Raw genomic sequence first — 56,560 nt, 5'->3', positions numbered from 1 at the left:
GTCGGGCGAAACGCCGCGCAGGCAACCTTCGCCGCCTGAAACCCGTGCCCAGCCCATGACTTCCGCGACGCCCAGCAGCACCGCCTACATCGTCATCCACGAAACCGAATACCCGCCCTGCGGTGTTCCGGTGTCCCTGTCCCAGCACCTGCTGCACCTGATTCCGCGCGCGCTGCCGTGGCAGAGCCGTGAATCCGGCCGCATCGTGGTCGAGCCCGATCTCGCGCGGCTGATCGAGGGTGAGGACGCCTTCGGCAACCCGGTAACCTGGCTGTCCCTCGACACGCCCCACGACGGCCTCGTGGTGCGCGCCGAAAGCCGCGTGACGGTGATCCGGCGGGAGCCGCTGCTCAAACCCGCCGACTCGCGCCCCTGGGAGCAGGTGCGCGACAGCCTGCGCTACCGGCCCAAGCCGCTGGCCGCCGACGCCCTTGACGCCCAGCGTTATCTCTACGCCTCGCCGCGGGCGCCGCGCGATGCGCTGCTGGCCGCCTTCGCCGCCCAGGTCTTCAAGCCCGGCGTGCCCATCCTGGTCGGCGCCCACGCGCTGATGGAGCTGATCTTCAAAACCTTCACCTACGACCCGGAAGCCACCGAAGTGGGCACCCCGGTGCTCGAAGTGCTCAAGAAAAAGCGCGGCGTCTGCCAGGATTTTGCCCACCTGATGATCGCGGCCCTGCGCTCGATCGGCCTGCCGGCCCGCTACATGTCGGGCTACCTGCTCACCGATCCGCCGCCCGGCAAGCCGCGCCTCGTCGGCGCCGATGCCTCCCACGCCTGGGTGGCCGTGTGGTGCCCCGACAGCGGCTGGGCCGAATACGACCCCACCAACGGCATCCAGCCCGACCTGCGCCACGTCACCCTGGGCTGGGGGCGCGATTTCCAGGACGTGTCGCCCCTGCGCGGGGTGATTCTCGGCGGTCTGGCCCAAACCCCGGACGTGCGGGTCACGGTGATGCCGGAGGCCGAGTGGAAGGTGGTTCGGGAGCGCAAGGCCGCGCAGCCCGAAGTAGCTGAAGATAAGGCGAAGGTGGAAAAGCTGCCTGGGGCCTGAGGCAAAAGGCCCCGCGGTGGTGTAGTCCGGCGCCCCTGGTCAGGCCGCCCGGGCGCCCTCGCGGCGTTCCACCAGCCGCAGCAGACCGAACAGGAACATGCCCACCAGCATCACCGCCGACGCCAGGTAAAGCCCGAACGCATAGCTGCCGTTCTGCCCGGCCAGCCAGCCGATGATCGCCGGCGCCCCGATCTGGGCCACGCCGTAGGCAACGGTGAGCTTGCTCATCATCTTGGCCGGTCGCGTCGGATAGAAGCGCCCCGCCATCGACATCACCATGCTGACGATGCCGGCGAAGGTGCCGCCAAACAGCACCGCCCCGGCCATTGCCGTGCCCAGCCCGTCGCCGAGCAGCGGTAGCAGGATGCCGAGGGCCTGCAGCCCGCTGGCAAGGATCAGCGCATTGAGCTGCCCGGTGCGCCGGGCGATCAGATCCCACACGATGCAGGCCGGCGCCGCGGCCAGCCCGACCGCCAGGAACACCCACGCGCCCTTGCCGCCCAGTTGCGGCATGCCGTTCACGATGGCGACGATAAAGGTGGCGCTCACCACAAAGCCCGCGCCGGCACAGAAGTAGGCGCCCATCATCAGCGCCAGGAACAGCCGGCCGGGCGGACGATCCTCCATGTGCGCGCCGCTGCCCGCCAGCGGCGTGGTGTCGGGCCTGGGCAGCCAGCGCCAGGCCGGAATCGCCAGCAAGGCGCCCAGCACGCCGAACAGATACCACTGGGCCCGCCAGTCGAACCAGTGGCTCATGAGCGCCACCGCCAGCGAACAGATGACGATGCCCAGACCGATGCCGGAGAAATGGATGCCCAGCTCGCTGCGGTGCCGGTGGCGCATCAACCAGTTCATGATCAGCCCCGACCCGAGCAGCATGCCGCCCGCCGTGCTCAGGCCCGCGACGAAGCGCAGCAGCGCCCACATCGCCTCGCCGCTGGCCAGGCCCATCAGCGCGGTGGCGGCCACCGCCACCACCATCGAGGCGCGGTAGAGCCTGTCCTTGAGCTTCAGGTCGCTGATCTTCGAGGCGAGCAGCGCACCGGACAGATAACCCGCGTAATTGGCTGCCGCCAGCCAGCCCCCGGCCGCGGCGCCGAGACCGGCCTGCTCGCGCATCAGTGGCAACAGCGGCGTGTAGGCAAAGCGCGCCACACCGAGAAAAAGGATCAGGCCAAGAATGCCGGCGCACAGAACCTGCAGGCGCTGTCGGTCTTCGTCGTTCATGGGGGGGGAGTCTCCGGATTATTGTTTTTGTGATCTGCAAGAAGCTTCAGTTGCTCATTCCGGGGCCGCGAAGCGGAACCCGGAATGAGCGCTCATCCTACCTTCTGCCGGTTGTCTGAGTCTCATTCCCAATCCGCTGTGTGATCGAGGGGCTGCAGTTCGACCGTAGCTTGAGTAAAGGCACGCTGCGTGCAGAAAAGCCCGTCTGAGCCGGGTCGCCTTCTTTGCCTGGTGTCCTGGCGAAGCAAGAAAGCAGGGTGCCTGCGGGGGGCGCGACCCCGGTCAAGGATAGGTCATTCAATGGAAGGCCCCGCGCCCGGGCCAGGAATCGCGCCACGGCATCCCGAAACCGCGGGCCGGCGCGCCGCTTCATGCCGGGCGCCGGCCGCACCGGTCAGTTCGACCGGGGCTCCCAGCCTCCTCCCAGCGCCTTGAACAGTTCCACCGAGGCGCCCAGCCGGGCTTGCCGGTTCTGGACCCAGGCGAGGGTGGCTTCGTTGGCGGTGCGCTCGGCGGTGAGCACTTCGAGGTAGGGCGAGTAGCCGCCGTCGTAACGCACCTGGGCGAGCTGGCGGGCGCGCTGGGCGGCGTTCATCGCGCGGCCGTAGGCGTCTTCGGCGTCGCCGCTCTGGCGCAGCTTGACGAGGGCGTCGTTCACTTCGCGGAAGGCGCTTTGGGCCGCCTTGCGGTAGCTCTCGAGGCTTTGCTTCTGCTGCGCCGTAACCTGGTCCACCTGGGCGCGCAGGCGGCCGCCTTCGAAGATGGGCTGGGTGATGCCGGCGCCCAGCGACCAGACCGCGGCCGGAGCGTTGAAGAGCTGCGACAGATCCTTGCTTTCGCGCCCGTAGGTGCCGGTGAGCGTGATGCTGGGGAACAGCGCGGCCTTGGCCACGCCGATGCGGGCATTGGCGGCGATCAGCTCGGCTTCGGCCTGGCGCACGTCGGGGCGGGCTTCGAGCAGGGTCGAGGGCAGCCCCGCCGGCGGTACCGGCGGCACCGGCAGGTTGCGCAGATCGCCCGGCGCAACCTGCAGGCCGGGCTGGCCGACCAGCAGGCCGAGCAGGTTTTCCGAGAGGGCGCGGGCCTTTTCGAGTTCGAGCTGCGCGGCGCTGTAGCCGGCCAGCGCGCCTTCGGCCTGCTGGACGTCGAGCTGCGAAACAATGCCGCCTTCGAAGCGGGTGCGGGTGAGCCGGGTGCTGCTGGCCTGGCTGGTCACGGTGTCGCGGGTGACCAGCAGTTCGGCGTCGATGGCGCGCAGGTTGAGGTAGGCCTGAACCACCGCCGAGGCGAGGCTGAGGGATACCGTTTCGCTGGCGTAGCGGGTGCCCAGGGCCTGGGCGCGGGCCGCTTCGGAAGCGCGCCGCAGCTTGCCCCACACATCGAGTTCAAAGGCGGTGGACAGGCCGATCCTGTTGGTGGTGCGCACCAGCCCCTTGGGCGGCGTGGTGTTGGGCAGGATGGTGCGGGCGCGGCCGGTGGAGGCGTTGGCATTGATCTGCGGCAGCAGCGCGGCGTCCACCTGGCGCAGCACGGCGTCGGCTTCCTCGATACGGGCCGCGGCGATCATTGCGTCGGGGCTGGTGGCGAGGGCCTGGCGGACGAGTTCGTCGAGCCGGGCGTCGCCGAACAGCGTCCACCAGTTGCTGGCGATGGCCGGGCTGGCGGCCAGCGGGGCGGCGGCGTACTGCGCCGGCAGCTGGATCTGCGCCTCGGGGCGTACGTAGTCGGGGCCGAGGGTGCAGCCGGCCAGCGCACCGGCGACGGCCACGACTGCGAGGGTCAGGCGGGGGCGGATCATGGCTTCACCTCCTGGTGGGCGGCGTGGCTCTTGGGCAGATCGCCGGCCGGGTGGCGCAGCTTGCCGCGGCTGAGCCACTTGTAGAACAGGGGCACGAAAATGGTGGCGATGAAGGTGGCGGCGAGCATGCCGCCAACCACGCCGGTGCCCATCGAGCGGCGGGCGGCCGAGCCGGCGCCGGACGAGATGGCCAGCGGCAGCACGCCGAGCACGAAGGCCAGCGAGGTCATCACGATGGGGCGAAAGCGCAGGCGGGCCGCTTCGAGTGCCGCTTCGACGACGCCCATGCCTTCGGCCTGTTTCTGGGCCGCGAATTCGACGATCAGGATGGCGTTCTTGGCCGCCAGCCCCACCAGCACCAGCAAGCCGATCTGGAAGTAGATGTCGTTGGGCATGCCGCGGATGAGCACCGCGACGAGGGCGCCCAGCATGGCGAAGGGCACCGCCATGATCACGGCCAGCGGCAGCGACCACTTCTCGTATTGGGCGGCGAGGATCAGGAACACCATGATGATGCCGAACACGAAGGCGATGACCGAGGCGCTGCCGGTGCGCTTTTCCTGGAAGGACTGGCCGACCCATTCGGTGCGGAAACCTTCGGGCAGCGTGGCCCTGGAGACTTCTTCCACCGCCTTGATGGCGTCGCCCGAGCTGTAGCCCGGCGCAGCGCTGCCCAGCACCTTGGCGGCCACGAAGCCGTTGAAACGCTCGACCATTTCGGCGCCGGTGATGGTCTTGACCGTGGCGACGGCCGACAGGGGCACCATGGCGCCGCTGGCGGCACGCACGTAGGGCTTGAGCAGGTCTTCGGGCTTCATGCGGGCGGTGGCGTCGGCCTGCACCAGCACCTTGTAGGTCTTGCCGCTGCGGTTGAAGTCATTCACGTACAGCGAGCCGGTGTTGGCTTGCAGGGTGGCGTAGATGGCGTCGAGCGCGATGCCCATCGAGAGGGCCTTGGGCTCGTCCACTTCGACGTAGAGCTGCGGCGCGGTGACCCGGAAGAAGGTGTTCAGGCCGGTCAGTTCGGGGCGCTTCTTGAGGGCTTCGACGAACTGGGCGGTGATTGCCGCGAGGTTCTTGGCGTCGCCGTCGGAGCGGTTCTGGACGTACACCTCAAAGCCGCCGGCGGTGCCGAGGCCCTGGATGGGCGGCGGGTTGAACACCAGCCCCATGCCGTCGGAGAGGCTCATGCCGGCGCCCATGAACTGGCCGGCCCTTTCTCCGGTGGTGATGGTGCGCTCTTCCCAGGGCTTGAAGACGATGAAGGTCGTCGCCACGCTGGGCCGGTTGTTGCCGGTGATGAAGTCCACGCCGTTGATGAAGAAGATGTTCTCGATGTCTTCATTCATGATGCGCTGGCGCATCTGCTCGGCCGCCACGCCGGTACGCTGGGCCGAGGCGCCGTCGGAGAGGGTGACGAAGCCGAACAGGTAGCCCTGGTCTTCGGACGGCACGAAGCTGCCCGGCACGATGCGCAACAGGCCAAAGGCGCCGCCGACGGTGAGCAGGAGCACCAGGGTGCCGATGATGCCGTGGCGCAGGGTCAGGCCGACGGTTTTGGTGTAGGAGCGGGTGAAGGCTTCGAAGGCCCGGTTGAAGGGGCGGAAAATCGGCTTCTCTTCGTGGGTGGGCTTGAGCAGCAGGGCGCACAGGGCCGGCGTGAGCGTCAGGGCGACGATGCCGGAGATCACCACGGCCACGGCCACGGTAACGGCGAACTGCTGGTAGAGCTTGCCGGCGATGCCGCCGAGGAAGGCCACCGGAATGAACACCGCGCACAGCACCAGCACGATGGCGATGACGGCGCCCGAGACTTCGCGCATGGCTTCGATGGCGGCCTCTTTCGGCGACATCTTGTGCTCGTTCATCAGGCGCTCGACGTTTTCGAGCACGACGATGGCGTCATCCACGACGATGCCGATGGCCAGCACCATGGCGAACAGGGTCAGGGTGTTGATCGAGAAACCGAACAGCCACATGCCGGCAAAGGTGCCGACCAGCGACACCGGCACCGCCACGATGGGAATCAGCGTGGCGCGCCAGTTCTGCAGGAAGACATACACCACGGCGATCACCAGCAGGGCCGCTTCGCCAAGGGTCCACAGCACTTCCTTGGCGGATTCCTGGATGAAGCGGGTGGTGTCGTAGGGGACGAAATACTCCATGCCCTTCGGGAAGCTCTTCGACATTTCGTCGAGGCGTGCCTTCACCAGCTTGGCGGTGTTCAGCGCATTGGCACCGGACTGCAGATAGACGCCCATGCCGGACACCGGTGCGCCGTTGACCTTGCCGCTGCGGTCGTAGTTGTCGGCGCCCAGTTCGATGCGCGCCACGTCCTTCAGACGCACCAGGCCGTTGGGGCCTTCGGCGCGCAGCATGATGTTGCCGAAGTCTTCGGTGCTCAGCAGGCGGCCCTTGGCGGTGACGGTGTAGGTGAGCTGCTGGCCGTTGGTCACCGGTTCGGCGCCGATCTTGCCGGCGGCGTTCTGGGTGTTCTGGACCTTGATGGCGGCGGCAACGTCGGAGGTGGTGATGCCCAGCTTGGCCATCACGTCCGGTTTCAGCCACACGCGCATGGCGTAGATCGGGTCGAACAGCTGGGCGTCGCCCACGCCGGGGATGCGGCGGATCTCCTCGACAACGTTCAGGGACACGTAGTTCGACAGGTAGAGGGCGTCGAAGGTGTTGTCCGGAGAACGCAGTGCGGCGAACATCAGGATGTTGTTGGAGCGCTTCTGCACCAGCACGCCGGTGCGCCGCACGTCATCGGGCAGGCGCGGTTCGGCCACCTTGACCCGGTTGTTCACGGCGATCAGGGCGGTGTCCGGGTTGGTGCCCACCTCGAAGGTGGCGGTGATGCTGACCGTGCCGTTGGAGGTGCTCTGGGAGTTGTAGTAGAGCAGGCCCTCGACGCCCGAGAGCTGCTCCTCGATGGGGGCCGCGACGGTCTTGGAGAGGGTTTCGGCGTTGGCGCCGGGGAAAGTGGCGGAGATGATCACCGTGGGCGGCGTGATCTCCGGGTATTGGGCGACCGGCAGCGTGAGCGAGGCCATGAGGCCGGCGATCATGATGATGATCGAGATGACCGATGCGAAGATCGGTCGGCTGATGAAAAAGCGTGACATGCGTGGTGCTCCCTTAACCCTTGGCCGGCGCCGCGGCGGGTGCGCCCGGCTTGGCGCCTGCGCCCGGACCCTGGCCCGGACCCTGGCCCGGCGCGTGGGGCGCCACGGTGGCACCCGGGCGAAGCTTGATCAGGTTGTCGATGATCACCTTGTCGCCGGCCTTGAGGCCGCCCGTGATGATCCAGTCCTTGCCGCTCCACTGACCGGTCTTGACCGGACGCGGCTCGACCTTGTTGCCGGCGCCGGCGAGCATCACCACAGGGCCCATGTCGGTCTGCATCACGGCGCCCTGGGGCACCTTGAACACGCCGTCGCGCTCGCCGGTGATCAGGCGGGCCCGCACGAACTGGCCCGGCATCAGGCGGCCTTCGGCATTGGCAAACTCGCCGCGCAGTTGCTGCGTGCCCAGCTTGGGGTCGATCTGGCTGGCGGCAAAGTTGAGCTTGCCGCGCACCGGGTAGATGCTGCCGTCGGGCAGGATCAGCTCGATGCCGCGGATCGCCTGGGCGCGAAAGCGGCCCTCGGGCATCGCGGCGGCCAGTTCGGCGTCATTCACCGAAAAGCGCACCCAGATCGGGTTCACCTGCACCAGGGTGGTCAGCAGGGTGCCGCTGCCGGTGGCGACGAGGGTGCCTTCCGAGACCACCGAGCGGCCGGTGACGCCGCTCACCGGGGCGGTGACGGTGGCGTAAGAGAGGTTCAGCTCGGCCTGGCGCAGGCTGGCCTGGGCGGCCTGCACGGAGGCCTGGGCCACCGCGTTGTCGGAGCTGGCGGTGTCGTATTCACGCTGGCTGATGGCCTGCTGCGCGAGCAGGCCCTTGAGGCGGGCCGCCTCGCGCTGGGTCTGGTCCACGCGGGCCTTGGTTTCGGCGAGCTGGGCCCTGGCCTGGGCCACGGCCACTTCGAGCGGCGCCCGGTCGATCTGGAACAGCGGCTGGCCGGCCTTTACGGTGGCGCCTTCTTCGTACACGCGCTTCATCAGGATGCCGCCGACGCGAGCACGCACTTCCACTTCCCGCGCGCCTTCGGTCTGGGCAACGGCCTCGATGCTGGTCTCGGCCTTGGTCGGCTGCATTTCGAGGACGGTGACGGGCAGCGCCGGCATGCCGCCGGCAGGAGGCGCGCCGGCCGCCTGGTCCTTGCCGGAACAGGCGGTGAGCAGCACGAGGGATGCGGCCAGCGCCGTCAGGGCGGCGCGGGACGGGGAGGGCAGAAGGCTGGGATGCGTGTTCAAGATGAACTCCGGGGCTGGATTTCTGGTTTGTATTGGGGCATAGTTTATACAATCATGAATGTATGTAAATACCCCGGTCGCTCATTTCTGATCCAGAGAATGCCAAATGGTTCGTAAGACGAAGGAAGAGGCCGAAGTGACGCGCCGTCACATCATTGAGGCTGCGCGCCGGATTTTTCTGGAGTGTGGTGTGGGTCGAACCAGCCTGGAAAAGATCGCCGCCGCCGCCGGCGTAACGCGCGGCGCCGTCTATTGGCATTTCAAGAACAAGATGGAGCTGTTCTTTGCCATGCGCGAGGAGGCGACCCTGCCGCTGCTGGACCGGGTTGTCTTTGACGAGGGTGACGATGACCCGCTGGGCGGCATCGAGCGGGCGCTGCTGGCGATCATCCACACTCTGATCGACGAGCCGCAAACGCGCGAGACTTTCGAGATCCTGATCTTCAAGTGCGAATACGTGGACGAACTGAGCCCGATGATGGCGTGCACGCCCGGCCAGTTTGATTTTCTCCAGCAGCTGACCGATGCCTACGCCCGTGCCGCGAACAAGGGGCAGCTGCGTGCCGTGGCCACCCCGGAGGCGATGGCCTACGACACCTTCCTGTTTGTCGGCGGGCTGGTGCGGCAGTGGCTGTCGGGTGCGCCCGACCAGCGCTTCCGCAGCGGCGCCAGCGCCTTTATCCGCAGCCACATTGCCCTGCGCCGGGCCTGAGCGTTCAGAGCTTGCGTGACGGGGTTTTCTCCCGCGGGGCGGGCCGGGTTTCGGTGACCGGTTCGGCGGCCGGGGCCTTGCGCATGACGATGCCGGTGCTCTGGAAGGCGCCGGGCATCCATTCGGTGGGGGCTGCCAGCGGGTTGGTACCTACCGGAAAGGCGAATTCGGCCTGCGGGGTCAGCTCAAGGGCATAGGGGCCGTCGGGTTTGCCCACGCGCCCGCGCAGGAAGGCGGGCGGGTTGAAGTCGAGCGCCCCCGGGTTGAGGGCGCCGGAGGGCAGGGCGAAATTGCCGTGGTGCTCGCCGCTCAGGGCCAGCGTGAACAGGCCCAGCCCGACGGTGAGGTTGTTGCGCGTGACGACGGTGGTGTCGGGAGGCAGCTTGCTGGTCCAGGCGCGGGTGAACCAGGCCGGCCGCCAGCCGTTGTTGATCAGCGTGTTGTGGGCCAGCAGCAGCCGGTTTTCCGGCCAGTGGCTGCCTTCCGCGCCGTAGCCGACGACGATCGGGTTGGCGCTGTCGGCGCTTTGGGAAATGACGTTGCCGACGACGAGCGCCGCGCCGCCTTCCGGAAATTCCAGTTCGTATGAAGCCGAGCCGCCCTGCCCGTCCAGCAGCAGGTTGTAGCGGATCTCGTTGCGCCGGGCCCGGCTTTTGAGCAGGTGCCCCTGATAGCCCTGGTGAAAACGGCTGCCCTCGACCACCAGCGACTTGATGCGGCCCACGTAGAGCAGGTGATGCAGCGCGGTGGTGTCCTGAGGGGCCTGGCTGAACACGCTGTTCAGCACGTGCAGTTCGGCGTCCTCGAAGTTGGCGGTCAGGATGCCGTTCTGGTTGTTCTCGAAAATGCAGTCGCGCACCTCGAGCTGGCCTTGTTCGAAGCGGATGCCGGCGCCGTTGCCGTCGGAGGCGGTGGCGTCGCGGAATTCGATGTTCTCGATCTTGAAGTTGCCGTTCTGAATGACCCAGATCGCCTTGCCTTCGGCGCTGTGGCCGTTGGCGGCAAGTACCGGTCGGCCGCCGAAGCCGCGGATCTCAAGGGATTTTTGCGGCCAGCTCGCCACGTCGCCCGTGTAGGTGCCGGGGCGGATCAGCACGGTGTCGCCATCGCGGGCGAGCTTCGCTGCGTCGGCGATGCGGGTGACGGATTCGTTCGGGCCGACCAGAATGACGGCCGCCCGGGCTGGCAGGGCCGCTGCGGTGGCGATGGCGGCGGCGAGGCCGAGCAGCAGCAGGCGCAGGGCACTGCGCGCCGGGAGGTGTCCGGACGATGCGTTCACGGTGGGGTTCCGGCAGGAGGACGACAGGCTCGATGGTAGCCTATTGCCCGCTGGCCGGTTCGTGCCGGAATGCGGAATTTTCGGGCCGGCGCAGGGTCAGGCCCAGCCACAGCAGCAGGGTCAGGAAGAGCGTGATGCGCGGCATGTCCAGCAGGCTGTCCACCAGCCCCACCGTGGTCACGCCAACCAGTGCGGCGAGCAGCGTGGCGGCGTGGGCCTGCAGGCGGGTGGGCTGGCGCAGCAGCCGCACGAAGGCCGTCGCCAGGGTCAGCAGCAGCACCCCGAGGCCGAGGGCGCCCTGCTCGACATAGGTGTGCACAAACAGGTTCTTGGCATGCCAGGGCAGGTGGTCGCGGTCGGAGGTGAAGAACCAGAAATCCATGCCCCGTTCGAACTCGCCGTTTTTCAGCAGGGGTTCGAGCCGGGCGTCGAGCAGTTCGAAGCCGTCCAGGTCGATGGGCGTGCGGCTTTTGTTGGTGATGGAAAACGCGGCCAGCCGGGGCGGCCGGCCCGGCTGGCCGAGTGGATCCGCAAAAACCCCTTCGAGGCTCTGCCAGCTGGCACCGCCCTTGAGGTTGGCGCTACCGAAGGTGCAGCCTTCGAGGTAGAGCAGGTGCTTGCGGCACAGGCTGAATTGCAGCACCGCTTCTGTCTCGCTGCGGGCCCGGAAGCGGTAGCGGACCGGGTTGGCCGTATCGAGGGGAATGCGCTGGGAAAGCGTCAGCACTTCGTCGCCGTGGCGGACGCCCCGGGCCGATCCCAGGCGCAGGAAGCGGCCCCGGCTGTCCTGAAGCAGCGACAGGGAGCCGGGCACGCCAGGATCGTCGACTGCCCAGAAATAGGCGTCCGGGTAGCGGCCCAGCCCGATTCCGGCAAGGGTGTCGCCGCTGGTGTGCATCAGGCCGAGGCTGTTGGTGTAGTGCTTGAGGCGCACGTCGATATCGTCGCCGGTGGCCGCGACGCGGCCGCTCATGTAGTAGCTGCCGAGGGTGGTGGTCAGCATGGCGCCCAGGGCCAGCACGGCCAGTGCGCCGTAGAGGTCGTGGGCTTTGGGCGACCAGAGCGGCTTTTTGGCCAGCGCCTGGACGGCGAGCACGACCAGTACCAGCAGTGCCGCCAGGGCGGTGCCGGTGAAGTGGGTCGGCTCGCTCCAGAAGGCGCTGATGCTGATGACGTTGAGCGTGGTCCAGGTGAGCAGGGCGACGACGGCAAGGCTGGGCACCGTGTCGTGCCGGCGCGCCCGTACCGCCAGCAGGCCGGCCGTGATCGCCCACGACAGGGCGTAGATCAGGTAAACCCCCTTCGGCAGCCAGAGCGCCGCCGGAACGCTGATGGCGAGCAGGAAGGCGCCGGCCACGACAGCGGCCACCAGCTGGCGGATGCGCATGCCGGCCAGTGCGCCGCCGCCCAGGTAGGCAAGCAGGAGGGCGCCGACAAAGGCGAGGAGGGCGCGGTAGCCGCCTTCCGGGAAAGTCAGCCCGCAGCCCAGCAGCGCGACGGCGATGAGCGCCACCAGCACGCCCGGGCGCCGCGGCGTTGTTGACGCCGATGCCGGGCGCATCAGGGCCAGCACGCCGAGGAGGCTCAGGGAAACGACCAGCGCGGCATAGACAATGCGCGAGAAGGTGGTGAACAGCGCGTAGCTGCCGATGCCGAGCACGAGCAGCGCAAGCGCCCTGCCGGGGGCGCTGCGGGCCTGGGACAGGGCCAGCACGGCGAACGGGAAGCACAGCATCAGCCAGGCATCCAGCGCGGCGCCGCCGACGTGCATCTCCCAGAACAGGGCGGTGGTCCGGTAGTCGTTGGCGAAATCGGTGAGGCCGGGAAAGGCGAGGCGTTCCCACAGGGCGGCCAGCGCGCAGGTGCCCAGGCCCAACATCATGCCGCGGGTCAGGCGCTCGAGTGCGGCGTCGCCGTCGCGCCGGATGGCCAGGTGCAGGAAGGGAATCAGCGCGAAAGCCAGCACGAAGCCCTTGCCGACCCTGAGCGCGTTGAGGCTCGAGCTATAGCTGACCAGCGCCGCGGCATCCAGGGGCGGCAGCGGATACAGCCCGCGCAGGCCGGAAATCACCACGCTGGCGGCCAGCAGCCCGAACAGGACGAGCGCCGGCAGGGTCAGCTTGACCGGCGCGCGGCCGCTCAGGGTGGCCGGCGGCGGCGCAAAGGCTTCACGCAGGCCGAGGGCCGCCAGCGTTGCGAGTATCAGGGCGTCGCTTTCGGTGACATGAAAGTGCCCGCTCCACGGGGCGAGATCCACCACCGGCCACAAGGCCGGCACGAGGATCAGCCAGCTTGCCGGCCGCAGCACCACAAGCAGGCCATAGCCGGCCAGCAGGGCCCCGGCCATGACGCGATCGAGCGGATACAGCATGAACCAGCCGGCCAGCGCGGCCACGGCGACAAGGGCCAGCAGGCCGCCGTAGAGGCGGGAACCGAAGGGGGCGGGCGACGGGCGATGGCGGGCGGAGGCGACGGTATGCAAGGTCGGAAGCGCAGATCGAGGGGGGAGCCGCCGATGCTAACTGATTCGGCCGGGGGGCGGCCGGCCTTTGTTGCCGGCCTTGGGCAGCCTTGCCGCTGCTTGACCCGCAGGGCGCCGCACCGCAGCATTGGCGCTTCGATCACGTCTCGACCCGCCATGGCGCCCACCCCCACCGAACCCGCCCCGTCCCTGCGTGCCCGGCCGCTGCTGGCCTGCCTGCTTGCTACGCGCCCGGCCTTTCTGGGCGTGACCTTGTTTGCCTGCCTCATCGGGCTGGCGGCGGCCCACGGCAGTGGCCTCGTCATCGACCCGGGCAAGGCGGTGCTGACGGTTTTGTTTGCCCTTGTCGCCCACGCCGGCATCAATGTGCTCAACGATTACCACGACGCCCGCAGCGGCGCCGATGCTGCCAACACCGAGCGGCTCTTTCCCTTCACCGGCGGCAGCCGTTTCATCCAGAACGGCGTGCTCTCCGTGGCCGAGACCGGCCGCCTCGGCCACGCGCTGCTGGCGCTGGTGGTGCCCGCCGGGTTGTGGCTCACGCTTCAGTCGGCGCCGGGCCTGTTGCTGATCGGTCTCGTCGGGCTCTTTCTCGGCTGGGCCTACACCGCGCCGCCGCTGGCGCTGGTGTCCCGCGGGCTGGGCGAGGCGGCGGTGGCGGCGGGCTGGCTGATCGTCGTGATCGGCGCCGATTACGTGCAGCGCGGCGCGTTTTCGGCGATCCCGGCAATTGCCGGTCTGTCATACGCGCTGCTGGTGGCGGCGATTCTGTTCATCAACGAATTCCCCGACCGGCGCGGCGACGAAGCCGCCGGCAAGCGCACCCTCGTCGTGCGTCTCGGCCCCGATGGCGCCAAGTGGGCCTTCCTGGGGCTGGTGCTGCTGGCTTACGGCTGGCTGGTGCTGATGGTGGGGCGTGACCGCCTGCCCCAGGGCGCCGCCGCCGCCGCGCTCACGCTGATCCTCTCGTTTCGCGCGATCCGCTACCTGATGGCCCACGCCGCCGAGCCAGCCGAACTGGCGCCGGCCCTCAAACTGACGATTGCCGCTGCCAACCTGCACGGCCTCGTCCTCGCCGCCACGCTGGCTTTCGGGCGCTGGCCGGGAGTCGCCTCATGATTTTTTCGCCCCCGTTCGCCGCCGCCGATGTCCACGCGGTCATTTTCGACATGGACGGCCTTTTGCTCGACAGCGAGCGGGTTGCCCTTGCCACCGTTGCCGCGGCCGCCGCCGAGCTGAGTCTCGAATGGCGCTACGAAGTCGGGCTGGCAATGGTCGGCCTCAACTCGAAGGACGGCCCGGCGGTGATCCGTCGGCACCTGGGTGACGACTATCCGGTCGAGGCGCTGTACGCAAGCTTCGGCCGCCTTTATGAGCTCGCCATCGACGAAGGGCGGATTCCGCTCAAGGGCGGTGTCACCGAGCTTTTCGACGTACTCGACACGCTGGCCCTCGGGCGTGTCGTGGCCACCTCCACCCGCCGCTCGCGGGCCGAGCCCAAGCTGGCCGCGGTGGGCCTGCTGAACCGGGTGCACGGCATGGTTTGCGGCGACGAAGTTGCCCGCGGCAAGCCGGCGCCGGACATCTTCATCGCCGCCGCCGGGCGCCTCGGCGTGGCCCCGGCGAACTGCCTGGTGTTGGAGGACTCCAACGCCGGTGTACGCGGCGCGCTGGCGGCCGGCGCCCGGGTAGTCATGGTGCCGGATCTGCTGCAGCCGGCCGACGACGTGCTGGCCGCCGGTGTGCCGCGTGCCGCCAGCCTCCACGATCTGGCCCGATTCTTTACCGGGAGATAGCGATGAAATGCCTTCCACTGCTTCTTGTCCTGCCCGCGATGCTGCTCGCGCCGCCGCTGATCGCCGCCCAGGATGCCGGCTCGACGTCTTTTTGCCCCTTTCCCCTGCCAGCCGAGAACGGCACCCAGCGATCCATCAATCTCGGTATCGTGCAATACATCGACGTGCGCGCCGACGAGGTGAAGATCGCCTTCGGCGGCGGCAACCTCGGCAGTGGCCACGAAGCCCGAATTCCCGTGCAGAGCCGTGACGAAGCCGATGCCGTGCTTGCCCGCCTGCGCCAGACCGCCGCCCGCTGCGCCCAATCCACCCCGGGAGTCAAACCATGAAACTTGTCGGCCTGCTCGATTCACCTTTCGTCCGTCGCACCTTCATCAGCGCGCGAATGCTCGGCATTCCCTTCGAGCATCAGTCCCTGTCGGTCTTTCGCAACCTTGCCGAATTCCACGCCATCAACCCGCTTCTCAAGGCCCCAACCCTGGTGCTCGATGACGGCGAATTGATGGTGGACAGCACCCAGATCATCGCCTGGTTCGAACGCATCGCCCCGGCCGGCAAGAGCCTGATGCCCGCCGACGAGGCCGCCTTCCGGCGCTGCCTGCAGTTTGTGGGCTACGGCCTGGCCGCCGCCGAGAAAAGCGTGGCGCGCTACTACGAAACCCGGGTTCGCCCCGAAGACGCCCGCTACCCGGCCTGGATCGAACGGGCCACCGGCCAGATCCGCGACACCTACGCGCTGATCGACCGCCAGATTGGCGACACCGACTGGCTGTGCGGCGCCGCACCCACCCAGGCCGACATCACCGTTGCGGTGGCCTGGCGGTTTACCCGTTTCAGCGCGCCGGGCCTGGTGGACGACAGCGATTACCCGCACTTGGCCGCCCTTGCCACCCGTGCTGAAGCCCTGCCGGCCTTCAAGGCTGCGGATTTCAGTTAGGCCGCCTCATCCTTACACCTCACCACACAGAAAACATGATCGGACGCATCACCGGCCGCCTGGCCGAGAAGAATCCCCCGCAAATCCTCATCGACGTAAACGGTGTCGGCTATGAGCTGGAAGTGCCGATGAGCACCTTCTACGGCCTGCCCGCCAACGGCCAGACGGTCAGCCTCGCCACCCACATGGCGGTGCGCGAGGACGGCCACTTTCTGTACGGCTTCGCCAGCGAAGACGAACGCGCCGCCTTCCGCCAGCTGCTCAAGGTGGCCGGCATCGGCGCGCGCACCGCGCTGGCGGTGCTCTCCGGGCTGTCGGTCAGCGATCTCGCCCAGGCCATCGCCATGCAGGAATCCGGCCGCCTGATCAAGATTCCCGGCATCGGCAAGAAAACCGCCGAGCGCCTGCTGCTGGAACTGCGCGACAAGCTGCCTAAGGCCTTGCCGGGCGTCGCCTCCCGCGCGGCCGCCGACCTGCCTTTCGACGACCGGGGCGACATCATCAATGCGCTGATGGCGCTCGGTTACAACGAGAAGGAAGCCCTCGGCGCGGTCAAGCTGCTGCCCGACGGCGTCGGCGTGTCCGACGGCATCCGCCAGGCGCTGAAGGGGCTGTCGAAAGCGTGAGCGCCAAGCTCAAACAGGGCTTCATGCGCAACGTCAAGCTGGGCGCCGGCACCCTGCGCCTGCTGATGAACCTGTGGCCGCCCTTCATTGGCGCCGGCATCCACGTCGAACGCCTCGCCCCGGACTACCGCGAAGCGGTGGTGCGCATGCGCCTCGGCCTGCTCAACCGCAACTACATGGGCACCCACTTCGGCGGCTCGCTGTTTGCGATGACCGACCCCTTCTTCGCGCTCCTGGTGATGCACAACCTGGGGCGGGATTACGTGGTGTGGGACAAGGCCTCCAGCATCGACTACAAGCTGCCCGGCCGCGGCACCGTGCGCGCCCGCTTCCGCATCACGACAGAGCAGGTCGAGGACATCCTCCAGGCCACCGCCGACGGCCAGAAATACGAGCCGACCTTTGCCGTGGACGTGGTGAACCGCCACGGAGAGGTGGTGGCGACGGTGGAGAAGACGATTTACGTGAGGCGGAAGCCGGGGGTGTGAGCCCCGGCGCTGTGCGTCAGGCTTGTGCTGCGTCTTCGCCGTTCTTGGCGAAGTGGGCTCGTGCGGTTTCGATCAAGCGGGTGAATTCGGGCAGCGCGGCGGCGATGTGGGCGAGGGCGTCGTCGACGGGTTCGAGTGCGTCGTCCAGCGTGTCCGGATAGGCATCGGCAAGCGCCGCTGCGTCGATGCGCACGGGGTGAAAGAGCGCTTCTCCTTCCGGGCGGAAGCCGTTTGCCGCCAGCAGGGGAAACTCGCGGAAGTGCTCGTGCAGGAAGTTCGCCCACTTCTTGCCGGGCTGGGCGCGTTTCTGGTTTTCCAGCCCGGTCAGCCACGGTGCATGCACCGAGAAGTAAAAGCCGAACTCCTGTGTGACCGCGCCGACCAGCGGTGAAAGATAGTGTTCATAGCCTTCGCTGGGCAGCATTCCGATTTCGAACCAGGCGAGATAGCCGATGTCGTCAGTGACAGGCCAGCTCTCGGGCTTGAAGCTTGTTTCGTCTTCCAGAAAATCGAAAAAGCCTACCCAGCCCTCCTGTGCCTTCGCCCATTTTTCGATTTTCTCGTCGATGGCGCCGAAAATCCGTTTTTCGGCTTCGTCGACTACCGCCGGGGCTTGTTCCAGCACGGCCATGTTGCTGATGACCAGTTTGTGAATTTCGTGGGATTGGCTCATGGGAGAGGATTCCTTGCAGTGAAGTTTGATCGGTCAGCGGAGCGTGCGCATGTGCTCGGCGAATTGGTGCAGCAGGAGGCCGGCCACGCTCGTGTCGAGTGCCGTGTCGCGAATATGCTGCTCCACGACGGCAGCAACGGATTTCCATGAAATCGCGGTGATATGGCCATGCTGCGCTTCTGTTTTGGGCGCTCGCCCGGTTGGCGTGAGGAAAATCACAGCCCATTCGCGGGCCGTATTGCCGGCCTTTCTCGTCGCCAACTGGCGATATCTTTCCAGTTGATCGCCGGATTCTCCGGCGCCGACCTTCACTTCAATGAAAATTATAAAGTGCGGGTTTTCGATCTCGATGTCGATACGGCTTTCACGCTCGCCGAACGGGCAGGATTCGACGCGTGTCCAGTACGGATATCGGATGGCGAGTTCTGCCAGGTCGGAGCGTTGCAGTTGCCGCAGCAGCGCGGCCAGGATCGCCGGCCCCTGGCCATGATCGCCAAAGCCATCGAGCAGCCAGCGCAGCACTGCGCTGTTGCGCATCTCGTCCTTGCCGATGCCGGCGGTACGCCAGGCATTGGCGGCCACGCCACTACGTCGGTAGTTCCGATAGGCTGCCTGGAAAGCCGTGGCAAATTCATTGAAGCGTTCGTGCTTGAGCGCTGGCGCCGACGGTGGCGCAGCCGGCGCGAGGCTTCGCCAGCCGTCGAAGAACCCGCGCATCGCGGCGATGTTCCGTGACCCAGGCTGCAGTGCGTGCCAGCGGTCGAAGAAGCACCGCGCTTGTTCGTCGAGGAGCATGGTGGTGAGGTGGCAAGAGCCATCTGGTTTGATTGGACAGAAAGTGATTGGACGATTTTTTCGCGATAAGAACAAGACTGTTTTATATGTTTGGCATAAATCGGGAGTTTTCGAGGGCCGATGCTGCCTTGCGGTGTCGATCCTCCGTTCGCCGCCCGACGATTCGGCGATAATCGCGCCACCCCATTCAAGGCATATTCCCCATGGCTCCGCGACGTACTGCCCAGGTGGCCATCACGGCCTTGCTGCTTCTTGGCTGCGCCCTCGTGCTCAGCCCCTTCTTTGCCGCGATCCTGTTTGCCGGCACGGTGTGCATCACCACCTGGCCGATGTACCAGGCGCTGCATCGCCGCCTGCGCGGGCGCGACAGTCTGGCCGCGATCACCATGACCCTGCTGCTGACCGCCGTGCTGCTGGTGCCGATGATCGGCCTGGCCACCTCGCTGACCGACGCGGTGATCAACCTCGTCGATTATGTCGGCGTGCTCATCGAGCAATCCGATGGCCGCCCGCCGGCCTGGCTCAAGGAGATTCCGCTGGTCGGCGGCGACATCGACGCTTACGTGCGCAAGCTCACCCACAGCCAGGCCGAGATGCGCAAGCTGGCCACCCAGGGCATCGATCCGGCGCGCAAGTTTGCTCTCGGCCTGGGCCAGATGCTCGGTCAGGGCCTGCTGCAGATTGCCCTGGTGCTGTTCATCGGCTTCTTTCTCTACCGGGACGGGGGGCGCATCTACGCTCAACTCGAAATCGGCGCGGAGCGTCTGGGGGGAGAGCTGGGCAACCGGCTGCTGGAGCTTGCGGCCAACACGGTCAAGGCAGTGATGATCGGCATCGTCGGCACCGCTGCGGCGCAGGCGCTGGTGGCGCTGGTCGGCTTTCTGATTGCCGGCGTGCCGGGCGCGCTGCTGCTGGCGGCGGGCACCTTCTTTTTGTCGCTGGTGCCGATCGGCCCGCCGCTGCTGTGGGGCGGGGCCGCGTTCTGGCTTTACCAGCAGGGCGAGAGCGGCTGGGCGATCTTCCTGGTGCTGTGGGGCGTGCTGGCGGTCAGCTCGGTGGATAACTTCCTCAAGCCTTTCCTGATCAGCCGCACGGCCAGTCTGCCGATTTTGCTGATTGCCCTCGGCGCCTTTGGCGGCGTGCTGGCTTTTGGCTTCATCGGCCTGTTCCTCGGGCCGACTTTCCTGGCGCTGGGGCATGCATTGTTCCGTGAATGGACGGCCGGACATGTCGAAATCGTGAACAACAAGGTCGTGGATAGCCAGTAATGATCGAAACCGATGCCATCCGGGGCGGCCAGCCCGACCCCTCCGCCCGCCTGATCACGGCCCAGCGCGCCAGCAACCAGGAAGAGGCGCTGGAGCGGGCGCTGCGCCCCAAGCGCCTTGCCGATTACGTCGGCCAGCAAAAGATCCGCGACCAGCTGAGCATCTTCATCGAGGCGGCCAGGAAACGCGGCGAAGCGCTCGATCACGTGTTGCTGTTCGGCCCGCCGGGCCTTGGCAAAACCACCCTGGCCCACATCGTGGCGGCCGAGATGGGCGTCAATCTGCGCCAGACTTCCGGCCCGGTACTCGAGCGCGCCGGCGATCTGGCCGCGCTGCTCACCAACCTCGAGCCCCACGATGTGCTGTTCATCGACGAAATCCATCGCCTCAGCCCGGTGGTGGAGGAAATCCTCTACCCGGCGCTGGAGGATTTCCAGATCGACATCCTGATCGGCGAGGGCCCGGCTGCACGTTCGGTCAAGCTGGACCTGCCGCCCTTCACGCTGGTGGGGGCGACGACCCGCGCCGGCATGCTCACCAACCCGCTGCGCGACCGCTTCGGCATCGTTTCGCGGCTGGAGTTTTACACCTCCCAGGAGCTGGCTTTCATCGTCACGCGCTCGGCGCGCCTGCTGAATGTGGAGATCGACGAAACCGGCGCCTTCGAGATCGCCCGGCGCGCCCGCGGCACGCCGCGCATCGCCAACCGCCTCCTGCGCCGTGTGCGCGACTACGCCGAAGTGCGCGCCGATGGCCGCATCACCGCGGCGGTGGCCGATGCGGCGCTGACCATGCTGGACGTGGACCACCTGGGCCTCGACCTGATGGACCGCAAGCTGCTGGGCGCGATGCTGGAAAAGTTTGGTGGCGGCCCGGTGGGGCTGGACAACCTCGCCGCGGCGATCGGCGAATCATCCGACACCATCGAGGACGTGCTGGAACCCTATCTCATTCAGCAGGGCTATCTGCAGCGCACGCCCCGCGGCCGCATGGCCACCGCATCGATCTGGCAGCACTTCGGGCTGAAGGCTCCGGGCGGCGGCGAGATTTGAAGGCGGGTCTGGCCGCCAGCACAACGCATGAGGCGTTCAGGCGTGCCGGGGGGCGCCCAGCGCCGCCCACACCCGATCGGCGGTGGCGAGAAAATCGGACTGGTTGTCTTCGTGGAAGGGTTTGAGGCACAGGGCCACGGCCTTGGGGGTGATGGTCAGGCCGCCGCGGGTGTCGCGGTCGATCCAGCCGTGCTGGATAAGGTGGCTGACCTTGCGGCGCACGGTTTCGCGCGGGATACCGGTGGATGAACTGATCGAGAAGGCGTTGCAGGGGCGCAGCGGGATATGGTTAGGATCGTCGCAGAAGCTGGCTGCCAGCGTGGCGGGATCGTCGGGCAGCAGGCCGCTGACGTTGTACATGGCGACTTCGCCAAGCACGATGGGCAGCAGCAGGTCGCCCTCGAAGGCGGCATACAGCCGGACCAGATAGCGCAGGTTGTAGCGCGACAGCAGCAAGGCGGCGACGCGCTGCTCGCGCGGTATTTCTGCCACGCTGATACCGGTTTTCTGGCCGGCCGAGACAGACTCGGGAGACTCAGGGGGCAGAGCGGTGGTCATGTGCATCTCCGTGGAATATCCCGAATGGTCAATGTGAAACAATATTTAACCATTCAATGACCAACGGATATACGTCTGCGCCTTGTCGTGCCCCGATAAATCTGCCCCTTCAGGGACTTTGTCACACCTGGCAGGCCAGCCCCTTAAGGTATTCGCCCTCCGGAACGGCCAGACCGACCGGATGGTCGGGGGCCGCCGACAGACGATGCAGGATGCGTGCGTCGATGCCCACGTCAGAGGCGGCACTGGCGACGATCTTCTGGAACATTTCGAGCCCGATTCCACCGGAGCACGAGTAGGTCATCAAAATGCCGCCGGGGTTGAGCAGGCGCAAGCCGAGCAGGTTGATGTCCTTGTAGGCGCGGGCGGCCCGTTCGGCGTGGGCGGCGGACGGCGCGAACTTGGGCGGATCAAGGATGATCAGGTCGAACTTGCGGCCTTCGGCCTTGAGGTTGCGGAGGGCCTGAAAGACGTCGTCCTCGCGCCATTCGGCGCGGCTGGCGTCGAGCTGCGGGTTGAGCGCCATGTTGCGCGCCGCGGTGGCCAGCGCGGGGCCGGACGAGTCGATGGAGATGACGCTTTTGGCGCCGCCGGCCAGTGCCTGCAGCGAGAAGCCGCCGGTGTAGCAAAAGCAGTTGAGCACGTCGCGCCCGGCGGCGAGGCGGCCGGTGAGCTGGCGGTTTTCACGCTGGTCGAGGTAAAAGCCGGTTTTATGGCCGCCGGCCACGTCCACTTCCATGCGCACGCCGTTTTCGACGATGGTGAGCGATTCGGGCATTTCGCCGTAAACCAGGCCGGTAACCGGCCCGAGGCCTTCGAGCTTGCGCACGTCCGAATCCGAACGCTCATACACGGCGCTGCAACCGGTGGCCTGGACCAGCCCGGCAACGATGGCGTCGCGCCACTTGTCGGCGCCTGCGCTGGTGAGCTGGACTACCACCACGGCGCCGTAACGGTCGGCGATGACGCCCGGCAGGCCGTCGGATTCACCGTGGATCAGGCGCACGCCCTCCTGCCCGGCCAGCCAGGGGTGGGCGGCCCGGCGTGCCACCGAAGTCGCCACCGCCCGCTTGATGAAAGCGTGATCGATGGACTGCTCCGGATCGAAACTCCACACCCGCGCCCGGATCTGCGATTCCGGCGACCACGCTGCCCGCGCCAGCGGCTTGCCGCGCGAATCCTGCACCAGCACCGTGTCACCCGGCCGCGCCCGCCCTTCCAGCCGATCTACCGAACCCGCGAAGATCCAGGGGTGACGACGAAGCACGGACCGGTCATTGCCGGATTTGAGAATGAGTTCAGCCATGGTGGGAAAACCAAAGAATAATCAGAAAAATAAACCGCCCAAGCGCCGGAGGGGCGCAGAGGGCGTAGCGAGCGGGTCGAGGTTGTGCCGAGAAGCGCAACCGTACGAACTGTACGGTGAGCATCGCAGGCGCAAGATCGGCCCGCGCAGTAGCCTTATGCGCCCCTCACCCCAATTGGCGGCGGAGGGCGCAGGACACCATCTCGCCGATGCGCGTCACGTACAGCGTGCCCATCTCGGCATAGAACCGTTCCGGGTCTTCGCTGCCCAGGGCCAGCAGCCCGAAGGTTTGCTCGTCGCGGCGCAGGGGCACCAGCGACACCGAACGGATCAGCTTGCCGGCCGGGCCGAACCAGTTGCTTACTTCGCGCAGGGTGGGGACGCCGCAGTAGGGCTGGTTGAGGTCGCCGGTGAAAAAGCGTACTTCCTCGCCAACTGCCAGAAACTCCGGCCCGCTGCGCGACAGCACGCTGTTCCATACCCGGAAGGCCACGTGAGGCACCGCGAAGTCTTCCTGCAGATGCACGTAGATGGCCTGGCGGATCGATTCGAAGTCTTCCGCTTCCAGCAGGGACAGGCCCAGGCGATGCACCTTTTCGCTGATGCCGTCGTTCTCCTCGCCAAAGGCCAGCAGCTCGGCGAACTTGTCCTCAAGCTGGGCGATGCGGTCGCGCAGGGCGATCAGCTGGCGCTCGGTGAGGGAGATGGCCTGTCCGTTGTTGGGGTGGGTCACCGTCAGGTCGGTCAGCAGGGTCGAGTTCTTGTCGAAGAATTCGGGGTTTGCCTGCAGAAACTCGATGACGTCGGAAGCTTTCATGGCGTTGGGCCGGGTTGGAAGTAGGCTGGGGGAAATCAGGGAAGCGTGATTTCAGCGCTGAAGACGCTGACCGCCGGGCCGGTCATCATCACCGGGGTGCCGACGCCGTTCCAGGCGATGGTGAGTTCGCCGCCGCGGGTTTCCACGGTCACCGGCGACACCACGAGTTCGCGCAGGATGCCGGCCACCACCGCCGCACAGGCACCGGTGCCGCAGGCCAGGGTTTCGCCGGCGCCGCGCTCGAAGACGCGCAGGCGCACCCGGTGTTCATCCACGATCTGCAGGAAGCCGGCATTGACCCGCGCCGGAAAGCGCGGATGGTGCTCGATCAGCGGGCCCTGTTCGGCCACCGGGGCGGTATCCACGTTGGCCACCACCTGCACGGCGTGGGGGTTGCCCATGCTGACGGCGGTGATCGCCACCGTGGTGCCGGCTACATCCAGCGGCTGCACGTACGCGTCGGAATCGCTGACGAAGGGCACGTCGGCGGGCGTGAGCACCGGGACGCCCATGTCGACGGTTACATTGCCGTCGGCTTCGAGGCGCGGGGTGATGATGCCTTTTTTGGTCTCGACGCGGATTTCGCGCTTGTCGGTGAGGCCCTGGTCGAACACGAAGCGGGCGAAGCAGCGGGCGCCGTTGCCGCATTGTTCGACTTCGCCGCCGTCGGCGTTGAAGATGCGGTAGCGGAAATCCACGCCGGGTGTCTGCGACGTTTCGACGACCAGCAACTGGTCGAAGCCGACGCCGAAGTGGCGGTCGCCGAGGTAGCGCACCTGGGCTTCGGTGAGCTGGATGTTCTGGCGAACGGCATCGATCATCACGAAGTCGTTGCCAAGGCCATGCATTTTGGTAAAGGCGAGCTTCTGGCTCATGCGATAAAATCCATGTAATCCCGCCATATGCAGCGGTCCATCACCACGGTGATGCCTGCCGCCAGCGCACGTGCGGCGGCGGCCTCGTCGATCACCCCGTCCTGCAGCCAGATGCGCTTCACGCCCAAGGCGATGCATTCGTCCACGATCGGGCCGACTTCTGCAGATGCTCGAAAAACATCCACGAGATCGGGAACGAAGGGCATGTCCGAGAGCCGCGCGTAGGCTTTTTCGCCAAGCACTTCGGAAACCGCCGGTCGAACCGGTACGATGCGATACCCGAAGCCTTGCATCGAGCGCGAAACCCGGTAGCTCGGGCGCTCGGCGCGCGGCGACAGGCCGACGACGGCGATGGTCTTGACCGCCTGCAGCAAGCTGCGGATCTGGTCGGGAGAGGGATTGGTAAACATGGGCGGATTCTACCGGATTGGTGGAGCGCCGAAAGCGTGCGGGCTGCCACAAGCGGCCTGGCAGGCAAACATTGGAGAGCAGGATGGAGCGGAGCGCGCGACCGGGTGTCGTGAGAAGAATGGTGTCAGGCGTCTGGGGGGCCGTGGACCGCCTGCGGCAGGTCAGTCTCAACCTGCTGTTCATCGCCGTGGTGGTGTTTCTCGTGGCGGGCTGGTGGGCCAGCCGGCCGGCGCCACTGCCCACCGATGCGGGGCTGCTGGTGGCCCCCAACGGCAACCTGGTCGAGCAGCGCAGCGCCAAGAGCCCGATCAGCCTGATCCAGGGCGGCGAGGGCATTCATCAGGTGCTGCTGCGCGACGTGATCGACGCGATCCACGCCGCCGCCACCGATCCGCACATCAAGGCGCTGGTCGTTGAAACTGACAGCATGTCGGGTGCCGGCCTCTCCAAGTTGCAGGAGGTGGCCGCCGCCATTGCCGAGTTCCGCAAGGCCGGCAAAAAGGTTTATGCCTGGGGCAAGCACTACAACCAGGCCCAGTACTACCTCGCCGCCCACGCCGACGAAGTGTTCGTGAACCCCGACGGTTATGTATTGATCAACGGTTTCGGGCGCTTTCCCACTTACTTCAAGGGCCTGTTCGACCAGGTCGGCGTGAAGATGCAGGTCTTCCGCGTCGGCACCTACAAATCCTTCGTCGAGCCCTACACCCGCAGCGACATGTCGCCCGAGGACCGCGAGGCCACCAAGATTTACCTCGACGCCGCGTGGCAGGCTTACCAGGCCGGCATCGTTGCCGCCCGCCCGAAAGCCGGCGCAGGCTTTGCCCGTTACGTGAGCGAAGCCCCCGAGCTGCTCGCCGCGGCTGGTGGCGATGCCGCCAAAATGGCCCTCACGGCCGGTTTTGTCGATGGCATCAAGACCGCCGACGAATGGCGCGAATACCTCCGCGAGAAGCTGGGCGCCGGCGCCGAGGGCAAGGGCTACAAGCATGTGGATCTCGGCGCCTATGTGGATCGTCTGCGCGAAGAGGCGCCCCATCCGGCGGCCAAGGTCGGCGTGGTCGTCGCCCAGGGCAGCATCGTCGATGGCGAACAGCCGGCCGGCGTGATTGGCGGTGACACCGTGGCCAGCCTGATCCGTCAGGCCCGCGAGGACGACGCGATCAAGGCGGTCGTGCTGCGGGTCGACAGCCCCGGCGGCAGCGCCACCGCGTCCGAGGTGATTCGCCGCGAACTCGAACTGACCCGTCAGGCGGGCAAAACAGTCGTTGTGTCGATGGGGTCGGTGGCGGCATCGGGCGGCTACTGGATCAGCATGGCGGCCGACGAAGTGTGGGCCAGCCCGACCACCATCACCGGTTCGATCGGCATCTTTGCGATGCTGCCCGATCTCTCCGGCCCGATGGACAAGCTCGGCCTGACCGTTGATGGCATCGGCACCACGCCGCTGTCCGGCGGGCTCGACCTGCGCCGGCCGGTCGATCCGCAGGTGGCCAATGTGCTGCAGCAGACGATCGAATACGGCTACCGGCGTTTTCTGGCAGTGGTGGGCACGGCGCGCAAGATGAGCCCCGAAGCGGTGGACGAGGTGGCCCAGGGCCGTGTCTGGCTGGGGAGCCAGGCGAAGGAAAAAGGCCTGGTGGACAAGCTCGGCGGGCTGGATGCCGCCCTCAAGTCTGCCGCGGCCCGCGCCGGGCTGACCGATTACGACGTGGTCTACGTTGAAAAGCCGATGTCGCCCCGCGACCAGCTGCTGGCCCGCCTGCTCGACAACGGCGACGAGCCCGACGGCACCCAGCCCCGGCCGTCGCTGGTGGAAACCACGCTGGCCCGTCTGCGCAGCGAGCTGCAGGCGCTGGCCCTGTGGAACGACCCGGGGCACATGTATCTGCACTGCCTGTGCGAGGCGCCCTGAACGGGGCAGCGGACAGCAAAAAGGCCGGGTTTTCCCGGCCTTTTTAATGGTGAAGCAGCGCCAGCCTACCAGCGCTTGATCACCCACTTGGGCACGCGGATTCCGCTGTCCTGGGCGTCGCGGCGGGTGAAGTCGCCGTTGCCGATGTCGTCGTAGAGATAGTAGGGCACGCCGTGGGGCGGGGTGACCTTGATCATGTAGAGCTGGCCGTTGGCGCGGAATTCCTCCACCGTGTCCTCGCCCTTCTTGCCGATGGTCACCTGCTGCTCGACCTCGTTGTCGAGTTCCATGCCCTGCGGCGGCGGGGGTGGTTCGGGCAGGGGTTCGAGCTTCTGGGGGGCTTGCTGGGCCCAGGCCGCCGCGGTGACGGCGAAGAGCAGGGCGGCGAAATGATGGACGCGTGGCATGGAGGTCTCCTGACGATGCCGCGATTGTAACCTGCGCGATGGGGCGGTCAGAGGTTGAGCATCAGCTCGTGCTCTTCCGGCAGCGGCAGGAAGCCGCGGCTCTGGTAATGGTTGAAAATGGCATCGACCACCTTTTCCGGCTCGTCGATGATCTGGATCAGGTTGAGGTCTTCCGGGTTGATCATGCCCTCTTCCACCAGCCTGTCCTTGAACCAGTCGATCAGCCCGCGCCAGAACGGCTCGTGGACCAGAATCACCGGAATCTTGCGGCTCTTGCCGGTCTGGATCAGCGTCATGGCCTCGAGCATTTCGTCGAGGGTGCCGAAGCCGCCCGGCATCACCACATAGGCGATGGCGAACTTCACGAACATGAACTTGCGCGCGAAGAAGTGCTGGAAAGTCTGGGAAATATCCTGGTAGGGGTTGGCCCGCTGCTCCATCGGCAACTGGATGTTGAGCCCCACGCTGGGCGACTTGCCGAAGTAGGCGCCCTTGTTGGCGGCTTCCATGATGCCGGGGCCGCCACCCGAGATGACCGAGAAGCCGGCATCCGACAAAAGCCGGGCGATGCGTTCGGTGCTGGCGTAGTAAGGGTGGTCGGGCTTGGTGCGGGCGCTGCCGAAGATCGAGACGGCCGGGCGGATCGGCTTGAGCCGCTCAGTGGCCTCGACGAACTCTGCCATAATTCCAAAAATCCGCCACGACTCCCTGGCCGTGAAGTTTTGTGCCGCCGTAGTGGGCACCACCTTGGGGAGTTTGTCTTTTGCAGTCATTTTTCTTGTAAGGAGTGAGGGGTGAGAGGTGAGGTTTCGCCTGCTCGGCCTCGCGAATCCATGCCCACCCTGTTGCTCGTTGATGGCTCCAGCTATCTGTACCGCGCCTTTCATGCCCTGCCCGACCTGCGCAACTCGGCGGGCGAGCCCACCGGCGCCGTGCGCGGCGTGCTGTCCATGCTACGTCGGCTCGAATCCGACTACAAGGCGGAATACCGCGCCTGCGTATTCGATGCCAAAGGCAAGACTTTCCGCGACGACTGGTTTCCCGACTACAAGGCCCAGCGTCCGTCCATGCCCGACGACCTGCGCGCCCAGATCGAGCCGCTGCACGAGGCGGTGAAGGCCGAAGGCTGGCCGCTGCTGGTTGAAGACGGCGTCGAGGCCGACGACGTGATCGGCACGCTCACCCGCCAGGCCGTCGAGGCCGGCTGGGACGTGGTGATCTCCACCGGCGACAAGGACTTGACCCAGCTCGTGCAGCCCGGCGTGCGCTGGGTGAACACCATGAGCGAGGAAGTGCTCGACGAGGCCGGCGTGACCGCCAAGTTCGGCGTGCCGCCGAATCGCATCGTCGATTACCTCACGCTGATCGGCGACACCGTGGACAACGTGCCCGGCGTTGAAAAGTGCGGCCCCAAGACCGCCGTGAAGTGGCTTACCGAATACGGCACCCTCGACAACCTCATCGCCAACGCCGACAAAGTGGGCGGCAAGGTCGGCGAAAACCTGAGAAAACACCTGGATTTTCTGCCCCTCGGCCGCCGGCTGGTAACCGTGGTCACCGACCTGAGCCTGCCGGTTGCGCTCACCGAACTGCTCGCCCGTGAAGACGACAAGGACGTGCTGGCCGCCATTTACCGGCGCATGGAATTCAAGGGCTGGCTGAAGGAACTCGAAGAGGGCGTCCATCGCCCGCTTGCCCCGGCTGCCGGCGCCGCCGAAGCCACTGAGCCCACAGAAGCTCCGGGCGAACCCGGCGCCCATCGCACCGGCTACGAAACCCTGCTCGACTGGGCATCCTTCGACGCCTGGCTGGCGAAGATTTCCGCTGCCGGGCTTACCGCCTTCGACACCGAAACCACCGGCCTCGACCCGATGCTGGCCACCCTGGTCGGCATGTCGTTTGCCATCGTTGAGGGCGAAGCGGCCTACCTGCCGCTCTCCCACCGCTACGCCGACGCGCCGGCCCAGCTGCCGCTGGCCGAAGTGCTGGCAAAGCTCAAGCCCTGGCTCGAATCCGACGCCCACCGCAAGCTCGGCCAGAATCTGAAATACGACGCCCACATCCTGGCCAACCACGGCATCCAGCTTGCCGGCATTGCGGAAGACACGCTGCTCGAATCCTACGTGCTGGAAAGCGACAAATCCCACGACATGGATTCGCTGGCCAGCCGCCACCTCGGCATCAAGACGCTCACTTACGCCGAAGTCTGCGGCAAGGGCGCCAAGCAGATCGGTTTTGGCGACGTGGAGCTTGCCCGCGCCACCGAATACGCGGCCGAAGACGCCGACATCACCCTGCGCCTGCACCACAACCTGGCGGCTCAACTGGCGGCCGAGCCGGGCCTTGCCGCGCTGTACCGTGACATCGAACTGCCCACCGCCCGGGTGCTTTTCGAGATGGAACGCAACGGCGTGCTGATCGACGACTTCCTGCTCGCCCAGCATTCCGAAGAACTCGGCCGCCGCCTCCACGAGCTGGAGCAGCAGGCCCACGTGCTGGCCGGTCAGCCCTTCAACCTGGGCTCGCCCAAGCAGCTTGGCGAAATCCTGTTCACCAAGCTCGGCCTGCCGGTCGTCAAAAAAACGGCCACCGGCCAGCCCTCCACCGACGAGGACGTGCTCTCCCAGCTCGCCGACGACTATCCGCTGCCCAAGCTGCTGCTCGAGCACCGCAGCCTCGCCAAGCTCAAGAACACCTACACCGACAAGCTGCCGCTGATGGTGAACCGCCTCACCGGCCGCGTGCACACCAGCTTCAGCCAGGCCGTGGCCGTCACCGGCCGCCTCGCCAGCTCCGAGCCCAACCTGCAGAACATCCCCATCCGCACGCCGGAAGGCCGCCGCATCCGCGCCGCCTTCATCGCCCCCAAGGGCCACAAGATCGTGTCGGCCGACTACTCGCAGATCGAACTGCGCATCATGGCCCACCTGTCCGGCGACGCCGGCCTGACCGGCGCCTTCGCCCGCGGCGAGGACGTGCACCGCGCCACCGCCGGCGAGATCTTCGGCGTCACCCCGCTGGAAGTGACCAGCGAGCAGCGCCGCTACGCCAAGGTGATCAACTTCGGCCTGATCTACGGCATGAGCGCCCACGGCCTGGCCAAAAATCTCGGCATCGAACGCGTTGCCGCCGCCAACTACATCGACCGCTACTTCGCCCGTTACCCCGGCGTCGCCGCCTACATGGAGCGCACCCGCCTGGAGGCCAAGACCAAGGGCTACGTGGAGACGGTGTTCGGGCGCCGCCTGCACCTGCCGGATATCCGCGCCCAGCAGGTCGGTCGCCGCCAGGGCGCCGAGCGGGCCGCGATCAACGCGCCGATGCAGGGCACCGCCGCCGACCTGATCAAGAAAGCCATGATCGCCACCTCCCAGTGGCTCAAGGAATCCGGCGTCAAGTCGCGGCTCATTCTGCAGGTGCACGACGAACTGGTGCTCGAAGTGCCTGACGCCGAAGTGGCGCTGATTCGCGAGCAACTGCCCAGATTGATGGCCGGCGTGGCGCAACTTTCCGTGCCGCTGCTTGCCGAAGTGGGGGCTGGAGACAACTGGGACGAAGCCCATTGAGCGCGGGTGCATGAATTGACCGGGCGGCTCGATCCCGCTGCCCGGCACGCTTCCTTCACCCGTTCATGTCTCGTGAAAACACCCATGCGCTACCGCATCACCCTTATCGCCTGCCTGTGGCTTGCCGCCTGCAGCACGGTTTCCAAGCCCAAGGACGACTCCTACCGGCTGGAACACTTCGCCCCCGATTCGCCCTTCGAGCAATCCTTCGAAGTGTCGCCGTCGGCGGCCTGCGAAGCCGGGCGGCGGGCGCTGCTCAGCCAGGGCTACCTCATCGAGGAAAGCAAGCCCGACGCCGTGCGGGCCAAGAAATTCTTCCAGCCCGACCGGAGCACCCAGGTCCAGCTCACCTTCAGCCTGTTCTGCCTGTCCGAAGGCGACGGCTCGGCCGTGTACGCCAACGTGCGCCAGATGCGCGAAGAACTTAAAGCCGGCTCGGCCAGCACCGGCCTCAGTGTCACCGGCATCGGCTCCCTGTCGCTGCCCTTTGGCGGCAACAACGAAAGCCTCGTCAAGGTCGGCGAGGAAACCGTCACCGACAGCGAGTTCTACGGCCGCTTTTTTGCCCTGATGCAATCCTTTATCCGCTGATGAAACCACCCTTTCAGACCATCAATGCCGATCCAGGGCCCCAGGCCCCAGCCAAAATCCGCGGGCGACTGAAGTCGCCCCTGCAGGGGGTGGCCATTGCGCTGTTCCTGGCCTCGGCCGCCCAAGCCGCCCCGGTGCCCGATCCGGCCCGCTTTGCGCCTTGCCTTGCCGAACTCAAGCCCGACGCCCAGGGGCGCGGCGTTTCGGGGGCTGCCTTCGACCGCCTCACCGCCAGCCTTGTGCCCGACATGAAGGTGCTCGAACTCCTCGACTACCAACCCGAATTCCGCACCGCGATCTGGGATTACCTCTCGGCGCTGGTGGACGACGAACGCGTGGCCGACGGCCGCGCCATGCAGGCCCAATGGAGCGAAGTGCTCGCTGCCGTGTCTGCCCGCTACCGGGTCGATCCGGCCACGGTGGTGGCCGTGTGGGGCGTGGAAAGCAACTTCGGGCGCAACTTCGGCGCCCGCCCGCTGCTCACCTCGTTGTCGACGCTGTCGTGCTACGGCCGCCGCCAGGCCTACTTCCGGGGCGAGTTTTTCGATGCGCTCAAGATCGTCGATTCCGGCGACGTGAAGGCCGAACAACTCACCGGCTCGTGGGCAGGCGCCTTCGGCCATACCCAGTTCATGCCCTCCACCTTCCTGCGCCTCGCGGTGGATTTCGACGGCGACGGCCGGCGTGACCTGGTGGGCAGCGTGCCCGATGCGCTGGCCTCCACCGCCAACTTCCTCAAAAAAGCCGGCTGGCGCGAAGGCGAGCCCTGGGGCTACGAAGTGCGCCTGCCGTCCGGCTTCGACGCCAGCAACGCCGGCCGCCGCAACAAGCAGCCGCTGGCCAGCTGGAGCGCCCGTGGCATCACCCGCATCGACGGCAGCCCGCTGGGCGGCGGCGACGCCCCGGCCGGGCTCATGCTGCCCGCCGGCCCGCGCGGCCCGGCCTTTCTGGTGTTTCGCAACTTCGACGCCATCTACGGCTACAACGCCGCCGAAAGCTACGCTCTGGCCATCGCCCACCTGGCCGACCGCCTGAAGGGTGGCCAGCCCTTCGCCACGCCCTGGCCCACCGACGACCCCGGCCTCTCCCGCGTCGAGCGGCGCGAACTGCAAACCCTGCTGATCGCCCGCGGCCACGCCATCGGCACTGTTGACGGCATGCTCGGCGACGCCAGCCGGGCAGCTATCCGCGCGGAACAGCAGCGTCTTGGCCAGACTGTGGACGGACGCGCCGGCCAGAAACTCCTCACCGCCCTGCGCGGCCCCCGCTGAACAGAACTGACCACCGGGATGGCCGCATGCCTTGAGCCCGGGGCGGGGAGCGGTCAGTCTGAGTTTGTCGGGTTTTTTTACATTTTTTGATGCTGCATCCTGTTTGGATCACCGCCGTTGGGGCTGACGGATTAGCGTAGTGATTTATGTTTTCCAGCAAGCAGTTGATTGTTTGTGAATATTTACATTTCAGAGGGGCGTTCCGGCTTCTTGATGTGATTCCTGGTACATTAATTGCATGGCGGCAAGCTCCTTTTCATATTAACATTGGATGGTTGCGGCAACTTGCCGTGCCTGTCTGATCAACACGGGATTCAAACCATGCACCTTCAGCCGCAGAATCGAGTCGCGCACTTCGTGCGCCTTGCACTCAAAGGTGGCGTCGTTGCCACATGTCTGGCCTTTGGTTCGGCCGCCCAGGCGGGTATCGCCTTTCAGTTCAATTTCTCCGGTGCATTTACCGACGGCGCCAACAATGATGCCGCCCAGCAAGGGGCCATGGTCACGGCCGGCAATCTGTTCTCGAACATGTTCGGCAACTATTTCAGTAACAGCGGCACGATCGTGCTGAATGCCTCGGGCTCTGACGATCCCCTGAGCAATACCCTGGCGTCGGCCAGTTCGGCAGTCGTAGACAGTGGTGCGGCGGGGCTCGTGGGATCGGTTGTCCGTGACAAGCTGCTGACCGGCATCGACAAGAATGGCGCCACAGCGGACGGCAGTGTTGACGTGAATTTCGGCGCGGCCTGGCAGCTGGATCCCAACGCGTTGGTCTTGGGCTCCGAGTTCGATTTCTATGCCGCAGTCTTTCACGAACTCACGCATGCTCTCGGGTTTGCCTCGACGATCGATCCCGTGCCGGGTGGCAACCCGTACTTTCCTAATCAGTGGAGTGCTTACGACACCTTCCTGCGCGACAAAAATGGCAACGTCATCATCGATGCCGGCTTCAACCTGAATCAGGTCATCTTTGATACGGCCAGCGTCGGCGGAACAGGCAATGGGGTGTACTTCGGTGGGACCAACGCCGTGGCTGCCAACGGCGGCAACCCGGTGGCGCTTTACAGCCCGACGACCTTCGATCAGGGCAGCAGCGTAAGCCATCTGGACAAGAACGTTTTCCCCAGCGACATGATGAAGCACGACCGGGATTTCGGCCCGCAGGAAGCACGTGACTACAGCCTTGTTGAAGTCGGCATCCTGACCGACCTCGGTTACACCCGGACTGTCGCGAACAGCGTGCCGGAGCCGGCCAGCCTGGCCCTGGTCCTTGCCGGCGTGGGTGGTCTGCTTGCCCGTCGCCGCAAGGCCTGATGCCACTGCACAGTGAGATGACGGGATTCCGGCAACGGGGTCCCGTTTTTTCATCCGGGCGAATCTACGCTGTGCCTGTTCTGCACAGATATGTGTTGCGCGGCATTCTGAGTGCCCTCCTGTGCCTGATCGGTGGTAGCGCAATGGCTGCTGAACGCAGCTTCGTGGCGGGTGGCCCGCCCCTGAACTATCGGCTTGATGAACTCAGCGTACGCTTCCTGCGACAGCCCGGCCATGGTTTGCCTGGTTGGCGGGTAAGCCTTGCGGGGTCGGGGGCTGCCCTGCTGGAACGCGATAGGCAGAAGCGTCATTTCGTCTATCCCGTCAAGGATTTGCTGGCCCTGGTGAACGAGCTTTACCGGATTCGCTTCTTTGAACTGCCGACAAACTACACGACGAAATATTCGGTCTTCATCAAGGACGATGGCCTGCTCGGCACGCAAGGCTTGCGAATGTCGGATGCGTCCAACACCCGCGTCTGCTTTACCGTGGCCGCCTACGAGAAGTGCGTCAGCTATGGCGCCGATGGCCCTCGCGAGTTGGAGGCGCTTGTGCAGCACGTCGCAGCCGACGTTGAGCGCTTGGTGAGTCCTGGCTTGTCCGAGCCTTAGGCCGCTTATATCGTGGCGCTGTCCGGGTGCGCGGGGCATCCGCCGTTTTACAATAGGCAGATGCTTACCCGACACCCTTCCCATCCCGACGCCTCGCCCCTCGGCAAGCCCGTTGCCTACGCCCAGCATTACGCGCCCGAGCTGCTCTTTCCGATCACCCGCCAGGGCAAACGCGACGAAATCGGCATTTCCGGCGACGCCCTGCCCTTCATCGGCGAAGACCTGTGGAACGCCTACGAGCTGTCGTGGCTCGACCCCCGGGGCAAGCCGGTGGTGGCGCTGGCCCGCTTTCACGTGCCGGCGTATTCGCCCAACCTGATCGAATCCAAGTCCTTCAAGCTCTATCTCAACGCGTTCAACCAGACCAAGGTTGCCAGCGTCGATGTGCTCACCGAAACCCTCACCCGCGATCTCAGCGCCGCCGCCGGTGCGCCGGTTAGTGTGCGCGTCGAGCCGCTGAGCACGCGCCCCCAGCGTCACATGGGCTACCCGAAGGGCGTGCTGCTCGACACCCTCGAGATCGACGTGGACCGCTACACGCCCGCGCCGAGCCTGCTCAGCGCCGACCACGCGCTGCCCCACGTGGGCGAAACCCTGTACTCCCACCTTCTCAAGTCCAACTGCCTGGTTACCGGCCAGCCAGATTGGGCCATGATCGTCGTGCGCTACAAGGGCGCCCCGATCGAGCGCGAGGGGCTGCTGCGCTACATCATCTCGTTTCGCCAGCACAACGAATTCCACGAGCAGTGCGTCGAGCGCGTGTTTACCGACATCCTGCGCGAATGCCGGCCCACCGCCCTGTCGGTGTGGGCGCGCTACACCCGCCGCGGCGGGCTCGACATCAACCCCTGCCGCCGCACGCCGGGCATGCCGGTGCCGCCGGACTTCGCCGAAATCCGCCAATGACCCACCCCGATCCGCTCCGCCAGAACGTCGCCCTCGACGCACTCAACACCCTGCGCCTGCCGGCCCGCGCCGCCTGGTTTGCCGCCATCGACAGCGTCGACACCCTGCGCGCCGTGCTCGACGACGCGCGCATCCAGGGCCTGCCGCGGCTGGTGCTGGGCGGCGGCTCCAACCTCGTGCTGGCGGGGGATTTTCCCGGCCTCGTGCTGCAGGTCGCCTTTCATGGCCGCAGCCGCGTGCAGGAAGATGCCGACGCCTTCTACGTTCGCGTCGGCGGTGGCGAAAACTGGCACGACTTTGTGCGCTGGACGCTCGAAATGGGCTGGCCCGGCCTCGAAAACCTCTCGCTGATCCCCGGCACCGCAGGCGCCGCCCCGGTGCAGAACATCGGCGCCTACGGCATCGAGGTGTGCGAGCACTTCTACAGCCTGCGCGCCTACGACCTCGAAACCGGCAAAACAGTGGGTTTCGACAAGGCCGACTGCGCCTTTGCCTACCGCGACAGCTTTTTCAAGCAGCAGGGCGCCGGGCGCTACCTGATTGCCGCCGTCACCTTTCGCCTGCCCAAGCGCTGGACACCGATCACCGGCTACGCCGACGTGGCCCGCCAGCTGGCCGCACAGGGCATCGCCGTGCCAACGCCGCTGCAGGTTTCGGATGCCGTCATCGCCATCCGCCGCGCCAAGCTGCCCGACCCGGCCGAGATCGGCAACGCCGGCAGCTTCTTCAAGAACCCGGTGGTCGACGCCGCGGAGTACGCCCGGCTGGCGGCCCTTCATCCCGGCCTGCCCCATTACCCGCAGGCCGACGGCCGCGAGAAGCTCGCTGCCGGCTGGCTGATCGAGCAGGCCGGTTGGAAAGGCCGCCGCCTCGGCCCGGTGGGCTGCTTCGAGCGGCAGGCGCTGGTCCTGGTCAACCACGGCGGAGCCACCGGCGCCGACGTGCGGGCCACCAGCAATGCCGTGCGCGCCGACGTACGCGCCCGCTTCGGGGTCGAGCTGGAGCCCGAGCCGGTCTTCGTCGGCGGGCCGCTGCCCTAAAGCTTTTCGGGCCCGTGCCGAAAGTACCGGGATCGATTACACGTCCGGAGACAGCCATGAGTACAGCAGAAGAACGGCGCGGCAGCAGCGCACAAACCCCCGACCTGGACTGGAGCCAGGTGCGCGAGACGGTACTCATGCTCGAACTCGCCGTGGGCCAGATCGACGCCGCGATGAAGGAAGGCGGCAGCTCGGTCGAGGTGCTCACCGACTCCTTCACCTCGATGGCCGGCTACATGCGCCTGATGGGCAACGCCCTGGAAAAACTGCCCGACAGCCCCGCTACCGCCGAACTCAAGGCCACCCTCATCGACCAGGCCGGCGAAGTCTCCAGCCGCGTCCAGCGCTCGATCATCGCCTTCCAGTTCTACGACAAGCTCAGCCAGCGCCTCGCCCACGTCTCCCTCAGCCTCGAAGCCCTCGGCGGCCTCGTCACCGACCAGCGCAAGATCTACAGCCCCTTCGAATGGGTGGCCCTGCAGGAAAAAATCCGCGCCAAGTATTCCACCCGCGAAGAAATCGAAATGTTCAACGCGGTGATGCAGGGCATGCCGGTGAAGGAAGCCCTGGAGCACTACAAAGCCGAAATGAAAGACAAGGGCGACGACGTCGAACTTTTCTGAAACAGTTCAATAAAGCCCGGGCCGCTCGCTGCGCGGGTTTTACAGAAAATACTCATTGGGGCTCGAAGGCCCTTGCCCGCTACGGCTTAAACTGCGCGGCTTCCTGTTTCAACTCAATTCATCCCGTTTTGCTTTGCCCCGATGCCTGTCATCCATTTTTCCGATCCCGCTCCCGATCCTGCTGAAGACCGTCCGGCCCTGAGTCGTGCCGTCGGCACGCCCCCGCGCCGGCTTACCTTTGAACGCTATGCCTCCGGGGACGGCGGGATTTCCATGGGCGACTGGGAATGCGAGCCGGGCGCCTGGCGCATCGCCTTTCACGAAGGGCGCCACGAGTTTTTCCAGGTTATGAGCGGGCGCCTGCGGATTGTCGATGCGGCCGGCAATGGCCGCGAGTTCGGGCCGGGCGACGCGGGCATCATTCCGGCGGGTTTCATCGGCACTTTTGAAGTGCTGGAGCGGGTGCGCAAGCGTTACGCGATGATCGACCGGCCCTGAGCCGCACCCGGTTTCACCCGCCGGGTGTCACACCGTGGTCAGCCAGTCGGCCAGCGCGCCGGCGGCTTCCTGCCACTGGGGGTCGAGCATCAGCATGTGGCCGGCGCGCTCGATGGTAACGCTGTGCGCCCGCCACGCCAGCGCGGTAAAAAACAGCATCGACGCCGGAAACACCTGGTCTTCCGAACCGCCCATCACCAGCGCCGGAATGTTCGGCCGCCGCCCGGTGCGCATGAAGGGCAGGGCGACCATCTCGGCCACGGCGTGGTCGGATTCGGCGCCGATCATCGGCATGAACTGCAGGGTGTCCTCGAACGGCATGTCCGGCGAGAAATACACCCGCGCCATCACCTGCAGCGTGCGGGTGCTTGGCGTGCCGGCCATGGCGTTGGGCAGCTCCTCGAAAAAAGCCGGTTCGGTGACCGCCAGCCGGCTGGCGGTGCCGCCGGTTCCGGTAGGCGGCACCGGCGACAGCAGGGCCACGCCCGCCGCCTCACCATCGACCAGATAGCGCTGGACCACCTGCGTACCCATCGAATGACCGATCAACACCGGCTGCGCCGGCAGGCTGGACACCGCCCAAGCCAGATCCTCCGCGTAATCGGCCAGCCCGAACTCGTGGAGCCGTTCATGCCCGCCGCTGGCCCCGTGGCCGGAAAGATCGAGCGCAAAGCAGTCGTAGCCGCGCGCGTTGAGAAACGGAATGAAATTGACCTGCCAGCACAGCGAGTGGGTATAGCCCCCGTGGACGAACAACAAGGGCGGCCGGCCGGACGGTTGGGGTGCAGGGTGGTGGTGGAGTTTGAGCTTGCGTGGCGACATGGCGAGGGACGAAATCCGGCAGGAAGAGAAGTGGAGGGAAGAAGTCGAAAGAAGTCGAAAACGACCTTTGGGCAGCGGCCCCGGCCTCTGCCCCGATTTTGGCACGGCGGCGCGGCCGTGCGGGCGATAGGCTAGAATCCGTCGGCCCGCCAGAGCGGCGGGCCCGGCCTGCCGCTTCGACCCTTTCCCCCCTCAGGAGATTCCCCCCGTGACCATCCACATCGTTGCCCGCTTCACCGCCCGTCCCGACTCCGTCGATGCGCTGCGTACCCTGCTGCTCGGCATGCTGGAGCCCACCCGCAAGGAAGAAGGCTGCATCAGCTACCAGCTGCTCAACAACACTGGCGACGCCACCGACTTCACCTTTGTCGAAGAATGGGCCAGCCAGGCCGCCATCGACGCCCACATGAAAACCCCGCACCTCACGGGCTTGGTCGCGGATAGCGCGCCGCTGCTGGCCAGCCCGCTGGACGTACGTTTCTACACCGCCTGCTGAAAGCCATACGCCGGCGCAGCGGGCCTGCCGCAAGGCGTTCGCCCGCGCCGGCCATCGATCCATGAACGACAGTGAAACCAACGCGGCCTTCGAGCCCGACGAGCCCGCTTCCATCAAGCAAGACCGGCTGTGGAGCGACAACGGGTGGACCGCCCGTGTCATCAAGAATGAAGACGACGACGGCTGGGCCGTCGCCATGATCAAGGACGGCGAAGCCGAGCCCGCCCTGGTCGGCCCCTGGACCATGGGGCGCGACAAAAAGAATCCCAAGCCCCTCGACGCCAACGCCTTCCAGACCCTCGTCAAGACCGCCTCGGAAGTCCTGCGCCGCCACGAACAGCACCTCCACGCAATGCTGCACAAGCGCATCACCGTGAGCGCCGCCGACGGCCCCGTCGAAGTCACCCTCGACATCGTCCCCGACGACTACGAACCCTACGCCATCCTCTCCGCCCTCGACCCCTTCGGCGAAGAACTCGCCCAAGTGCGCGTGGACGCCGGCTTCAAACTGAACCGAAGCAGCGCGACCAAGTGGGTGGAAGGCGGGTTTGGGGCGGTGAGGTGAGGTAAAAACGCGCCGGGGGTGTGGATAATCGGGATGTTTGATGGGTGGCGGGTGAATCGCAAGGCCGTCAGAAAAGCCGCTCCCGACAGCACGAGAGTCACCGCAATCGCCACAACGATCAAGCTGCCACTATTTGGCCTGCCAGAGAAAAACAGTATTGCCGCAAAAGTGAAGGCCCGCCCGGCACGTCGTATCTTTGTCATGGGTTGCCCTTCTTAATCAGGCCAGCCGAAAAGTAGAAGCGGTCTTCGAGTGTTTTTCTGAGCTACCTATCCGGCAGTGACGAATGCCAAGCCTGGGCAGAGCTGGCACAACTGTTTCTGAGCTGCCTATCCGGCAGTGACGACTCGGGCGGGGCGGCGAACTGGTCCGCCAATTTTCTGAGTTGCCTATCCGGCAGTGACGGATCATCTTCGGCGTCTTCCAGCGCAGCGGCTTTTCTGAGCTGCCTATCCGGCAGTGACGAAGCCATGCCCTGCGAAATGCAATTGTATTCATTTCTGAGCTGCCTATCCGGCAGTGACGCCGATCCAGTTCGAGCTGCTTGAATCCGACATTTTCTGAGCTGCCTATCCGGCAGTGACGGGGCTTGAACTCGGGCGACTCGGCCGGCGTCTTTTCTGAGCTGCCTATCCGGCAGTGACGACGCGTGCAGCCTGGGCATCGGTCATGCACACTTTCTGAGCTGCCTATCCGGCAGTGACGGGTGACCTGCGACGGAGAAATGCGAGCATTTTTTTCTGAGCTGCCTATCCGGCAGTGACGTGCCTGGTCCGAATCCACCGCGGCCGAGTCCCTTTCTGACCTGCCTATCCGGCAGTGACGATTCAGCAGACGGCTTTGGCGTCGTAACGTCTTTTCTGAGCTGCCTATCCGGCAGTGACGTACAGGCACCATCCGAAGGCAAAAAGCCATCATTTCTGAGCTGCCTATCCGGCAGTGACGTGATTCGCCCGTCATGCGCATTTATTAACTTGTTTCTGAGCTGCCTATCCGGCAGTGACGAATTACTGTTCGACTTTCCGCCGCCGTTAACCTTTCTGAGCTGCCTATCCGGCAGTGACGATAGGTGTAGAGGGCATGCCGGCGCACAAAGCTTTCTGAGCTGCCTATCCGGCAGTGACGGTGGCTGGCTGTGCATATCATCGGATGGGGCATTTCTGAGCTGCCTATCCGGCAGTGACGATGCCAGGTGCCTTTTTAGTGCCCATGCGATCTTTCTGAGCTGCCTATCCGGCAGTGACGCGCATGCGTGCTATCAGTTCGAGCGGCACCTGTTTCTGAGCTGCCTATCCGGCAGTGACGGCCGGCTGGTTACCGATGCCTGGACGCTCTTCTTTCTGAGCTGCCTATCCGGCAGTGACGAGAGACCACATCGTCCTGGTGTGGCCTCCGAATTTCTGAGCTGCCTATCCGGCAGTGACGCTCCGGGCGGTCCTCGATGATCCATTCTTCGCTTTCTGAGCTGCCTATCCGGCAGTGACGATGCAGCCCAGCGCGGGGCCGAAGTAGCCAATTTTCTGAGCTGCCTATCCGGCAGTGACGTGGGAAACGACGGCATGACCGTCAATTTCGGCTTTCTGAGCTGCCTATCCGGCAGTGACGTCCAGGCATTTCGAGCTGCGGCAGCGCGAGCGTTTCTGAGCTGCCTATCCGGCAGTGACGTCCGCCGCGGTCATCCTTGATGTCCGTGAGTTTTTCTGAGCTGCCTATCCGGCAGTGACGTCGACCTGCCGCTATCGCGCGTCTATGCACTTTTTCTGAGCTGCCTATCCGGCAGTGACGGACTGCTGCGCTCAGGGCCGGGACAGAAAGCATTTCTGAGCTGCCTATCCGGCAGTGACGAGCTCCGCGGCCATGCGCTCCTTGTCGGAGGTTTTCTGAGCTGCCTATCCGGCAGTGACGTCGATCTGATTAGGATGTTGCGCAATCAGATATTTCTGAGCTGCCTATCCGGCAGTGACGTGCCCATTTAGGCAAGCGCGATTCATCCTTCAGTTTCTGAGCTGCCTATCCGGCAGTGACGACAGGGGGGGAACATGTGCCAATGGTTGAGCTTTTCTGAGCTGCCTATCCGGCAGTGACGGCGGATGTCGCGAACCCACTGCGGGTGCATTGTTTCTGAGCTGCCTATCCGGCAGTGACGATCCAGGGGATCCAGTTGGTGGTGAGCGCGCCTTTCTGAGCTGCCTATCCGGCAGTGACGCGCAACGTTCCGTTGTCGAGCGTGGCCATGTTTTTCTGAGCTGCCTATCCGGCAGTGACGACACCTTCCCAGCCCACAACAAAGCGCAGCAGTTTCTGAGCTGCCTATCCGGCAGTGACGGCAGATAGATCCCAGGCGCGGGGCTGCATGGATTTCTGAGCTGCCTATCCGGCAGTGACGGCGTTGGATCGTGCATTTTCGGCCAGGGAAAATTTCTGAGCTGCCTATCCGGCAGTGACGACGCCAGAGGCCCCGACAACGTTATTGGCAAATTTCTGAGCTGCCTATCCGGCAGTGACGACCGGGCGGCCATGCGGCGCACTGCGCGCTCGTTTCTGAGCTGCCTATCCGGCAGTGACGGCAGCGGCAGAGGGAGTCTGAGCCGCCGGAGTTTTCTGAGCTGCCTATCCGGCAGTGACGCTTTGCAGTGATGATGTACTCGCCATCTTCCTTTTCTGAGCTGCCTATCCGGCAGTGACGTGCGCACTTTCCGACGTAAGCGCCGTCCGGCATTTCTGAGCTGCCTATCCGGCAGTGACGGAACGCATTGCCCCTGTTGTTGCCAGCCTGCCTTTCTGAGCTGCCTATCCGGCAGTGACGTCTGACGGCATATGTCGGAGTGCGCACCTCTGTTTCTGAGCTGCCTATCCGGCAGTGACGCGGGCAATTACTTGCCCGGAATCGCTAGAGACTTTCTGAGCTGCCTATCCGGCAGTGACGGCGATGTCGGCCATCGTGTCCTCTACTCGATCTTTCTGAGCTGCCTATCCGGCAGTGACGTAATCCAGCGTGAGCACGCCGCTCTTGAGGGTTTTCTGAGCTGCCTATCCGGCAGTGACGGCGATAGCGCTGGATGTGGCCGTATTCAACGATTTCTGAGCTGCCTATCCGGCAGTGACGCGCTTCTAGTTTCCCAGGCGGCCTTCGATGCTTTTCTGAGCTGCCTATCCGGCAGTGACGAGACTCGATCTTGTCAAGTTCTTTCATGATGATTTCTGAGCTGCCTATCCGGCAGTGACGGCCCACGGCGCGTGGAGCATGGTGATCGAGTTTTTCTGAGCTGCCTATCCGGCAGTGACGGTGGCCATGTTGGCGATGAGCGAGCAGATCAATTTCTGAGCTGCCTATCCGGCAGTGACGCTGCGGCCCTTGGAGCTCAGCTCCTTGAGTTCTTTCTGAGCTGCCTATCCGGCAGTGACGGGGCCGATGCGCTCTCTGACGAGCTGCAGAACCTTTCTGAGCTGCCTATCCGGCAGTGACGGCCAGGGCGGATGGGGAGCCCCGGACTTCACCTTTCTGAGCTGCCTATCCGGCAGTGACGGGCCATCACCAGCAGCGGGGCCAGCGCCTGGGCTTTCTGAGCTGCCTATCCGGCAGTGACGTCTGGCTGGCCAGCTGCCGCTGCCGGTTTGCATTTCTGAGCTGCCTATCCGGCAGTGACGGTGCCTTTGCCGATCATGCCGCGGGTGTTGCTTTTCTGAGCTGCCTATCCGGCAGTGACGCTGAAAGTCGGTCAAGACTCGCATCGTCAGGCTTTCTGAGCTGCCTATCCGGCAGTGACGGACCAGGTAGATGTCGGCACCGGCCGAGCGAGTTTTCTGAGCTGCCTATCCGGCAGTGACGTTGGCGTCGGCAAAAATACTGCGCCGCTGGATTTTCTGAGCTGCCTATCCGGCAGTGACGGCCGCCACCCGCCTTTCGGCCAGCATGATGCATTTCTGAGCTGCCTATCCGGCAGTGACGGGAATCGCCAGCGCGCCGTCGTGGTCGGTGAGTTTCTGAGCTGCCTATCCGGCAGTGACGTTGCCCGACAAGCCCACACGTGCCGACTTGGATTTCTGAGCTGCCTATCCGGCAGTGACGAAAACGACCACCCCGCTACAGATCACCAGCGATTTCTGAGCTGCCTATCCGGCAGTGACGAGACCGCCAGCTCGCCTTCCTCGTGCTCTTCATTTCTGAGCTGCCTATCCGGCAGTGACGATGCTGTTGCTGGATGCGAACCCGACCTTCGATTTCTGAGCTGCCTATCCGGCAGTGACGGCTTGTTTTGTTCGGCAGCAAGGGAGGGGCTTTTTCTGAGCTGCCTATCCGGCAGTGACGTCGATCAGATTGCGGAAGTCGCGATGGTTCGCTTTCTGAGCTGCCTATCCGGCAGTGACGGAAGCAATTTCGTTATCGTAATTCTGCGTTTTTTTCTGAGCTGCCTATCCGGCAGTGACGTGATGCCCGGTGCATTTGTACGGCTCATGTCCTTTCTGAGCTGCCTATCCGGCAGTGACGATCAACAGGCCCCAGCAGCGGCTCCATGCTTATTTCTGAGCTGCCTATCCGGCAGTGACGGCGCTCCCACATGTCCAGCCGCATTTCTTCGATTTCTGAGCTGCCTATCCGGCAGTGACGATATAACGCTCTTTCCGCTCCTTAGTGACGACTTTCTGAGCTGCCTATCCGGCAGTGACGATTAAGGACGTATGACATTGCATTAAGCACGTCTTTCTGAGCTGCCTATCCGGCAGTGACGCACGCAGCAGGCCGGTAAGTCGGTAAGTGCGCTTTCTGAGCTGCCTATCCGGCAGTGACGCTGACCGACTGCGCCGGGACGGCGAGCGGAGATTTCTGAGCTGCCTATCCGGCAGTGACGGTATTTACGCAGGTTTTAAGGGATTCTTAAAATTTCTGAGCTGCCTATCCGGCAGTGACGTAGATGCGGTCTACGCTGACACACTCCGCTTCTTTCTGAGCTGCCTATCCGGCAGTGACGGACCAGGCCCTCGAATGGGGCTTTGCCACCCATTTCTGAGCTGCCTATCCGGCAGTGACGCTGAGTGGACGCGGCGGCGGCCGCGGGGGACGTTTCTGAGCTGCCTATCCGGCAGTGACGGGCGTCACCCCGTCCGGTACCTGATCCATGCCTTTCTGAGCTGCCTATCCGGCAGTGACGCACTGCCACCCCGGCCGCTGCGGTGTCTGCCGTTTCTGAGCTGCCTATCCGGCAGTGACGTCAATGAGCGCAAGAGCATTCAACCCCCGAAATTTCTGAGCTGCCTATCCGGCAGTGACGTATCTGTTTTTGTAGTCGTGCCGTCAGGATTTTTTCTGAGCTGCCTATCCGGCAGTGACGAATGGCTCTTCGGCATGTAGCTGTATGGCTGATTTCTGAGCTGCCTATCCGGCAGTGACGTCGAGATGTGCCGCGACGACTGCGGCGCGCATTTTCTGAGCTGCCTATCCGGCAGTGACGCCGAAGAACAGATCAATGAAGCGATGCGGCTTTTTCTGAGCTGCCTATCCGGCAGTGACGAGTCGTACAAGGCCGAGTCAGACCGCATGGCATTTCTGAGCTGCCTATCCGGCAGTGACGCAGCGTTGCGCCCGCGAGGCCAAGCACCTCAATTTCTGAGCTGCCTATCCGGCAGTGACGTAGAGACTACCAGTCTTTAGTGCCTGATTGTTAAAGAGAAATGCTGCCTTTTAGCGCCATGACCCAAAAAACGCAGCCCCTGCTAAAGCCCCGAAAATCAAGGCTTTTACAGGGGCGATAAAAAAAGGGTCAGAACCAGGGGATGGTTGTAGCCGGGCTAAGGCCGTAGCTTCCAAAGGTGCCTGGCCGGGATTCGTCCGCGATGGGCAGATGCTCGACGAAGAGGCGGAACTGCTGTCCGGTACTCCGACTGCTCAGCAAAAGAAAAGGCAGATCGAGCTGCTCGGCACGGCTGTCCGGAATGGCAGCCAGGGCTTCTTCGGGAGATACGCCTTTCCTTGCGATGAGGCGGCGGCGCTCCCGCTCCGGATTGCTGTGGGCCTGGACGCGTCGAACAATGCGGTGACGCGCCCCGGCCGGCACCGGTGCGGGGCCGTCGATGGCAACGTGATCACGCATGCCCGTCAGCCAGTCGGTCCCCATGAAGTCACTCAAGTCGGCTGCGCTGCCGTGCAAACGCAGCCGACTCCCCAAGCCACGATGAGCCTCCTTGACGTCCGGAAAACTCACCCCGATAGCGCCCTCCCCGTGCCCGACCAGGCCCCGGTGAAACTTGCTGAACAGAGCGTTCATCAAGGTTGTGGCGGGGAATTCCGGATCGGGAAGAAGGCGGATTTCCAGGTAATGGTCCATGGCTCAACCCGCCTCGCCGAAGACCCCGCCACGGATCAGGGTGGCGATTACGAAGTGTTGTTGTTCCGTGGCCGGGACCTTGTCCTTGATGATCCAGTTGTCGAGCAGGGAGTAAAAATCGTCACTCTTGCGGGGCTGGCGATAGGCCTTGCCGCGGGTGGTTACGGAGCCGTAGGGCTCCACGGCAATGGGGCCCAACTCGTCCACTTCCGGGTACCAGGTGTCGATGGTGCGGATGGCGTTGCCGACCTTTTGGGAATGGAGCCCTGCGGTTCCATCCACTTCATAAAGCGTCTTGCTCTTGTCGCTTCGCCCCTTGTCGAGGATCAGTTCCTGCGAGGGGAAAACCTCCTGCCCTGCACCAACGCGTACATACGCGGTGACCTGCAGCAGCACGTGACCTTGCCCGGCCAGTCCCTCTGCGATCAACTTCGCCAGCTCATCGAGTGCAGCGGCGCCCCGCGGGGGCGCTGCAAAATCGCGCAGCGAGAAAGACAGCGCGTCGAAGTTCCAGGTATTGCGGGCTTGCCCACCGACCAGATGGGCAACCTGGACTTCCACCGTTTCGGCACCTACACGGTTGCGCCACAGGAAGCGACCGTTGGCGAGGTTGGATGCATAGCGGCGGGCCAGTTCGCCAAAGCCGTTGGTCCCCAAATAGCCGCCCACCGTGTCCATGAGCTTCTTTTGATAGTCGGCGTCGTTGCAGGCAGAGGGTTGCCCGGTGCCCGACAGAACACGCAAGGTGAAAACGACTTTCAGGGTGTCGGCCTGGCTGGGCAACGCGGCCACATCGACCTTTTGCAGATTGGGGTTCTCGATGGCGGCATCGAGCTTGGCAGCATCCTGGTCCTTGGCCTTAAGACGATTGGAGATGGTCCCGCGTACCGATTTGACCTTGATCTTCACAGGAGGCCAGGCGGAGCTGTCATTCCGTCCGTCCCAGGTGCCGGCAAAGAAGAGTGCGTCAGAGGGGTCGAGCTTGCGTTCGAAGGCGAGGACGGAGGCAGTCTTGAGCGTCATGATCTATTTCCTTTCAGGATGGAATTCAGGGATGTTGGGCCGTGGCGGCAAAGTCGTTCCGGCAGCGGTAAAGGCCGCCGTCGATATCGCTATGGCCATACCAAAGCAGCTCGCGGAGGCTGCCGAGCCGATGCGGGCTGATCCATTGGCCGATGGAATAAAGGCTTTCAACAAAGCGAAAATCGGTGCGTGAATCACGGGCGTTCTTCACGCTGCCTGCGGGGTGTATGCCGGAAAGGGCGCCATAGCCCACGGGAATGGGCACGATCCAGCCTTCCCTGGGTTCGGGCTTCCACTCGACGTTTTTTCGCTCGGTGTCGGACGGCGCGCCAGGCTCCGGCCTCCAGTTGATGCGGGACAGGTCGAGCAGGGCATCAAGTGCGCCGGCTTTCGGGTCTGTTGCCTGAAGGCTTGCCAGGTGCTGAGTAAGCAAGTCGTCGCGGCAGACCAGCGCGAAGCCGGGCAACCAACGGCGGCGCAGACGCCGGAATTGCTTGCGCGCCTCGGCCGTGTCTTCGGCCAGGCGGATCAATTCCGCCCCCTGGTGTGCAGCGGCGCTACGCGTAGGCACAATGCTGCCGCCCGCAACCCGCATGCCGGCCAGCGTGTCTGCGACCGTATCGGCAAGGGCCTGGCGCGCCTCGGCCTCCTCCAGAATTGTTTCGCTGCTCACCCCGAACACCAGGGTGATGTCCAGGTGGATGCGGCCTTCTTCCACGATGGCTGCGGTACTGCCATCCTTATCCACCGGATTGCGGGTGAGTCGAAAAGCCTTGGTGTAGCCGCCTTCGGTCACCTGCTCGTCAAAGTCGTGGCAGATCACGCCCACGCTGTCGAACGCCATTCCAATGCTGTTTGCGCAGAGCTTGCGCTCCAGCGCCCACATCAGGCCAAGAAAGGCCGTCATGGACGGAAAGCCGTGAGTCAGCGGGCTGGAAATGGCGTTGGCGTTCTGGATGCGCAGGCGGGGCAGCACCAGCAGCCCCTGGCTCTCGGGAAAGATCGTGCTCATACGCCCTCCCTTGTAGGAATGTAGCGAGGTGCGTCGAGTTGCCCACGCAGTTCGTGCAGGCGCTGAGCCCAGTCCTGCTGCAGGAGCAGCTCGGTTTGCCATTGACGCGCTTCGACATCGCCGAGCGGCAGATCCGGGCCCAGCTGTTTGTTGAGCCAGTTGCCAAAACGATTCCCCACCTCCGCGGGCCAATCCATCCTGTGCCACTTGCCGCAGAAAACGGCGTCGTCTTCCGCATCCGCCAGCACCCGGCCGGGGTCGAGCCACAGCCTTTCAACCTCTGGAAGACGGCAGCGGGAGTCATGGGTCCATCCCGCAGGCAACATCACCTGGAAACGCTGAGCGAAATCGACCAGCCCATCGATCAGGCTGTCGATCAAGCCCTCGCGACGGTCACGGGTTTCCATCGTGGGAGGCGGGTCCGAGAGCAGAAAGTCGCGCAATTCGCGCACCTGCGTCCAAACGCCATCGCTATGCCCGAAGCGGGAGAGCACCGAATCCACATACCAGGGCGCCTGGACTTCACGGCTTTTCCAGCGGGGTGGAAGGGAAGCCAGCAGGTAGTTGCTGCCGCCTCGCTCGCTGTTGAGCTGACTGATGTTCTGCGGCTTGGTGCCTCCGAACTTCTGGACCGCCAGGTTGGGATACTCGCGGCTCACACCGTCGTGATCACGGCGCTCCCACTTGGCTTTTTGGGCCGCTTTCGCAGGGTCGCTGAAGCGGTCTTCGTTGATCGTGCGAAAGACGGAGTGGGCAAACGAACTGGCATAAAGGGGTGCCAGGAGATGGAAATCGCCGTCGTTTGCCGGGTCCTCACCCGTCAGCCAGTAGAGCTGCTTGGCCAGACCGTGGGAAGCCGGGATCTCGCTGGCAGGCTGGGTCACGCTCCTGAATGCCTCTGCCCACGCCTGCGCCTTTTCTGAATCGTCGGAGAGCGCGGCAAGGAGATCGGCATCGTCCTGCTGCATCCATTCCAGCAGGGGCCGCTCTTCCACGGAAACCTTGAGGAACTTGTAGACATCCAGGGCTGCGGCATTACCCACCACATCGCCGGAAAAATCCGCACTCAGCACATGGCTGCCCACCTCGCGATGGCTTGGCAATGACTCCGGCGGACAATACAGATTGGTTCCCCGTGCTTCAGGGTGGATGGGTTTGAGGGAATGGGTGACGGTCTGGATTTGCGCTACACGCCTTGCAGCGTCAGCCAACCAAGTCCCTGACTCGTATTGCACCAGCAACTCGCTGCGCTTCGGGTCGTCGGCCGCGAGTTTGTCGAGCTTGCTCGACATGCGCTCTTGGAGAAAGCGCTCGATGGCCGCGCGAAACAGGGCGCGGCGGTCTTGCGGAGAATCGGACATGTGATACCTCTTGCTTGGACAAGCTATCGGCTAGCCGTAGAATCCCCGAAGCAGCGCTTCGGGGACTGCTTTACAACAACTTCAATCGACTCTTCTGATCGTGCGATGGTCAATCACACCCGTATCCTCCTTCCTGCGGCGAAATCCCGTAGGTGGATGCCCGGCTGCCCAGCCAGTGGCGTTGCAATCCGCCCCCGAAAGATGGCAGTCTTTCGGGGGCACCCCAATCGTTTAACCTATTCACTGCTGCTTGGACGAAGATTAAAAATAAACGATTGATAGTCAAGATACGCCGTCTGCTGGACATGTGCAACTGCCGAAAAGGCAGCTCAGAAATATTCGCTGCTCCATGGGCGAGAAACATTCACTGCCGGATAGGCAGCTAGAAACACGATGAAACCCTCCCATGCCCTCCAGCTGAACAGCCGGGCCGTCCTCGAGGCGGCGCTGCGTTTCCACGTCAGCAATCCCCGAGTGTTCGGTTCGGTATTGCGGGGGACGGACGAGGACGACAGTGACCTTGACCTGCTGGTCGACCCGTCGCCGGAAACCACCCTCTTTGATCTGGGTGGCCTGCAGGTCGAGCTGGAAGCCTTGCTGGGCGTGCCGGTGGATGTACTCACACCGGGCGATCTGCCGGCCCGGTTCCGGGCGCAGGTTCTGGCCGAGGCGAGGCCGGTGTGACGATTGATCGCCTGCCCTTGTGGCTGGAGCAGATGCATGAGGCCGCCAGCCAGGCCCTTGCCTACGTGGAAGGCATGGACAAGGCCGCGTTTGTCACCGACAAGCGCACGCAGCAGGCGGTAGTCCTTAATCTGTTGGTGATTGGCGAACTCGCAGCGAAGCTGATCGAACAGCACGGCGACTTTGTGACGAAACATCCCGGAATCGCCTGGGCCAGCATGAAGGGAATGCGTAACCGGATTGCCCATGGTTACTTTGAGCTGGATATCGGGGTGGTTTGGGAGACCGTGCAACGAGCGCTGCCCGATCTGCTGGCCCGCCTGCCCGCCGTACGAGTTGCCGCCCAGGAGCGGCCAGCCCGTCACTGAGTCAAAACCTCCATTGCGTCTCATCATCTTTCCTTGGTAAAGCCCAAGGCAGGATGAAAGCGCCATCCCTGTTCGCTGGCGGGCAGGCTGACCGTGCCGTAGCGTTGGGCACAAGCCAGCAGCGACATCTCCAGGGATTCGGCCAAGGTGCTCAGCGCCTCCAGGTAGTCCGTTTCTCCCCACGGCTCGATACGCGCCCCTTGCACCTGACTGTCTGGAATCCGGTGGTTCTGACTGTTCTCGATCTGCACATAGAGCGACTCCCATTTCTTCTTGCCCGGATCGATCCGGTGGAGGGCGTAGTCGTCCTCGTCTTCCGTGGGCAGCAGGGCGACATCGACCGTGGCCATGGGGTCATCCCGAAAGCGCTGTTGCTGGGGTAACACCGCGGTCAGCCAGACCTGAGGCGTATTCCAGTGGCTGGCCGCATTCAGCGCGGTTTTGGGCTTCTGGCCAGAACGCAGCTGACGGGCGGTGAGCGGGACAGACGGTGCAGCCTGGGGAAGCATCTGCTGGCGCATGCGGGCGTGCTCCAGGTCCACCAGCCGAAGCGTCGGCTGCAGTTGCTCGTCTGGCCTAGGGAGAATGCGGGGCCGGGCGTCGATGACCCGTAGCTCTTCGGGATCGAGGAGATCAGCGAGCCGATGGGTACGGAGTCGGAAGGGCTCTTCGTCCTGCTCGAAGCCGGGCCGGCAGAAAGCCGCCTTGCCGGGGGTTTCGAGGTGCTTCAGGTTGGTGTCGAAAACTTGCAGGTTGGCCGTTTCTACTGCTCCCGGACGATGCCGACGGATGCGCCCGGCGAGCTGGATCAGCGAACGCACCGACGACGGCTCGACGATGGCCCAGTCGTAGTCGTGATCGCGCCCGACCTCGGTGACCGGCGAGCCGAGCACGATGAACAGTTGATCGGATTCCGGGCTCCGGTCCAGGCGCTCGCGGATGTCTGGCAGATCAAACACTGCATCGGGCTTGCGCCGGTTCAAGCTGGCATCCAGCCGGGTCTCGATGGCGGAGCGGATAAGCAGCGGATACTGGGAGTGATAGGCGCACAGGTGAAGGCGACATCCTTCGGGCATGCCCTCGGCGTAGAGCGCGAGCGCCACGTCGAACAAGGGATCGATATTGGCCATCCGCACCAGGCCAAAACTGACGCGCTTGCCGGTCTTGGTGTCCACGCTGTGGTGCCGTCCGTGGAGGCCCAGGGCTGCTTCGCGGACCGCATGAGCAAACCCGGAGCGAAAGTCCTCGCCAGCCGGCAGGGGAATGAGTTCGCCGAGGCGCCTGACGGGCTCCTTGGCCAGACGTGCATGCCGCTTGAGCACGAAGCTCCGGTGCGCACCCAGAAAACCCGCGCTGTCGGCACAGTCCTGCTGCACCTGATCGAACTCGTCGAACCACGCGCAGCAAACGGAGGGAGTTTCGCCGGGGCGCTCTCCCCGGTTGCGCTGATACCAGGCACGGCCGTCCAGGTAGGCGAGGAATAGGCCTTCCACCAAAGCCGGTGGCAAGGTGGCGGAGGAAAGCAGCACACGACTGCCGAGCAGACCGGCCCAATGCACCAGCCGGGTCAGGGCCGGCAGATCGTCGATGTCGAAGTCGTCCGGCTCGTCCAGAACGAGGTCGCCACTCAGCAAACGCAACATCGGTGCGATCTGCCGGCCGCCGCGCTGGCTCTCGGTGGCAGGGGTCAGGTGATCAACAGTGCACACCAGCAGCGGTGCAGCCAGCAGGGAGCGAACCTGGGGATCGCGGGACAGGCGCTGGAGCAGCGGATGCTCGGCGTTGCCCTCGAACAGGACATGCCCGTCTTCCGGGAGCAGGCTTTGGGACGATGCCGAGCCGCTTTGCTCGGCCTGTCTTTCGTGGAACTCGAACAATTCACGGCTGGCTGAGCCGCCCACCTTGATGGCAAGTTCGTCTTCCGACAGACCAAGCAGGTCGCGAAAGGCGCGGCCGGTTTGTAAGGTAAGGGTACGAAGCCCGAGGGCAAAGGCGCAGCGCATGCCTTTGAGCGGGTCGGCCAGCGCATTCATGATGCGGGCGTTGGCCAAAGTCTTGCCGCAGCCGGTGGAGGCCATGTTCACAATGAAGGCACCCTGCAGGGCCGCCCGCTCGCGCATCGCGGCTGCGGTATCCGTGGCCCGGTCCTGCCAGCGGAAGCGGGCATCCTGGCTACGTTTGCGCAGCCCCTTGTGACGAGCCAGACGCGGCAAATGGAGCTCGAAACCGGGGAGTGCGTGATTGATGACCCCGGCGTGCTTCGTCACCCCCAGCAAGTGTTCATCCAGGGTCTGATTGCGGGCGCCAGTATCCCGCCGCGTATTCGCGAAGAGCGGGTAGTCCTTCTCCCCCTGCTCCCGCTCGCTCTTTTCGGTGAGGCTGGAGTAATGATGGTCGGCGAGCATCAGGCTGAGCCGGGACAGGTGCATCACAAAAGGGTCGGCACACAAATCCAGAGCAGGTGCAGCACGCTGTTGGTCGAGCAAACGCCTGGCGATTCTGGCAGCCCGCTTACGCCACGCCGATACGGTCACCGGCAGGCCATGGGGAAATTGCCAGTAGGCTTCGACGGCGGCGCGATCTGGCGTGCCTGATAGCTCGTTCCAATCAGCGTCTACCGCCTTCAGGAGGTCGGTCAATTGTTCGCTACGGAAGTCAGGCACTCTTGCACCCAGCCAGCGATGGCCGCCCTTTTCGTCCTCGGCTGGCATGACCGGCAAACGGTGATGGGTGAGAACCAGCCACGCCACCGCCTTGGCCAGCGGGGGCAGGATGGCGAAGGGCTTGCTGCTGCGAGCGGCGGGGTCCAGCCCGTCACGCAGAAGTCGGCCAGTGGCCAGCCAGCAGGCATCATCCAATGACGTTGGCTCGATCAGGCGTTGCAGCCACGCTTCATCGGTCGATTCGCCGACAAAGGCCTGGAATATGCGCAGGGAAATCCACTCATGTCGGTACAGATTGCGCGTGAGTGGCGCACCTGGCAGAAGCCGCTCCTGAAAGGCGCGGCAGGCTTTGCCGAGGTCGTGCAGCATGGCCGCCAGGGACGAGAGCAGGTGAATGTGCTGGAGTCCATGCCAGTCGTTCTCACTTTCACGGCGCAGGATGTTGCGTCTCGTCGTGTTGGTGGGCACCGCCCCCTGGGCGTTGAACTGGCTGGCATCCCCCACCACCCACAACAGCTCGCTGTGATCCTTGCCGCGAATCCAGTGGCAGGCGACCGCGGTGTTCTTGCGGGCCGTTTTGCGCAGAAGCCGGTAGAGCGTATCGAGCCCCTGCTGTGTGATGGGTGTCTGCCAGCTGCGCTCCCCGCGCCGCTCGGCAAACTGGTCGATGATCCGCCGGGTTTCGGTCAGGGCGTTCTTGGTGCATTGGGATATCAGCAGGATGTTCATTGGGCCTGCCTGCCAAGGTCGAGGGCGATGGACTTCACCGTGTCGATCATGAAATCGAGGGCCTCGGCCTGCACGAGACTGGCGATGCAGGCTTCCCGAAAACTCTGCTCGTCATCGCCGCGCATGGCGGAAATGAAGGCCTGCGGAAGAATCAGGGCGTCCTTCACCAGATCGGCGATGTCGAACACCAGCCCGCCGCGGCGGGTTTTGCCGTGCAGCACCGCCAGACCATGGGGCAGGCCCAGAACCCAGGATGCGGTAGCGCCGAGCCCGTAGGCCAGATAGTTGCCGTGATCCAGAAAGCGGTTGGCCGGATCGGCGCCGCTGCCGTTCTTGGCGCGGACGAAGTCGCCGTAATCGGTGGCGTCGCAGGCGAGCTTGAAGAGCTTCTTGGTGAGGCGGGCTTCTTCGGTCAGCAAGGCGGTGTTGTCCGGCGCCAGATCGATCTGACGGAGGGAGGCTTCCAGGGCCGACTTCAGCCGGTCTGCGGGGAGCTCAAAGCCGCTGTCGGCCAGCTTGCGGTTGCCGATCCAGTGATTGGCGATACGCGCCAGCCGGGCGCGCTGAATGGCCTTGGCCGCCTCAAGGCGCAGGGCGTCGTCGAACCAGAAGCGAACCCAGTGCTGCAGGTATTCGGTGGGGCGGTATTCGCTTTGCGGCGAGAACCACGCCACTTCGATGTCCATCTCGTTGGCGCTGTACAGCGGCGTGCCTCCACCGCCGGAGAACCCGACCATCACGCCGGCCTTGGCCAGCTCCCGCATCGCCGCCTGCGTGATCGAGGTGCCTGTTCCCAGCAAAAGCACCGTGGTGTTGGCGATGGGAATGTTCCAGTAGAGGGACTGACTGCCCTCATCGGTCACGTATTCGACCCGGCCGCCATTGACCAGTACGCGGCAGTGGCGAAGGTAGTAGAGGTTCGCCCGCTTGGAGTGGAGGATGGTCTTGAGGTCGGAGGGCGTTATCTGATCCATTGCGGCGTCCTTGTTTGTCTGCGGTTCATTCTGCCAACCCCCATGCTCAAACCATGAGCATCACAAATTGATCTTCGCCGCCGCTGCGTGCTCGCTGCGCACGGCTTCGCGGAGCGAGGCGGGGGCGATGACTTCCACGTGGCGGCCGTGGCGGAGGATGTCCATCAGCAGTTCGGGCTGCTGGCTGTAGGGCACGCGGAGTTCGAAGCCGCCGTTGTCGAGCGGGCGGCCTTGCTGGTCGGGGTGCCATTTTTCCTGGGCCACCCAGCGGCTGCGTTCGGGGCTGAAGTGCAGCACGGCCCATTCGACTGTGGCGCCGGCAAAGATGCCGTAGCCGCTGCCGAGTTCGCGGTCGAGGGTGGCTTCGTCGATGTTGCGGGCGTCGCGGTCGAGGATTTCGGCGCGGTGGATGGCGTCGATGGCGAAGCTGCGCAGGCTGCCGCGCAGGTGGCACCAGGCGTCCAGGTACCAGTTGTCACGGTAGTGGATGAGGCGCTGGGGCGAGACTTCGCGGCGGGTGGCCGTGTCGGTGCCGCGGGTGTGGTATTCGATGACGAGGCGCCGGCGGCGCAGGGTGGCGGAGCCGACGGCCTGGAAGTGTTCGAGCTGGAAGCTGCGCGCGCCCACGGTCTGGATGCGGATGCGCCGGGCGACTTCGGCGGCCGAGTCGTCGGCGCTGCCGAGAATGCGCCCGAGCCGGTCGAGCAGCGGCTGGATGTGGGGGCCGAGCAGGCCGCTGCTGTCCAGGTTGGCGAGCAGGTATTGCATCGTCAGCAGGGCGTGGATTTCTTCGGCGCTGAACCACAGGCCGGGCAGTTCAAACTGGGGGCCGAAGTCGTGGCGGGCGCTTTCAAGCCGGTAGCCGCCTTGTTCGCGGTCGAAGATCACCGGTGCGCCGAGGGTGTCGCGCACGTCGCGGATATAGCGCGTGAGGGTGGCGCGGGAGATGCCGAGTTCGTATTGCAGATCAAGGGCGGGAGTGGCGCGGCGGTGGCCGAGCAGGCGGATGAAGTGGTGCAGCCGGTCGGTGGGGATCAAGCGCAGAGCCTCGCTGGCGTGGGTTTTCCGGGGGATGGGCCCGATGGTAGCCCTTTGATGTGGCATGCGCGATATGCCATAAGTATTAAGTCCGAAGCGCCCGCGTAAATTGAGCCACGACAGGGCAGCTTGATGTGCGGGGGGCTATAGTCGGCGCGGCGGTGGCGGCCCTGCGGTAGGATTCCTGTTCCGGCCGGGCAGGGGCCCGGCGCGATTTGGCGAGGATGTGTGTATGACGATGCTGGCAGGCAAGAGGGCTTTGGTGACGGGTTCGACGTCCGGGATCGGGCTGGCGGTGGCGCGGGCGCTGGCCAGAGCCGGGGCGAAGGTGATGCTCAATGGTTCGCGCACGGCCGGGGATGCGGAGCCTTTGCGCGCCGCGCTGGCCGCCGAAACCGGTGCCGAGGTGGCCTACACGGCGGCAAACCTGGCGGTGCCGGCTTCGGCGCGGGCGCTGGTGGAGGCGGCGACGGCGGCCTTTGGCGGCCTCGATATCCTGGTGAATAACGCCGGCATCCAGCACGTGGCGGCGGTGGATGCCTTTCCCGACGACACCTGGGACCAGCTCATGGCCATCAATGTGTCGGCGGTGTTTCACACCACCAAGGCGGCCTTGCCGGGCATGAAGGAGCAGGGCTGGGGGCGCATCGTCAATATCGCGTCGGCCCACGGCCTGGTGGCTTCGCCCTTCAAGGCGCCCTACACGGCCAGCAAGCACGCGGTGGTGGGCTTTACGAAGGCGGTGGCGCTGGAGGTGGCGGAGCAGGGCATCACCTGCAACGCGCTGTGCCCCGGCTACGTGCGCACGCCGCTGGTGGAAAAACAGGTGGTCGACCAGGCCAGGGTGCACAACATGGCCGAAGAGCGGGTGATTCGCGAGGTGATCCTCGCGGCCCAGCCCACCAAGCAGTTTGTCGAGGCCGACGAAGTGGCGGCCTATGTGGTGTTCCTGTGCTCGGATGCGGCCAGGTCGGTCACCGGCTCGGCGCCCTTGATCGACGGCGGCTGGACGGCGCGCTGACGCGCGTGAGCGCATCGGCATGCAGCCTGGGCTCATCCGCCTTTAACGCTTGATCCTTTACGCGGTTTTCAAATGGAAGAATTCATCGGCGGCCTGTGGCACCGTTTCATCACCCGCGCGGCGACCCGCAGCTACCCGCAGGCTGCGGTGCGGCTGGAGGACATCGAGCGCACGGCGGGCATTTTGTTCCGGGCGCTGGGTGGCGACGCCGGCCTGCGCGTGGCGC

General features: G+C 65.0%; 50 protein-coding genes and 1 CRISPR repeat array (2 of these 51 only partly in view). Of the genes, 27 read left to right on the top strand and 23 right to left on the bottom strand.

Going from position 1 to position 56,560, the window contains the following annotated elements:
* A protein-coding gene (locus Q1W26_RS07615) for a circularly permuted type 2 ATP-grasp protein (protein ID WP_300438014.1) crosses the window boundary here: on the top strand, positions 1-39 show its final stretch. It extends 2,487 nt beyond the left edge of the window; the window shows 39 of its 2,526 coding nt (coding positions 2,488-2,526); its start codon lies off the left edge, out of view; its stop codon occupies positions 37-39.
* Between the two features lie 16 nt (positions 40-55).
* On the top strand, positions 56-1,054 hold the full coding sequence (locus tag Q1W26_RS07610; RefSeq protein ID WP_300438012.1) for a transglutaminase family protein: 999 nt from the start codon (positions 56-58) through the stop codon (positions 1,052-1,054).
* Positions 1,055-1,093: 39 nt separating this feature from the next.
* Here Q1W26_RS07610 and Q1W26_RS07605 read toward each other — a convergent pair whose 3' ends face one another.
* The 4 genes from Q1W26_RS07605 to Q1W26_RS07590 all read right to left on the bottom strand — a co-directional run bounded on the left by Q1W26_RS07605 (position 1,094) and on the right by Q1W26_RS07590 (position 8,438).
* Positions 1,094-2,281 (bottom strand): YbfB/YjiJ family MFS transporter, encoded by a 1,188-nt coding sequence (locus tag Q1W26_RS07605; protein ID WP_300438009.1) that lies wholly within the window; start codon positions 2,279-2,281, stop codon positions 1,094-1,096.
* A 394-nt stretch (positions 2,282-2,675) separates the two neighbouring features.
* Entirely contained in the window at positions 2,676-4,079 is a 1,404-nt protein-coding gene (locus Q1W26_RS07600) for an efflux transporter outer membrane subunit (RefSeq protein ID WP_300438006.1), read from the bottom strand.
* Positions 4,076-7,204 carry a multidrug efflux RND transporter permease subunit gene (locus tag Q1W26_RS07595; protein ID WP_300438003.1) on the bottom strand — a complete coding sequence of 1,043 codons (3,129 nt, stop codon included), beginning with the start codon at positions 7,202-7,204 and terminating at the stop codon, positions 4,076-4,078. The genes Q1W26_RS07600 and Q1W26_RS07595 overlap by 4 nt, the downstream gene beginning before the upstream one ends.
* 13 nt (positions 7,205-7,217) lie before the next feature.
* On the bottom strand, positions 7,218-8,438 hold the full coding sequence (locus Q1W26_RS07590; RefSeq protein ID WP_300438000.1) for an efflux RND transporter periplasmic adaptor subunit: 1,221 nt from the start codon (positions 8,436-8,438) through the stop codon (positions 7,218-7,220).
* 106 nt (positions 8,439-8,544) lie between these two features.
* Between Q1W26_RS07590 and Q1W26_RS07585 the strand changes: the two genes are divergently transcribed.
* The gene (locus Q1W26_RS07585) at positions 8,545-9,150 is read left to right on the top strand and encodes a TetR family transcriptional regulator (RefSeq protein WP_300437997.1); all 606 of its coding nucleotides are present in this window, start codon (positions 8,545-8,547) and stop codon (positions 9,148-9,150) included.
* A gap of 4 nt (positions 9,151-9,154) precedes the next feature.
* Here the strand turns inward: Q1W26_RS07585 and Q1W26_RS07580 are convergent, their stop codons facing one another.
* On the bottom strand, positions 9,155-10,429 hold the full coding sequence (locus tag Q1W26_RS07580; RefSeq protein WP_300437994.1) for a hypothetical protein: 1,275 nt from the start codon (positions 10,427-10,429) through the stop codon (positions 9,155-9,157).
* A gap of 40 nt (positions 10,430-10,469) precedes the next feature.
* On the bottom strand, positions 10,470-12,911 hold the full coding sequence (locus tag Q1W26_RS07575; RefSeq protein ID WP_300437991.1) for a hypothetical protein: 2,442 nt from the start codon (positions 12,909-12,911) through the stop codon (positions 10,470-10,472).
* A 156-nt stretch (positions 12,912-13,067) separates the two neighbouring features.
* On the opposite strand from Q1W26_RS07575, the gene Q1W26_RS07570 reads away from it, so the two are divergent.
* Genes Q1W26_RS07570 through Q1W26_RS07545 form a run of 6 tightly spaced genes read left to right on the top strand, consistent with a single transcriptional unit; the run spans position 13,068 to position 16,758 of the window.
* Entirely contained in the window at positions 13,068-14,030 is a 963-nt protein-coding gene (locus Q1W26_RS07570; protein ID WP_300437989.1) for a prenyltransferase, read from the top strand.
* Positions 14,027-14,707 carry an HAD family phosphatase gene (locus tag Q1W26_RS07565; protein WP_300437987.1) on the top strand — a complete coding sequence of 227 codons (681 nt, stop codon included), beginning with the start codon at positions 14,027-14,029 and terminating at the stop codon, positions 14,705-14,707. The genes Q1W26_RS07570 and Q1W26_RS07565 overlap by 4 nt, the downstream gene beginning before the upstream one ends.
* 2 nt (positions 14,708-14,709) lie before the next feature.
* Positions 14,710-15,036, top strand: coding sequence for a hypothetical protein (locus tag Q1W26_RS07560; RefSeq protein WP_300437984.1), 327 nt, complete (start codon positions 14,710-14,712; stop codon positions 15,034-15,036).
* On the top strand, positions 15,033-15,644 hold the full coding sequence (locus tag Q1W26_RS07555; RefSeq protein WP_300437981.1) for a glutathione S-transferase family protein: 612 nt from the start codon (positions 15,033-15,035) through the stop codon (positions 15,642-15,644). Before Q1W26_RS07560 ends, Q1W26_RS07555 begins: the two co-directional genes overlap by 4 nt.
* 35 nt (positions 15,645-15,679) lie before the next feature.
* Positions 15,680-16,270 carry a Holliday junction branch migration protein RuvA gene (gene ruvA, locus Q1W26_RS07550; RefSeq protein WP_300437978.1) on the top strand — a complete coding sequence of 197 codons (591 nt, stop codon included), beginning with the start codon at positions 15,680-15,682 and terminating at the stop codon, positions 16,268-16,270.
* Positions 16,267-16,758 (top strand): DUF4442 domain-containing protein, encoded by a 492-nt coding sequence (locus Q1W26_RS07545; RefSeq protein ID WP_300437975.1) that lies wholly within the window; start codon positions 16,267-16,269, stop codon positions 16,756-16,758. Before ruvA ends, Q1W26_RS07545 begins: the two co-directional genes overlap by 4 nt.
* 16 nt (positions 16,759-16,774) lie before the next feature.
* On the opposite strand, the gene Q1W26_RS07540 is transcribed toward Q1W26_RS07545, so the two are convergent.
* Both Q1W26_RS07540 and Q1W26_RS07535 read right to left on the bottom strand, forming a co-directional pair.
* Positions 16,775-17,431: a hypothetical protein gene (locus Q1W26_RS07540; RefSeq protein ID WP_300437972.1), complete on the bottom strand. Its 657-nt coding sequence runs from the start codon at positions 17,429-17,431 to the stop codon at positions 16,775-16,777.
* 33 nt (positions 17,432-17,464) lie between these two features.
* A complete protein-coding gene (locus Q1W26_RS07535) occupies positions 17,465-18,226 on the bottom strand; it encodes a PD-(D/E)XK nuclease family protein (RefSeq protein ID WP_300437969.1) in 762 nt (253 codons plus the stop codon).
* 203 nt (positions 18,227-18,429) lie between these two features.
* Between Q1W26_RS07535 and Q1W26_RS07530 the strand changes: the two genes are divergently transcribed.
* Both Q1W26_RS07530 and ruvB read left to right on the top strand, forming a co-directional pair.
* A complete protein-coding gene (locus tag Q1W26_RS07530; RefSeq protein WP_300437966.1) occupies positions 18,430-19,494 on the top strand; it encodes an AI-2E family transporter in 1,065 nt (354 codons plus the stop codon).
* Complete coding sequence (gene ruvB / locus Q1W26_RS07525; RefSeq protein ID WP_300437963.1) at positions 19,494-20,546, top strand: Holliday junction branch migration DNA helicase RuvB; 1,053 nt, start codon at positions 19,494-19,496, stop codon at positions 20,544-20,546. Before Q1W26_RS07530 ends, ruvB begins: the two co-directional genes overlap by 1 nt.
* 36 nt (positions 20,547-20,582) lie before the next feature.
* Here the strand turns inward: ruvB and Q1W26_RS07520 are convergent, their stop codons facing one another.
* From Q1W26_RS07520 to Q1W26_RS07500, 5 genes are all read right to left on the bottom strand, one after another.
* A complete protein-coding gene (locus Q1W26_RS07520; protein ID WP_300437960.1) occupies positions 20,583-21,104 on the bottom strand; it encodes a hypothetical protein in 522 nt (173 codons plus the stop codon).
* Between the two features lie 121 nt (positions 21,105-21,225).
* Positions 21,226-22,410 (bottom strand): class I SAM-dependent methyltransferase, encoded by a 1,185-nt coding sequence (locus Q1W26_RS07515; RefSeq protein ID WP_300437957.1) that lies wholly within the window; start codon positions 22,408-22,410, stop codon positions 21,226-21,228.
* A gap of 166 nt (positions 22,411-22,576) precedes the next feature.
* Complete coding sequence (locus Q1W26_RS07510) at positions 22,577-23,227, bottom strand: DUF484 family protein (protein ID WP_300437955.1); 651 nt, start codon at positions 23,225-23,227, stop codon at positions 22,577-22,579.
* Between the two features lie 35 nt (positions 23,228-23,262).
* The gene (gene dapF / locus Q1W26_RS07505; RefSeq protein ID WP_300437953.1) at positions 23,263-24,102 is read right to left on the bottom strand and encodes a diaminopimelate epimerase; all 840 of its coding nucleotides are present in this window, start codon (positions 24,100-24,102) and stop codon (positions 23,263-23,265) included.
* Positions 24,099-24,512, bottom strand: coding sequence for a CoA-binding protein (locus Q1W26_RS07500; protein ID WP_300437950.1), 414 nt, complete (start codon positions 24,510-24,512; stop codon positions 24,099-24,101). Before Q1W26_RS07500 ends, dapF begins: the two co-directional genes overlap by 4 nt.
* Before the next feature lie 143 nt (positions 24,513-24,655).
* Here Q1W26_RS07500 and sppA point away from each other — a divergent pair, with 143 nt between their 5' ends.
* Positions 24,656-26,428: a signal peptide peptidase SppA gene (gene sppA / locus Q1W26_RS07495; protein WP_300437947.1), complete on the top strand. Its 1,773-nt coding sequence runs from the start codon at positions 24,656-24,658 to the stop codon at positions 26,426-26,428.
* A 65-nt stretch (positions 26,429-26,493) separates the two neighbouring features.
* Here sppA and Q1W26_RS07490 read toward each other — a convergent pair whose 3' ends face one another.
* Together Q1W26_RS07490 and Q1W26_RS07485 are read right to left on the bottom strand one after the other, a co-directional pair.
* The gene (locus Q1W26_RS07490) at positions 26,494-26,835 is read right to left on the bottom strand and encodes a DUF2782 domain-containing protein (protein ID WP_300437944.1); all 342 of its coding nucleotides are present in this window, start codon (positions 26,833-26,835) and stop codon (positions 26,494-26,496) included.
* 47 nt (positions 26,836-26,882) lie between these two features.
* A complete protein-coding gene (locus tag Q1W26_RS07485) occupies positions 26,883-27,608 on the bottom strand; it encodes a TIGR00730 family Rossman fold protein (RefSeq protein WP_300437942.1) in 726 nt (241 codons plus the stop codon).
* 60 nt (positions 27,609-27,668) lie between these two features.
* Here Q1W26_RS07485 and polA point away from each other — a divergent pair, with 60 nt between their 5' ends.
* From polA to Q1W26_RS07440, 9 genes are all read left to right on the top strand, one after another.
* On the top strand, positions 27,669-30,401 hold the full coding sequence (gene polA, locus Q1W26_RS07480) for a DNA polymerase I (protein WP_300437939.1): 2,733 nt from the start codon (positions 27,669-27,671) through the stop codon (positions 30,399-30,401).
* Positions 30,402-30,485: 84 nt separating this feature from the next.
* Positions 30,486-30,992 carry a DUF2242 domain-containing protein gene (locus tag Q1W26_RS07475; protein WP_300437936.1) on the top strand — a complete coding sequence of 169 codons (507 nt, stop codon included), beginning with the start codon at positions 30,486-30,488 and terminating at the stop codon, positions 30,990-30,992.
* Entirely contained in the window at positions 30,992-32,263 is a 1,272-nt protein-coding gene (locus Q1W26_RS07470) for a lytic murein transglycosylase (protein WP_300437933.1), read from the top strand. The genes Q1W26_RS07475 and Q1W26_RS07470 overlap by 1 nt, the downstream gene beginning before the upstream one ends.
* Before the next feature lie 321 nt (positions 32,264-32,584).
* Positions 32,585-33,577 carry a PEP-CTERM sorting domain-containing protein gene (locus Q1W26_RS07465; RefSeq protein ID WP_300437930.1) on the top strand — a complete coding sequence of 331 codons (993 nt, stop codon included), beginning with the start codon at positions 32,585-32,587 and terminating at the stop codon, positions 33,575-33,577.
* A gap of 143 nt (positions 33,578-33,720) precedes the next feature.
* Positions 33,721-34,188, top strand: a complete 468-nt coding sequence (locus tag Q1W26_RS07460; RefSeq protein ID WP_300437928.1) for a hypothetical protein — start codon at positions 33,721-33,723, stop codon at positions 34,186-34,188.
* Between the two features lie 60 nt (positions 34,189-34,248).
* Positions 34,249-35,094: an NADPH-dependent 7-cyano-7-deazaguanine reductase QueF gene (gene queF / locus Q1W26_RS07455; RefSeq protein WP_300437925.1), complete on the top strand. Its 846-nt coding sequence runs from the start codon at positions 34,249-34,251 to the stop codon at positions 35,092-35,094.
* Positions 35,091-36,134, top strand: a complete 1,044-nt coding sequence (gene murB, locus Q1W26_RS07450) for a UDP-N-acetylmuramate dehydrogenase (RefSeq protein ID WP_300437922.1) — start codon at positions 35,091-35,093, stop codon at positions 36,132-36,134. The genes queF and murB overlap by 4 nt, the downstream gene beginning before the upstream one ends.
* Before the next feature lie 56 nt (positions 36,135-36,190).
* A complete protein-coding gene (locus tag Q1W26_RS07445) occupies positions 36,191-36,757 on the top strand; it encodes a hypothetical protein (protein ID WP_300437919.1) in 567 nt (188 codons plus the stop codon).
* Between the two features lie 141 nt (positions 36,758-36,898).
* A complete protein-coding gene (locus Q1W26_RS07440) occupies positions 36,899-37,255 on the top strand; it encodes a cupin domain-containing protein (protein WP_300437916.1) in 357 nt (118 codons plus the stop codon).
* A gap of 27 nt (positions 37,256-37,282) precedes the next feature.
* Here the strand turns inward: Q1W26_RS07440 and Q1W26_RS07435 are convergent, their stop codons facing one another.
* Positions 37,283-38,077 (bottom strand): alpha/beta hydrolase, encoded by a 795-nt coding sequence (locus tag Q1W26_RS07435; RefSeq protein ID WP_300437913.1) that lies wholly within the window; start codon positions 38,075-38,077, stop codon positions 37,283-37,285.
* 208 nt (positions 38,078-38,285) lie between these two features.
* Here Q1W26_RS07435 and Q1W26_RS07430 point away from each other — a divergent pair, with 208 nt between their 5' ends.
* Entirely contained in the window at positions 38,286-38,573 is a 288-nt protein-coding gene (locus tag Q1W26_RS07430; RefSeq protein WP_300437911.1) for a putative quinol monooxygenase, read from the top strand.
* 61 nt (positions 38,574-38,634) lie between these two features.
* On the top strand, positions 38,635-39,138 hold the full coding sequence (locus Q1W26_RS07425) for a hypothetical protein (RefSeq protein ID WP_300437908.1): 504 nt from the start codon (positions 38,635-38,637) through the stop codon (positions 39,136-39,138).
* 257 nt (positions 39,139-39,395) lie between these two features.
* Positions 39,396-44,768: direct repeats of the CRISPR family, unit length 28 nt; unit sequence TTTCTGAGCTGCCTATCCGGCAGTGACG.
* Positions 44,769-44,897: 129 nt separating this feature from the next.
* Here the strand turns inward: Q1W26_RS07425 and cas6f are convergent.
* Genes cas6f through csy1 form a run of 4 tightly spaced genes read right to left on the bottom strand, consistent with a single transcriptional unit; the run spans position 44,898 to position 48,857 of the window.
* The gene (gene cas6f / locus Q1W26_RS07420; protein ID WP_300437905.1) at positions 44,898-45,461 is read right to left on the bottom strand and encodes a type I-F CRISPR-associated endoribonuclease Cas6/Csy4; all 564 of its coding nucleotides are present in this window, start codon (positions 45,459-45,461) and stop codon (positions 44,898-44,900) included.
* Positions 45,462-45,464: 3 nt separating this feature from the next.
* Positions 45,465-46,484 carry a type I-F CRISPR-associated protein Csy3 gene (csy3, locus tag Q1W26_RS07415; protein ID WP_300437902.1) on the bottom strand — a complete coding sequence of 340 codons (1,020 nt, stop codon included), beginning with the start codon at positions 46,482-46,484 and terminating at the stop codon, positions 45,465-45,467.
* 25 nt (positions 46,485-46,509) lie between these two features.
* Entirely contained in the window at positions 46,510-47,496 is a 987-nt protein-coding gene (gene csy2 / locus Q1W26_RS07410) for a type I-F CRISPR-associated protein Csy2 (RefSeq protein WP_300437899.1), read from the bottom strand.
* Positions 47,493-48,857, bottom strand: coding sequence for a type I-F CRISPR-associated protein Csy1 (csy1, locus tag Q1W26_RS07405; RefSeq protein ID WP_300437897.1), 1,365 nt, complete (start codon positions 48,855-48,857; stop codon positions 47,493-47,495). The genes csy2 and csy1 overlap by 4 nt, the downstream gene beginning before the upstream one ends.
* Positions 48,858-49,250: 393 nt before the next feature.
* Here csy1 and Q1W26_RS07400 point away from each other — a divergent pair, with 393 nt between their 5' ends.
* Positions 49,251-49,541, top strand: a complete 291-nt coding sequence (locus Q1W26_RS07400; protein WP_299901623.1) for a nucleotidyltransferase domain-containing protein — start codon at positions 49,251-49,253, stop codon at positions 49,539-49,541.
* The gene (locus Q1W26_RS07395) at positions 49,538-49,909 is read left to right on the top strand and encodes a DUF86 domain-containing protein (RefSeq protein ID WP_300437895.1); all 372 of its coding nucleotides are present in this window, start codon (positions 49,538-49,540) and stop codon (positions 49,907-49,909) included. Before Q1W26_RS07400 ends, Q1W26_RS07395 begins: the two co-directional genes overlap by 4 nt.
* Before the next feature lie 23 nt (positions 49,910-49,932).
* Here Q1W26_RS07395 and cas3f read toward each other — a convergent pair whose 3' ends face one another.
* From cas3f to Q1W26_RS07380, 3 genes are read right to left on the bottom strand one after another with little or no spacing between them, the layout of a single operon-like run.
* Positions 49,933-53,301 (bottom strand): type I-F CRISPR-associated helicase Cas3f, encoded by a 3,369-nt coding sequence (gene cas3f / locus Q1W26_RS07390; protein WP_300437892.1) that lies wholly within the window; start codon positions 53,299-53,301, stop codon positions 49,933-49,935.
* Positions 53,298-54,275 (bottom strand): type I-F CRISPR-associated endonuclease Cas1f, encoded by a 978-nt coding sequence (gene cas1f, locus Q1W26_RS07385; RefSeq protein WP_300437890.1) that lies wholly within the window; start codon positions 54,273-54,275, stop codon positions 53,298-53,300. Before cas1f ends, cas3f begins: the two co-directional genes overlap by 4 nt.
* Before the next feature lie 60 nt (positions 54,276-54,335).
* The gene (locus Q1W26_RS07380; RefSeq protein WP_300437887.1) at positions 54,336-55,313 is read right to left on the bottom strand and encodes a WYL domain-containing protein; all 978 of its coding nucleotides are present in this window, start codon (positions 55,311-55,313) and stop codon (positions 54,336-54,338) included.
* Between the two features lie 232 nt (positions 55,314-55,545).
* Here Q1W26_RS07380 and Q1W26_RS07375 point away from each other — a divergent pair, with 232 nt between their 5' ends.
* Together Q1W26_RS07375 and Q1W26_RS07370 are read left to right on the top strand one after the other, a co-directional pair.
* Positions 55,546-56,334: a 3-hydroxybutyrate dehydrogenase gene (locus Q1W26_RS07375; RefSeq protein WP_300437884.1), complete on the top strand. Its 789-nt coding sequence runs from the start codon at positions 55,546-55,548 to the stop codon at positions 56,332-56,334.
* A 72-nt stretch (positions 56,335-56,406) separates the two neighbouring features.
* Positions 56,407-56,560: the 5' end (the start) of a nitric oxide reductase gene (locus Q1W26_RS07370; RefSeq protein WP_300437881.1), read on the top strand. Its footprint extends 1,694 nt past the window's final position; only the first 154 of its 1,848 coding nucleotides appear in the window; the start codon lies at positions 56,407-56,409; its stop codon lies off the right edge, out of view.

Origin of the sequence: Zoogloea sp. (assembly GCF_030157465.1) — a bacterium.
Classification (GTDB): Bacteria; Pseudomonadota; Gammaproteobacteria; order Burkholderiales; family Rhodocyclaceae; genus Zoogloea.
Note: the sequence above shows the minus strand (reverse complement) of the source record. Positions and strands in the feature narration are given on the sequence as shown.

Coding starts and splice junctions, on each gene's coding strand:
- cas1f (WP_300437890.1), bottom strand. CDS start 54,275: ATGGATCAGATAACGCCCTCCGACCTCAAGACCATCCTCCACTCCAAG.
- Q1W26_RS07435 (WP_300437913.1), bottom strand. CDS start 38,077: ATGTCGCCACGCAAGCTCAAACTCCACCACCACCCTGCACCCCAACCG.
- csy2 (WP_300437899.1), bottom strand. CDS start 47,496: ATGAGCACGATCTTTCCCGAGAGCCAGGGGCTGCTGGTGCTGCCCCGC.
- csy3 (WP_300437902.1), bottom strand. CDS start 46,484: ATGACGCTCAAGACTGCCTCCGTCCTCGCCTTCGAACGCAAGCTCGAC.
- Q1W26_RS07500 (WP_300437950.1), bottom strand. CDS start 24,512: ATGTTTACCAATCCCTCTCCCGACCAGATCCGCAGCTTGCTGCAGGCG.
- cas3f (WP_300437892.1), bottom strand. CDS start 53,301: ATGAACATCCTGCTGATATCCCAATGCACCAAGAACGCCCTGACCGAA.
- Q1W26_RS07610 (WP_300438012.1), top strand. CDS start 56: ATGACTTCCGCGACGCCCAGCAGCACCGCCTACATCGTCATCCACGAA.
- Q1W26_RS07470 (WP_300437933.1), top strand. CDS start 30,992: ATGAAACCACCCTTTCAGACCATCAATGCCGATCCAGGGCCCCAGGCC.
- Q1W26_RS07570 (WP_300437989.1), top strand. CDS start 13,068: ATGGCGCCCACCCCCACCGAACCCGCCCCGTCCCTGCGTGCCCGGCCG.
- murB (WP_300437922.1), top strand. CDS start 35,091: ATGACCCACCCCGATCCGCTCCGCCAGAACGTCGCCCTCGACGCACTC.
- Q1W26_RS07595 (WP_300438003.1), bottom strand. CDS start 7,204: ATGTCACGCTTTTTCATCAGCCGACCGATCTTCGCATCGGTCATCTCG.
- Q1W26_RS07510 (WP_300437955.1), bottom strand. CDS start 23,227: ATGAAAGCTTCCGACGTCATCGAGTTTCTGCAGGCAAACCCCGAATTC.
- Q1W26_RS07400 (WP_299901623.1), top strand. CDS start 49,251: ATGAAACCCTCCCATGCCCTCCAGCTGAACAGCCGGGCCGTCCTCGAG.
- Q1W26_RS07520 (WP_300437960.1), bottom strand. CDS start 21,104: ATGACCACCGCTCTGCCCCCTGAGTCTCCCGAGTCTGTCTCGGCCGGC.
- Q1W26_RS07515 (WP_300437957.1), bottom strand. CDS start 22,410: ATGGCTGAACTCATTCTCAAATCCGGCAATGACCGGTCCGTGCTTCGT.
- Q1W26_RS07440 (WP_300437916.1), top strand. CDS start 36,899: ATGCCTGTCATCCATTTTTCCGATCCCGCTCCCGATCCTGCTGAAGAC.
- Q1W26_RS07490 (WP_300437944.1), bottom strand. CDS start 26,835: ATGCCACGCGTCCATCATTTCGCCGCCCTGCTCTTCGCCGTCACCGCG.
- dapF (WP_300437953.1), bottom strand. CDS start 24,102: ATGAGCCAGAAGCTCGCCTTTACCAAAATGCATGGCCTTGGCAACGAC.
- cas6f (WP_300437905.1), bottom strand. CDS start 45,461: ATGGACCATTACCTGGAAATCCGCCTTCTTCCCGATCCGGAATTCCCC.
- queF (WP_300437925.1), top strand. CDS start 34,249: ATGCTTACCCGACACCCTTCCCATCCCGACGCCTCGCCCCTCGGCAAG.
- ruvB (WP_300437963.1), top strand. CDS start 19,494: ATGATCGAAACCGATGCCATCCGGGGCGGCCAGCCCGACCCCTCCGCC.
- Q1W26_RS07605 (WP_300438009.1), bottom strand. CDS start 2,281: ATGAACGACGAAGACCGACAGCGCCTGCAGGTTCTGTGCGCCGGCATT.
- Q1W26_RS07485 (WP_300437942.1), bottom strand. CDS start 27,608: ATGACTGCAAAAGACAAACTCCCCAAGGTGGTGCCCACTACGGCGGCA.
- Q1W26_RS07540 (WP_300437972.1), bottom strand. CDS start 17,431: ATGAGCCAATCCCACGAAATTCACAAACTGGTCATCAGCAACATGGCC.
- csy1 (WP_300437897.1), bottom strand. CDS start 48,857: ATGTCCGATTCTCCGCAAGACCGCCGCGCCCTGTTTCGCGCGGCCATC.
- Q1W26_RS07565 (WP_300437987.1), top strand. CDS start 14,027: ATGATTTTTTCGCCCCCGTTCGCCGCCGCCGATGTCCACGCGGTCATT.
- Q1W26_RS07555 (WP_300437981.1), top strand. CDS start 15,033: ATGAAACTTGTCGGCCTGCTCGATTCACCTTTCGTCCGTCGCACCTTC.
- Q1W26_RS07530 (WP_300437966.1), top strand. CDS start 18,430: ATGGCTCCGCGACGTACTGCCCAGGTGGCCATCACGGCCTTGCTGCTT.
- Q1W26_RS07560 (WP_300437984.1), top strand. CDS start 14,710: ATGAAATGCCTTCCACTGCTTCTTGTCCTGCCCGCGATGCTGCTCGCG.
- Q1W26_RS07425 (WP_300437908.1), top strand. CDS start 38,635: ATGAACGACAGTGAAACCAACGCGGCCTTCGAGCCCGACGAGCCCGCT.
- polA (WP_300437939.1), top strand. CDS start 27,669: ATGCCCACCCTGTTGCTCGTTGATGGCTCCAGCTATCTGTACCGCGCC.
- Q1W26_RS07460 (WP_300437928.1), top strand. CDS start 33,721: ATGGCTGCTGAACGCAGCTTCGTGGCGGGTGGCCCGCCCCTGAACTAT.
- Q1W26_RS07465 (WP_300437930.1), top strand. CDS start 32,585: ATGCACCTTCAGCCGCAGAATCGAGTCGCGCACTTCGTGCGCCTTGCA.
- Q1W26_RS07375 (WP_300437884.1), top strand. CDS start 55,546: ATGACGATGCTGGCAGGCAAGAGGGCTTTGGTGACGGGTTCGACGTCC.
- Q1W26_RS07475 (WP_300437936.1), top strand. CDS start 30,486: ATGCGCTACCGCATCACCCTTATCGCCTGCCTGTGGCTTGCCGCCTGC.
- Q1W26_RS07445 (WP_300437919.1), top strand. CDS start 36,191: ATGAGTACAGCAGAAGAACGGCGCGGCAGCAGCGCACAAACCCCCGAC.
- Q1W26_RS07585 (WP_300437997.1), top strand. CDS start 8,545: ATGGTTCGTAAGACGAAGGAAGAGGCCGAAGTGACGCGCCGTCACATC.
- Q1W26_RS07535 (WP_300437969.1), bottom strand. CDS start 18,226: ATGCTCCTCGACGAACAAGCGCGGTGCTTCTTCGACCGCTGGCACGCA.
- ruvA (WP_300437978.1), top strand. CDS start 15,680: ATGATCGGACGCATCACCGGCCGCCTGGCCGAGAAGAATCCCCCGCAA.
- Q1W26_RS07600 (WP_300438006.1), bottom strand. CDS start 4,079: ATGATCCGCCCCCGCCTGACCCTCGCAGTCGTGGCCGTCGCCGGTGCG.